The organism is Nostoc sp. DedQUE08, from assembly GCF_034530895.1.
Taxonomy (GTDB): domain Bacteria; phylum Cyanobacteriota; class Cyanobacteriia; order Cyanobacteriales; family Nostocaceae; genus Nostoc.
The window spans coordinates 173,015-230,685 of record NZ_JAVRCD010000002.1; the positions used below are offsets into that span (position 1 = coordinate 173,015).

Below are 57,671 nucleotides of genomic sequence, written 5' to 3' on the forward strand. Positions count from 1 at the left end.
TCCCCGAATGATTTCATTGATGGTTTGAACTGGACGCCCCATAATTTCTGCTAAATCTTTCTGTGTCCAGCCACGGGCTTCTAATTCTCGACTTAAAATTTTTCCTGGTGTTGGTACTCTTGCTGGTGCTAGCTTCTGGCTCATATTGCTGTCTCCCCTGCTGACGAAAGTTAGTGGTAGTCTTCGATATCGATTATTGTGAGATAATTTCCCTGCTCATCCTCATCCACTGTCACAATTAGACGCCACTGATTATTCAAACGTAGAGAACGCTGTCCTTGTTTTCCTCGTTTTCCTGATAACTTCTCAAATCTCAATCCTTTTTGAGCATATAAATCTCGCTCGTCTACAGCAGCATCAATAATCGCCATGACTTCAAAAAAGTCATCAACCACACCTGGGTATTTATGAGCATCTTTTTCTGCTGTGTAAAGTGCTTCGAGTTTCTTTTTTTTAAACTGAAAACGCAAAGCTTCCCCCAAGTTAAATGCACTGGATTCTGCATTATATAACAGTTGGCTTCAGCCTTGGGGTGAATGACTGATATTTTAATTATAAATCTTATTGTGACAAGAGATTTAAGCAGTTTGTAAAGTTTGTTAGATAATCTTGAAAGTTAAGGCAAACCTATTCTGTAAAGGACTTTGCTATTTTCCTCCAACAACATATCTTGCTTGAGCTTGATCGTCTTCCTATCACTGTTTGCAGTACAATTGTACTATACAGTCTAACTAAAGGCAAGTTATGCAAAGCGTCTTGTCCATCCCAGTTACACAAATCAAATGCACAACAGCTTACTAAGACAGTAAGGGATTGCTGCCACAGTTTCTGTAGATAATGACTATCCTTAAATATAAGGGAATCAGATCAACGTAAATTGCCAGCAGGTGTTAAGATGCTGCAACCAGAACAAATATTACAAGATCGTTATCAAATCCAGCGCCAACTCGGCAACAATGGAATTCGTCAAACTTGGCAAGCATTGGATTTACAAGCCTCTGATGGCGAAAATTCGACCGTTGTGGTCAAACTTTTGGCCTTTGGCGGTACTGTGCAGTGGGATGACCTGAAACTTTTTGAGAGGGAAGCACAAATCCTTAAACAGCTAAATCATCCCCGCATCCCTCAATATATAGATTATTTTTGTATCGACGATCGCACCCTCTGGTTCGCCTTAATACAAGAATATATCCCTGGTGAGTCGCTTAAGGATAAACTTGCTATTGGCAAAAGGTTTAGTGAAAAGCGAGCCAAAAAAATTGCTGTTGAAGTTTTAAATATTCTCATCTATCTACATGAGTTGAATCCTGGAGTTTTACATAGAGATATTAAACCGAGTAATTTAATCTGGGGCGAAGATAATCAGATTTATTTAGTTGATTTTGGTGCAGTTCAGGATAAAGCGGCAAAAGAGGGCGTTACTTTTACCGTTGTCGGTACTTATGGTTATGCCCCAATGGAACAATTTGGTGGTCGAGCAGTTGCGGCTTCAGACTTATATGCACTGGGAGCGACTTTGATTCATTTGCTCACTGGAACTTCCCCCTCTGATTTACCCCAGCAGGATTTGCGACTGCAATTTACAGACCAAGTTAACCTCAGTCCCAGTTTTGTCAGTTGGCTACAAAAGTTGATAGAACCCGCTCCCGAACAAAGATTTACTAGTGCAAGCGTTGCGCTGAATGCCCTCAAATCGGGACTAACTGTCAAATCTGCAAATAAGAATCAGCTTTTGCCGCTAAAAGAAATCATCAACAATTCTGGATGCGGGATTAATAATCACAATGAAACAGTCCCAGAGGAAATTCTCGGTTGGAATTGGGGCGCTTTTCTGATGCCTTGGTTGTGGATGTGGCCGAATCAAGTGTGGTATGGTCTATTCTGTTTTGTACCTAATGCTTGGTGGGTAATGGCGATCGCACTCGGTGCAAAAGGCAATGAATGGGCTTGGAAAAGTAGACGGTGGCGCAGTATTGAACAATTTAAAGCCCATCAAAGAGGCTGGGCAATCGCTGGTATTCTAATTGGAGCGCCCATTAGTATTATGTTATGGGTTCGAGCGATCGCTTTGCTTAAATCTGCATTTTAGTGGGGCATTGGGCATTGGGCATTGGGCATTGGGCATTGGGCACAAGAAAGAAGCAGAGGGGATGGGGGGCTGAGGGGAAAACTTACTGTAACTTCTCCCCTGCTCCCCTGCTCCCCTGCTTCCTTCTAACTACTAACTTGTGATTCAACTACACCCACGGGACAAGAAACATTTGTCCCTCCCAAACCACAATACCCGTTAGGATTTTTAGCCAGGTATTGCTGATGGTAAGCTTCAGCGTAGTAGAATTCCGGCGCATCCAAGATTTCTGTGGTAATCTTGCCATAACCTGCGCTGTTGAGGGCTTGCTGATAAGCTTCCCGCGATGCTTCTGCTAGCTGCTTTTGACTTTCAGAATATACATAAATTCCCGAACGGTATTGAGTGCCAGTATCATTACCTTGGCGCATCCCTTGGGTGGGATTGTGGCTTTCCCAAAAGACTTTGAGTAGTTCGGCATAACTAATCACTTTGGGATCGAACACAACCAACACCACTTCATTGTGACCGGTTCGCCCACTACATACCTCTTCATAAGTGGGGTTGGGTGTTAAACCAGCAGCGTAACCGACTGCGGTCGTGTAAACTCCTTTAAGTTGCCAGAATTTGCGTTCTGCACCCCAAAAACAGCCCAAGCCAAAGATTGCCTTCTCTAATCCATCGGGAAAAGGAGGTTTTAAGGGATTCTTGTTGACATAATGAGCTGCGGGTACTGACATAGATTGTGCCCTTCCTGACAAAGCTTCTTCAGGTGTGGGCATAACTGCCTTTTTGCCAAATCCGAATAGTGCCATTGATTTTGATGATATATATCTTTACCTTATTTACTATTGTAGGACTTACGCAGAAGAGATCCCCCAACCCCCTTAAAAAGGGGGCTTTTAAGATTCCCCCCTTTTTAAGGGGGGCTAGGGGGGATCAAGCTTTCAAGTTTTCAGTGCGTAAGTCCTGTATTGTAAAGATTCTGGCATCGCTTGGGGTTTTCTCAGAGCCATCCTTAGACTGTGTTGACCTTTACAAAAACAGTTCTGAAATCAAGCTCTTTCCTTGAGCGCCTGTTTTGCAATACTACTAACCCTAGAGTCAGAATCATTGCTTAACCGCTCCAAAATTGAAATCGGTATATTGACGTTTTTGGCAACTTTTGCACGAAGATCGGTGCGTGAATGAACTGCGAATTGTTCTAGCAAATGGACAGGAGTATTGGGATGAGAAGCAATATCATGTAGACCATCGATCGTATTTGGATGCTGCGTTTGGTTGATTTTTAGATAAAGCTTCTCCAGCGCATCTGAAGGTGTATTGAGGTTTTTAGCGAGATTTATGAGAAAGTGAATGTGTGAGCTAGATTGGTTTTGATAGTCTGTAAGTGCAAGCAGGATAGTGGGTGGTGTTTTCAAAGACGATGCGATCGCGCTTACTACATCATACTTATTCATTTGCAACAGATTTTCTAACACTTTTGGAGTAATGTCAGAACGTCTCACCAATCGAACTGCACTTTCTTCATACCTGGCTCGATTTGATGGCGAGACTCGTTGACGTTGCTTAACCAAGAACTCTGCGAAAAACTCTAGAACGGTAGAGGTTGCATTGGGATGGCTTGCGGCTTTGAAGGGTACATCTTCATCTGTATCCTGCGCGAGCTTTTCTAAAATCTTTGCAGGGGTTGAGGGATGGGAAGCAACCAATAGCCGGACAGAGGCTCGTCGATCGCTAGCTAATCGCTCTAGCAAGTCGATGGATGTTCCAGGTTTTCCCTCGATAAAATTGATGATGGCGATCGCAGTTTCGGAAACATTTGGATGGTTCTTGACCAGATCGCGAATTTCTTTCTCATTTTCTCCCGCTAGTTTTTCCAATATTACGCTTGGTGCTTGAGGATTTCGAGCAATTGCTTTATGCATCGAAAAATTTCTCCAATCTGCAAACGTATTGAGCAGGGATAAGGGTGTTTTGGGGTTCTCAGCGATCGCTATTTTGATATTCCAGCTTCCATCCTCGGCTAGTTGAAGCAATAACGATTCAGAAGTGTTGGGATTTTGAACGATCGCGGTAAAAAGTTCATCGAAATCAGATTCATCAGCATTCTCGTCATCGCAGAAAAGAGGCGGGTTTTCTACAAGTTCTTCCAGAATCTCAAGAGATGTCTTTGGATTTCTAGCCACAGCAAGAAGAATTTCCTCATCCTCGATTTTAGATAACTGAGCGATCGCACTTTCACTAGTTGTTGTGCTACGCGCTAAAGAGAGTCTAACGAAATGACTCTCAGGATTTTCCAGCAGCAAAAGATTGAAAATCGGGTTCGCCGTAATTGCGTCTGGAAACTCTTTACCTAATTTCAGCAACACTTCAGTAGGCGTATTCGGATTTTTAGCTACAGCCTCACGAACTTCTGGCTGAGGATGTAAAGATAGCTCCTCAAGCACCACAACCGAAGTGTCAACAGCCGAGGCTAATGCAAAATCGTTGTCATCAAGCATAATCAAGAATTTTATAGATATAGAATGAGTTTTCCCAAAATCTAAGGACACTTTTAGATTAGACTTTTACGAAACTTCATCAATATTACGAATACTTTTCAAGAGGAACTTGGTGTTAAAAGCTACTCATGAATAAAATACCGAAAATTGACCGCCAAAGGGAGCATCAAGCGAACGAACGGACATTTCTGGCTTGGCTACGCACTTCTATTGCATTGATTGGCTTTGGTTTTGCGATCGCGCGATTTGGTATATTTCTGCGTCAGTTGAATATTACTATTACTCAACAAGAACCTCCGGTAAGTCCATTATCTAGCTCGGAAAATTTGGGTATTGCTTTGGTAATTTTTGGAATTTCGACTATTGCCTTAGCTGCATGGCGATACAACCAAGTTTTCTGGCAAATTGAAACAGGGAACTATAGACCAAATAGGTTAATGGTTTGGATAATGGCTGGAGTTGTAATTATTTTGGGATTTTTCTGTATTCCTTTGCTTTTATGGCGGGATAAAGTACCTTCTCGTTCTCCGCTTCCCATTCAACCACAGTCCCGAAATTTGCATTAAATACAGCAGGAGTCAGAATAAGTAGATCGGTGTAAATAATTATTGTTGGGATAAGGCAAAGGGCAGGGGGAGAAAGAGTTTGAGGCTTATTTACTTTTCTTTACACAGTTTGGTTTTTTTGCACCGACTTACTTAAACTTTTTATACGGACGCATTTTATGTAACTTTTTTGCCGATTCTCAATCAATCTTAGGTAGGCGTAGCCCAACCCAGGTATCGCTCTATGTCTGCCCAATTTATCGCACTTCGTATCTAGCAAGCTTTTAGGCTTTTTGTAATCGTCGCTTTCACCTTGGGCTGAATCGTCATACACTGATTTTGAACTAATGAAACCGGTTGCCCTCAAAGAAACGATGAGCGAAAGTAAGATATCAGAAATATTAGAAACCTTCGAGGCAGACTTGCTGTCGGAGTGGACTCAGGAACTAGCTATTGTCAATATTCGCAGAGGCTTGATTAAAGAAGCCCATCTAAAAGAGGAGTGCCGGGAATTCCTGAGTTTGTTTCGGATTGCCGTTGGGCGGGGCAATACCAATATTCAGGCAGGGGAGTGGCAGGAGATGCGGGAGATGCTCAACAGCATTTCTCGATCGCGATCGCAAAATGGTTTCACACCCTCAGAAACGGCTACATTCGTCTTTTCGTTCAAGAAACCCCTCTTTAAACGAATGCGTCAGCAATTCAAAGACCCGATTGAATTGGGTGAAAATATCTGGTTAGCCACAAACTTATTGGATCGGCTAGGATTGCTGACAATTGAAGTCTATCAAAAGACGCGAGAAGAAGTGATTTTACGGCAGCAAGAAGAGTTGATGGAGCTGTCTACCCCCGTCGTTAAACTCTGGGAGGGAATTTTGGCATTGCCGATAATCGGTACCCTGGATAGTGCCCGGACTCAACTGATGATGGAATCGTTATTGCAGAAGATTGTCGAAACTAGTTCCGAAGTTGCCATCATTGACATTACCGGGGTTCCTACTGTCGATACCCTGACCGCTCAACATTTGCTCAAAACCGTTACTGCTGCCCGTCTCATGGGAGCTGATTGTATGATCAGTGGCATTCGTCCTCAAATTGCCCAAACAATCGTTTATCTCGGCATTGATTTGACAAATATAGTCACGAAAGCAACGTTAGCCGATGCCTTTCTCACGGCGCTAAAACGTTTAGGAACGACCATTACCCGCCCTCAATCTAAATAGGTAGGAAGCAATGGAACGCATTCCTATACTCAAAATGGGCAATTTCCTGCTTGTGACAATTCAGGTAGATATGCACGATCGCCTCGCCACAACGCTACAAGAAGACTTGACCAACCGGATCGCCCAAACTCACGCTCGCGGTGTGCTGATCGATATTTCGGGATTAGAGATTGTTGATTCCTTCATTGGTAGGGTTTTAGCCAACATTGCCAGAATGTCACGGGTGCTAGATGCTGAGACAGTTGTCGTTGGGATGCAGCCTGCTGTGGCAATCACCTTAGTGGAATTGGGGCTGTCGCTGACGGGGATTCGCACTGCCCTAAACGTCGAAAAGGGTATGGCATTGTTGCGATCGTCACTCAATGAAACCACAAATCAAATCACTGCCACTAAATGGCGTGCAGATGATCATGCAGAAGACTGAAACGATTAACATTCAATCTTCTACAGATGTAATTTTAGTTCGGCAGGCTGTGCGCAACCTTGCCGTAGAGATTGGCTTTGGCTTAGTAGACCAAACTAAAATTGTTACTGCCGCCAGTGAGTTAGCCCGCAATACCCTAGACTACGGGGGAGGCGGCACAGTCAAGCTAGAAACGCTTCAGGAAGGGCGACGACGAGGACTTCGGCTAACCTTTGAAGATCGGGGGCCGGGAATTTCCGATATCGAACTGGCACTAAAGGATGGGTTCACAACGGGCAACGGCTTAGGTATGGGGCTAGGTGGTGCTAAACGACTTGCCGACGAGTTTGATATTCAGTCTGTGGTGGGAGAAGGGACACGGATAATAATTGTACGATGGAAATAAAATGAGAGAATCTGTCGCCGTCACAATTACTGAATCTAGCCAGATCGGGGAAGCCAGACGGGCGGCGATGGCTTTAGCAACTCGGCTGGGTTTTCAGGAAACAGAACGGGGCAAGGTTGGGATTGTGGTGACAGAAATTGCGAACAATCTGGTGCAACACGCCCACGGCGGAGTTGTGCTAATGCGATCGCTCAGGCAAGATTCCAAAATTGGCATTGAAATTTTATCGCTAGATAAAGGAGAGGGAATGGTCGATGTGGATGAGTGTTTGCAAGATGGCTTTTCCACAGCCGGAACCTTGGGCAATGGTATGGGTGCAATTCGTCGCCTTTCTGGTTTCTTTGAAATTTACTCGATTCCCAACCAAGGAACAGCGCTCCTCGCTCACCTGTGGCTAGGCCCAGCACCTCATCTGCCTGAGAAGGTTTTAGAAATTGGAGCGATCTGTTTGCCCAAACGAGGAGAAGAGGTTTCTGGAGATACCTGGGTCTGTGAAGTCGATTGTTGCCGTAGTCTGTTGCTAGTAGCCGATGGTTTAGGGCATGGGCCTGCGGCTGCCTCAGCAGCAGAAGCAGCCGTGAGAATGTTTCAAGAACATCTTCATTGTTCTCCTGGGGCGATCGTCGAAGCTGCCCACGCCGCCTTGCGAAGTACGCGAGGAGCAGCACTGGCCATTGCCGAAATCGACTTTGAGCAACAGTCTGTCCGCTTTGCTGGCATTGGCAACATCGCTGGTAGCATTTTCTCCTTTACTGAGCACCGCAATTTGCTATCTCATAACGGCACGGTCGGACATGAAATCCACAAAATTCAAGAGTTTACTTATCCCTGGTATGCCAACGGACTTTTAATTATGCATTCTGACGGATTAGGCGCTAAGTGGCAAATCGATCGCTATCCAGGCTTAATGCAAAAACATCCCAGCTTGATTGCAGGTGTGCTATACCGAGACTTTAACCGAGAGCGAGACGATGTGACGGTGTTAGTCGCGAAAGGAATGGGCAGATGACAAAGGTTTTCACGATCGCCATCCAGTACGAACAGGATGTTGTGCAAGCTCGCCAACGAACTCGTGAGATTGCCGAGCAGTTGGGCTTTGATGCTCAAGATCGGGCGCGATTGGCGACGGCAGTTTCCGAAATTGCCCGCAACGCCTTTCAATATGCCCAAGACGGAACGGTTGAATTTTCTGTGGTGGGAGAGCCGCAAGCGTTTCTGATTCGGATTCAAGATCGGGGTGGAGGCATTCCTGATTTAGCAGACGTTTTGGCCGGACGCCACACCTCTGATACGGGAGCGGGGCTAGGCATCGTGGGTACTCGTAGATTGATGGATTTCTTCGAGATTGAATCGCTGCCGGGACAGGGAACAACCGTGACAATCGGCAAAAGGTTGTCGAAGCGCACACCTACTTTCAGCGATTCCCAATTGCAGCAGATTCGAGAAACCGTAATTGGGCGATCGCCCGAAAATCCCTATCAAGAAATCCAGCAGCAAAACCAGGAATTACTCCAGGCAATGGCAGAGCTACGCAAGCGTGAGGAAGAATTAAGCCAACTGAATCAGGAATTGGAAGAAACCAATCGCGGTGTGGTTGCCCTCTATGCAGAACTGGATGAAAAAGCCAGCTCCCTGCAACAGGTAAACGAGTTAAAAACCCGCTTTCTCTCGAACATGAGCCACGAGTTTCGTACGCCGCTCAACTCGATTCTCTCCCTCTCTCGAATGCTGCTAGCCCGGATAGATGGCGATTTGACCATTGAGCAAGAAAAGCAGGTGACATTCATCCAAAAGGCAGCAAGCGGATTATCAGAACTGGTCAACGACTTGCTAGATTTGGCAAAGGTGGAAGCTGGAAAAATTGAAGTGCATCCCAGTTCTTTTGAAGTGAGTGACTTGTTTGGCACGCTACGGGGGATGCTGCGCCCATTATTGGTTCAAGGCTCCTCCGTGACGCTGATTGTCGAGGAACCTGAAGGTATTTCGCCGCTCTATACCGATGAGGGGAAAGTCGCTCAAATTTTGAGAAACTTTGTCTCGAATGCGCTCAAATTTACCGAGCGGGGAGAGGTGCGCGTCAGCGCTGTGCAAACGGGTGATACCGTCACCTTCTCTGTATCTGATACGGGCATCGGCATTGCTCCCGCCGATCGAGAGCGGATTTTTGAGGATTTTATGCAAATTGAGTCCCCTCTGCAAAAGCAAGTGAAGGGAACCGGTTTAGGATTGCCGTTATCGCGCAAGCTAGCGGAGCTAATTGGCGGTAGCATTTCGATGAAAAGTCAGCCAGGTGAAGGCTCTACCTTTACAGCCTTGATTCCCATCGTCTACCCAGATACCAGCGAATTGACCACCGTAGTGCAACCAATCACATCAGTTGAGCCAACTCGCCTGCCGATTCTGGTGGTTGAAGATCATCCAGAAACTCTATTTATTTACGAAAAGCATCTTCAGCAATCAATCTATCAATTAATTGCTACCCGCACCTTAGCTCAAGCAAGGCTTGCCTTACAACAATTTCGACCGGCGGCAATTATGCTAGATATTTTGCTGGAGGGGCAAAACGGCTGGACGTTCTTGCGAGAAATCAAAGGGGATGAAACAACCCGCACTATCCCTGTACTCGTGATTACCATCATTGATAACGAGAAGCAAGCATTGGCGTTAGGAGCAAACGGTTTTCTAATTAAGCCAGTAGACAGATTGCCGCTATTGAACAAACTTAATACGCTAATTACTGAGAACAAGCCTCAAAAAATCTTGTTAATTGACGATGACCCCGCCTATCGGTATCTTGTGAAACAGTTGTTGATAAATACACCATTGAGTATTTTAGAAGCCGCAAATGGAAAAGAAGGATTAAATTTGGCACAACGAGAGCAGCCAAACGCGATCGTGCTGGACTTGGAGATGCCAGAACTCGGCGGGTTTGATGTACTCAAGCAACTTAAGAACAATTCCGTCACTCAGGCGATTCCTGTGATTATTCACTCATCTGCCCAACTGGATGCTGAAGCGCAAAGCCGATTAGCGGCGCAAACCATAGCCATTGTTTCCAAAGAAATAGGCTCTCAAACCACGACGACCGCTCAACTTCAAGATGCACTCGTCAAAGCCGGACTTGTTTTAGAGGTTTCAGGGAAAAGTCATGTCTGAGCCACGAGTTACGATCCTGCATGTTGACGATAACGAAGCCAATCGTTACGTTGTTACCCGTATCTTGCAAAATGCAGGCTTTAATGTGGTGGAAGCGGCAACTGGAGCGGCAGGATTAGAAGCTATTGTTAACTTTCAGCCTGACTTAATAATTTTAGACGTCCAATTACCAGATATCAGCGGCTTTGAAGTCTGTCGCCAAATTAAGGCAAATCCAGAAACGGCTTTTATTCCTGTGCTACACCTTTCTGCAAGTTTTGTCCAAAGCCAGGATAAAGCAGAAGGCTTAGACAGTGGTGCCGATGCTTATCTGGTGCAACCTGTTGAACCAATTGAACTGCTTGCCACTTTGCGATCGCTGCTGCGAATTCGTCGGGCGGAGGAAGCTGCTTTGTCCTCAGCGCGGGAGTGGCAAACCACCTTTGATTCCATGAACGACGGCGTATCTCTGGTAGACCAAGAAGGTAGAATTATGCGCTGTAATCGAGCGATGATGCAGCTTTTTAACAAGCCCTCCCACGAAATCTTAGGTTATGCCCACCACGAGCTGATGGGCGCAAAATTGGGAATCGGCGATGGCACTTGTTTTCGCCGTGCGAAACAAACCCACCAACGGCAAGTTCTCGAATTTCAGTCTCAAGAACGGTGGTTTGCCAAAACCATCGATCCGGTACTCGATCGGGATGGGAATCTTACAGGCGCCGTTTTCATTCTGTCTGATATCACCGAACGTAAACGAGCAGAAGCATTGTTGAAAGAGCAAAACGATCGCCTCAATCAACTAATGATTTCTTTGCAGCAACAGACCGAACAAGCGCAACAAGCCAACCGCATCAAAGATGAGTTTTTGGCAGTGCTGTCTCATGAATTGCGATCGCCCTTGAATCCAATTCTGGGCTGGGCAAAAATTTTGCAAAAAAGTCACCAGGATGCAGCCAAAACTCAGTACGCCCTAGAAACGATCGAGCGCAACGCGAAACTGCAAGCACAATTAATCGAAGATTTGCTCGATGTGTCGCGTATTCTCCAAGGTAAGTTGGCTTTAAACACAGTTCCAGTCGGTTTGACTTTTACTATCAAAGCTGCACTTGAAACCGTGCGCCTTGCTGCTGAAGCTAAATCTATTCAGATTCAAACAATATTTGAACCGAATGTTGGGCAAGTGTTGGGTGATTCTGGTCGCTTGCAACAAGTTGTTTGGAATCTACTTTCTAACGCGATTAAATTTACCTCACAGGGTGGTCGAGTAGAGGTGCGGTTAGAAACGATCGAGGATGAAGTAGATAGTCGTGCTGCGAAATACACTCAAATCACTGTCAGCGATAATGGTAGGGGGATCTCTGGTGACTTTCTACCCTACGTCTTTGACTACTTTCGCCAAGCCGATGGGACAACGACGCGAAAATTTGGTGGGTTGGGGTTAGGGTTAGCGATCGTGCGTCATTTGGTTGAATTGCACGGCGGAACCGTTCAGGCAGCCAGTCCTGGAGAAGGTCAAGGAGCAGTGTTTACAGTCAAACTGCCACCGATCGCGCCTTCAAAATTGAATCAAGTTAATGCTGCCGATCGCGATCGCTCAGACTTCAATCTCAATGGATTGCAAGCACTGCTGGTAGACGATAACAAAGATTCACGGGAGTTCATTGCCTTCGTGCTAGAACAGTACGGAGTACAAGTGACTGAAGCGGACTCAGCACATGATGCTCTAAACAATTTGATGCAAGCAAAATTTGATTTGTTAATTAGTGATATTGGTATGCCCGATATGGATGGCTACACCCTTATTCGTCAAATTAGAAAGCAGTCACCCGAACAAGGCGGAGAAATTCCTGCGATCGCCGTGACTGCTTATGCCGGAGAAATCGATCGACAACAAGCACTAGCTGCCGGATTTCAACAACATATTTCTAAACCAATTGAGCAAGAATTATTAATACAGGCTATTTTGACGATAGTAACGATTTAGCAACCTGAATTTTAAGGTTTTTGGCGATAACTGAAAGTGTATTGATTTATAAATATCCGTCAATCAGACTGTATAACAATCCAAAGGCTATAGCCTGACTTAATCATTCGTGAATAACTAGATCCCCGACTTCTTCAAGAAGTCGGGGATCTGAGCTTGAGCCATTCAATTAACGTGAGTTCGACAAGCCTTTTTTTGACCTCTCCCCCAACCCCTCTTGGACACCTAGAGGGGAGCCAAAACCCTAATTTCTCGTTGCTCCTCCCTTTCCCAGTGGGAGAGGGCTGGGGTGAAGGTTCATCGAACTCAGTTCAATTAACAGTAGATTCAGAAATAACCGTTACACAGGCATTCACTAAGGGTAACAATGGCCCTATTTGCTCTTGTCCATTCACTGCTAAATCGCTATGACACAAATAAACTCTCTCGGATACACGAGAGAGCAAATCTGTCAAAATCCTTTGCAGTCGTTCTTCTTCTGCCAATTTCTCATCTTCTGCTGTCCAAGGTTCGCCCAACCTGTCTCGCAAGAAAAACGGCGCACCGAACAGAGTTGCTGCACCACCTTTGGCCCATAGTGGCGAACCAGCATCCAGCCAAAAATGCCACTGGTGCGATCGCCTACTAGATCGATATTGAAATATAGTTGCTAAGGTGACAGCCTTTCTTGCTCCACCAATGGGGCGCACCGGGTAAGCATTGGCAGTGATTGTACCGCGTCGCAGTAATTGAATGAATTCGATAATAGTTGTGTAAGGCATTGTCTCAACTGGGGCAATTTGTCGTAGTCTGGTGTCAATTTCCCAGTAGTGTTGGGCGGTTTCTAATAATTCCCGCAATGCTGCTAGTTGTTCGTAGGGGAGATTGCTCCCATTCCACAAAAAACGTTGAATTGCTCTGTCTAACAGAGAAATGGGACTAGGAATTAACCGCAATTCTTGTTGCGATCGCTGCTGTTCTAACCACTGTAATATTTCACTATAGGCTGTAGTAGCTGCATAGCCGATTCGATCCCAGCGCTCGAAGGCTGATACTGGTAGCAAGTTGGGGCGATCGGGATGGGGTACAAAGCAGTAATCTGCAATCAAACCAGCACGTACCGGATCAATATTTGTAGAGACGCGATTCATCGTGTCTGTTGTAGATACCCGATTCATCGCGTCTGTAGAGTTTTCTGGTGGTTGTTGTTTCCTGCTCAATACAACCAGCATTTCTGCCACCGCATCCCGATCTACAAGTCGTCCCAAGCCGGGATAAACTAGTGCCAGCATGGTGAGTAAGGCGCGAATCACGGGCGAACTAATTAGGGGACGTTGGTCATTGAGCGATTCTACTGGGATATTTTGCTTGACGAGGATTTCTACTAGAGTATAACGAGCGATCGCATCTAAACCTGGTGCAATAATTGCCACTTCTTCTGGTTGCACTTGCTGCGATTGGATGGCATTAGCAATTATCTCTGCTGTTTGCCGCAATAATTGGGCGCGGGAGGTGGTTTGAATTGAATGCACTGTTTTTGGTAAACTCAACAGTATCATTGGTTCTGTAACTAATTCCACCATCTGTTTAGTCAGTTGCTCGCTCAGAGACTCTGGAGGCGGCCCGTTCAATATTTCTACCCGACAACGCTCTGCTAACCCTTCTAGGTAGTTGGGATCTGCTCCCAATCCCAATCGCACCGCACCATCAGGATTGTAGCTAAACGCGCCAACTGCACCTCGATCTAATAGCAACTCAAACAAAAGACGCGCTACGCTAGGATAATCATCAACATCATCCGCCAGTACTGCTTGATAGCGTTTTGTTAGATGCTGCTGGTAATTGCGATCGCTTAATAAGTGCTGACTATACAGTTCGGTAATAATTCCATAAGTCAGTAATCCCCTCTCTAAACACCAGTTACGCCAATCTAACAGCAAAGATGCCAAAAATTCCGGCTCTAAAGTTGTGCTATTTTCCCCAAAACCTTTGGACAAAATCTGGGCAATATTTTCGCAAGGGATACCACTGTAAGCTGCTAATTGTAATAAGTCTAAGATGCGACGCACCAAGCGAGATTCATTCACTCCCGCAAGACGTAAAATTTCTTCGTCTAATTGCGGACGCCAAAGTTTGGTTGCTAACTCTTGTTCGGTTTCCGGTCGCAATCTTACCGGAAACTGTGCTTTCAGGTTCAACGAGTTAATCAGCAACGGCCAAAATAAAATAACTTCATCCTGAAAAAAACCTAGTGGCGTCTTGGCACGAACCGGATATTTACCTAATGTAGATGTAACAATTATATCTCCTAACTCTCGACGATTATCATCATTGGCAGCTAAAACTAAAACTCCTGGCTCTGTTTGTTTAAGATAGAAAAATTCAGGTACATCGCCTGTTTTTTTACGCCCTGTTTTTTTTGTATAAAATGATTCAGTATATTGTTTTTCTGATGTTACCCAATTACAAAATTGCTCTACCAAGCGAGCCGTCTTACCACTACGGCTAGTGCCAACAATCCAAACCGAATGAGAAACCACAAACTTTCTCCTTGTAGATTTGTTAGTATACCTCGTGCGTTAACTTAAGGTTAATAGTCATCAAACAATGCTGAATGATTGTCTGCAATGAAAAATTCTGTTTTTAGTCAAAAAATCTATTCTTTCTTGCTTGCTGCTTTTCGATGGTACTTACAGACTCCTGAACGTTCTTTAGATGAAGCTTACAATGCAGCATTAAAAATTCAGGAGATAGAAGATAAGCATTTCAATGGTAATAAAATAGACATTGACTCGGCCATGTACAGTAACAGTGTGATGGATTACTTTGAGTCAGACCTCAACAAGCTATTAAAAATTGCCAGGATGCGGCTGACGGAGTTTAGAGGAAGCCGTTGGTTTCTAAATGAAGAGAATCAAAAAGCTGCCGATAAAGCAGGTATAGAGTATCTAAGTCCTTCTTTAGTTTTGGAAAAGCTCAATTTTATCGATCGAGTTCTTTCTAAATACACAACAAGTTCCGATAAAACAACTTCTAACGCTTTAGTAGTACAACCTCCAAATCTACCAGTTAATTCTGTGGCATCTGACGACAAATCGCTGCTCGTCAACACTCCAACATTACCACCCAAAATACCAAATCGAGACTTAAACAATAAACCAAAAGCCAAGAGCAAAACCGATACAACAGGTGTTTTACCTCGCTCTATTTTAAGTACTATCAGTCGTCTGCAAGTTGAATTAGACCCTAATTCGGAACAAGAAGTAATTCAGAGTTTTCGTCAAACTCAAAAAAGAACAATAATATCTATTAGGTTTATTTTACTATTAATTATTGTACCACTTTTAACGCATCAGATAGCAAAAGCTTTTGTAGTTGGGCCAATTATTGAGAGATTTAGAAGCAGTGAGGAAATGCAGATATTTCTCAATTCGGAAATGGAAGAGGAAGCCCTTTTAGAATTAGAAAGATTTGAAGAAAAGCTCAAGTTTGAAAATCTCATTGTCAAAGCTCCTCCACTGTTACCTGAGCAGATGGAGACTGAAATGAAAAAGAAGGCGAAAGAGCTTGCTGAAGAATTTCGTCACGAAAGCTCTGGTGCGATCAAAAATGTTTTTGCAGATATGTTCTCGGTGGTTGCTGTTATCTGGCTTTTGCTAGTCAGTAAGTCTTCTATTGCTGTGCTAAAAGATTTCTTTGATAATATTGTCTATGGACTTAGCGATAGCGCCAAGGCATTTATCATTATTTTGTTTACTGATATCTTTGTCGGATTCCACTCTCCTCATGGCTGGGAAGTACTGCTAGAAGGAGTATCACGCCATTGGGGATTACCGGCAAATAGAGATTTTATCTTCTTATTTATCGCTACATTTCCGGTGATTTTAGATACTATCTTTAAGTATTGGATCTTCCGATATTTGAATCGGATATCGCCCTCTGCTGTTGCGACTTATCGTAATATGAATGAATAGGGAATAGGGCATCCCTTCGGCTACGCTCAGGGCAAGTGGGAATTGGAAATTGGGAAAAATTTTTGGTTTTTGATTTTAGAATTTGAGCGAGGTAGGAAAATTTTAAAAATCTTGAATCTTGATGAAAAAGACATTTATTGGGTTAGGAAAGTTTAACAAAACTATCGCTATCAGTCTACCTGTGATTTTGTCGATTTTCCTGGTGCGGATGCAATCTTTCACGCATCAGGAACTCATTTCGCCAGAATGTCAGGTGAAAAAGTGGGATATACCGATGTCCTTGACTGCTGAAAATCAAGATGCATTTTTGCAAAAACAAAAATTACCATTAATCCAGAGACTACCAATTACTTGTTGTCAAAGTGATGCCTCTTGTCTGGATGAAGTCATTTATGGCAAAATACCAGAGAAAAAGGCACTGATCGGTGCGATCGCTCGCAGTCTCCAATATCTGCAAACAGCTAATGCTGCGGCTGCTTATCAAAACTATCCGGTGGCTGGGATTACGCGCGATCGCGTCATCAAAAGCTTGCAAAGATTCCGCGAACTTCTATTAAAAACTAATTCTGCGACAGAATTACATCAAGCCATTCAGCAAGAATTTGTTCTTTACCAGTCAGTTGGTAAAGATAACCAAGGTTCCGTTTTATTCACCGCCTATTATGAGCCACTTTACGCAGCCAGTCGCGTCCCCACAACAGAATATCGCTATCCTGTTTATCGCTTACCTCCCGATTTCAACTCTTGGACTAAGCCTCATCCCACACGCGAAGAGTTAGAAGGAGCAGATGGTTTACAAGCTGCAAAAGGGAAATTGCGAGGATTAGAGTTGTTTTGGTTTCGCGATCGCCTCGAACCATATCTAGCTCAAATTCAAGGTTCAGCGAAACTTCAGCTTCCCGATGGGACTCAAACCACAATCGGCTATGCGGGTAATACTGCTTATAACTACAAAAGTATTGGGCGAGAATTAATAGATGATGGCAAATTACCGCAAGAAGGTGTAACTATGCCAATTATTCTCGATTATTTCCAAAAGCATCCCCAAGAATTAAATATTTATATTCCGCGCGATCGCAGCTTTGTTTTTTTTCAAGAAAATCACGGTGAGCCAGCCCAAGGTTCTATCAATGTACCATTAACAGCAGAGCGTTCTATTGCTACAGATAAATCTCTTATGCCTCCTGGGGCTTTAGCGTTGATTCGCGCTTCTATTCCCTTTGTTAATCCTACCGGAAAAATGCAGGAGCGCATTATTAGCCGCTATGTTCTCGATCAAGATACCGGAGGTGCAATTAAAGGTGCAGGTAGAGTGGATTATTTTTTAGGTACTGGGAAAATCGCAGGCGATCGCGCTGGTGTTACAGTCAGCAATGGACAATTATTTTATCTCTTACTTAAGTCCAAAAATTAAACACACTCGCATTTTAATACTAAAATTCCCGACTTTTTTAGATAAGTCAGGAATTTTAGGCTTTTGGCGTAAATGAAACACCCCTGACGCAGGAGCGTCATTACGAATTACGAATTACGAATTACGAATTACGAATTACGCTACTAGGCTTCTAAATCCATGTCACTATCATCATCGTCATGATCGTAAGGGATATCGTCAAGGTCTATCATTTCGGAAATTTCTTCTACTTCAGTTAGATACTCAGATTCTTGATGTTCGCGTTCGATTAGACGACCAGTTGACTTCAGCCATTCCAAGAGAATAAATTCATTACTTGTACGAATTACAGGCGCTCGCTGGTTACGAGGTTCTTCACGCAGAGGACTTATAGGCATAAAAAAAACTCACTTTCAATTTACAGGTTAGCTTACAAAAATGTCAAAATTGTACATTAAGCTTAAAAGTCTTGGATGACAAGTCTTTTCTCAACAGACAAAATATGACCCATTGAAGTTTTGTCTCAAGTCTATTTAGCTACTTACCATTAAAATGTCCAGATGTCAGTTTTAATAACAAATATTTCAGCGGATGCAATATATATTACAAAGCATTTGGTACCTTGACGAGAGTTTCATACATATCAGAGGGTAATGCAGACAGTCTATTCGCTACAGCGACTGCATCAGCTAAGTTACTAAATTGACACCGGACTATCTCTTGTCCATTTCCTGAAGGAAATCGTTTCCTAGCTTTATTAGCTACAGCACAAATAATCGCTAAAGCTTTGGCGAACCCGTCTTTTGTCAATATTCTTTCTTGAGCGAACCCTTCAACAGGGATAAGACAAACCTCAAAACGATAGCCAGGTCTGGGAGAAACAGCTATGTCGATATATGGTTTATCTTCTTTTCTGATTCGGCGTAAATATTTGGCTGTTGAATTAGGATCGTGCAAATTAGTCCCAAGGGCGTAAGTAAAAAAGCAATCTTCTGTGAGGGACTCAGGACGAGTAATTATATCCGTGGGCATAAGTTCCAGTAGTATCCGTATGTTGTCTGCGTGTATGACACACTAGACTTGTCCGTTCTTATTAGCACATTTTCTTTGACAGTTAAGTGTATCAGTGTCACGCGAGGTATTACAATACATTGCGGCTAACTAAAATTTCAATTTTTGGAATACTTATGACATCAAACACCTTCAGAATCAAAGGGTGTAGAGATTTAGATTCAAAGAGGAGTCTATATAATCAGTCACATGACCGAAAATATTTCTCAACAAATAAAATCATAACATAGTTGACGCCAAACCCTGCGATCGCATCACCTGACAGCATCGGTGAATACCTAAAAGCGATCGCGATCGCAAACTATCTGAATATTTATTTATACCCATCAACTTATAAACTTCAATGGTACTCAATTTACAATCTCTCCTTGAATTAGAGCGACTGCTAAAAATTTAGCTATGTACTGTTGTAAATGCCCTATATTTCGTAATTATTCAGGGCAGATTAATGAATTATTTACATAAAAATCACCCCCTAAATAAAACCCCAGGATTATCAGGATTATATTTATAATTCTGGGGCATAATGTTTAAATAATAGTTTTGATGACAATTTTTTTATTTATTCAGAGAAAAATCCGTAGTCTTCACTTAATATGTAGTTTTGCTTATTAAGATTTTTTTAGAGGTTTTAATCAGTATTTAATAGACTTTACTAATTACTTGACAAACTACACACTATTAAAACTTATTTTCAATCTAGAGTTTGTGACTATTTCTGTCAAAATTCTGGATTTCTCACCGATTTTTGTGTTTTTCACGACATCCAAAAAAATAATTAGTGGTTTATGCTACCTAACGGAATCATTAATCGTGCCTGCCATTCACGTTATTGACTCACTTCTAATACGGTTTTTGTGGTGTAGAAAAACAGGCTTTCTGAGTCTTTTTTCAATAAAGCTATACCAATATCTTAGGCATTTTTTTACTAGTGTTTAAGCTAACAAGCTATACCAATCTTAGATAAAAAAGCGCTCAACATATAGGTTAATGCGTAGCAATATCTCGTAGGTTAAGGAGTAAAAACCAACACATACCAGATGTTGGGGCCTTGGATTTTGTTCTTCAAACGCCATTTGCTTCTCCCTTTAAGGTAGGGGCGCAATGCCTTGCGCCTCTACTGCTGTAACTCCACCAGAAAAGTCGGAAAATCCTTCTAAATCTGTGGTTTTCAAACCTATATGTATAGCAATCATTTTTCAAATTGGTATTAGTCATGAGTAGCAGCCATCACAAAATCCGTTAGAACTAGCTAAAATTCCGTTTTCATTAACTTTTTTTGAGGTATTCAATGAACAAGATTAATCTGTACAAACAACGCCAGAGCAAAAATAAGGTATTGATTTTTACTTCTTTGACTGTTTTGGCTTCTTCATTAGTACTACCCTTCCAACAAGCCTTTGCTGCAACATTGACTACTGTTGTAAATTTCAACGGCACCAACGGAGCTACACCAAGAGCTGGTGTACTTAAAGGCAACGGTACTGATGACAATCTTTATGGAACTACTTCTGCTGGTGGCACTTCTGGTAAAGGAACTGCATTCAAGTTAACTCCTACTGCTTTCACTACTCTGACCACACTGATAAACTTCACCGGAACCTCTGGAATCAACAAAGGGACTAATCCAGTCGCTAGATTATTTCAAGCAGCCGATGGTAATTTATATGGGGCAACCTTTACAGGTGGTACAAGTGACCTCGGCAGTGTGTTTAAGTTGGCGAAAACGGCTTTTACAACCCTGACAACTCTGACAAATTTCACAAGCACTAATGGGGCTAACCCAGCAGGCCGACTGATTACAGGTGCTGATGGCAATTTGTGGGGGACAAGCTCTACAGGTGGGGCTAATAATAAAGGAACTATATTCAAGGTTTCGCCAACTACCGGGGCACTTACCACCATCAGAAGCTTCAGCGGTACTGATGGAGCAACTCCACTAGCAAGATTGCAACTGGCTACCGATGGAAACTACTATGGCAGCGCCTCTGCCGGTGGAGCAAGTGCGAAAGGAGTTGTATTCAAGTTAACTCCCGCAGGAATACTGACTTCATATAGCTTTAGTGGCACTAATGGAGCAAATCCACAGTCTGGATTAATTGAAGTTAGTGGATTCCTCTATGGCACCGCTAAACTGGGTGGAGCCAGCAATAAAGGAGCTATCTTCAAGGTTCCGGTCGGTGGCGGTACACCCGTTTTAGTTGCCAGTTTTAATGGCACCAATGGGGCCAACCCAACGGCTGCACTCATAAAAGCAAGCAATGGTAACTTCTATGGCACAGCTTCTGCTGGTGGGGCAAGTAACAAAGGAGTTATCTATCAGCTGACTGGAGCAACCATCACTGGCTTAATTAGTTTTAATGGCACTAATGGGGCAACGCCAGAGTCCACGCTAATTCAACTCTCAAATGGTGCCTTTTACGGTACTGCCTCTTTTGGCGGTAGTTCTAATCTAGGAACTGTGTTTAAGTTTGTAATCTAGTTTCAAATCTAATCGGCGTGTAGAAAATGGTAAAACGTAGATTTGAACGTCTACCTCTACCATTTTTCTACAATCGATCTAAACTTTTCAAGACAGATATTTTAATTTTGGTGACTCAATATTGTTTCATATTATGTTCGCTCCGAAGAACCCTAAAGAACCAAAGCTACGCTTGGTCTGCCCTAAGAGCAAGCCTATGGTGTACATACAAGTCTGAAACATTTATAACGCTTCGCTCAGATACCTATGAGGTGGAGAAAGTCAAGGCTTGGAAGTTGGTCGATCGAGGCTATCTGTATGAGAAGATTGAAAAAATTCTCAAAGTCGAGAGGAATCTACCAGTTTAATCTCGATACTTGCAATCCAGCTTCTCAAATCGGAGAAATTTCGTTTTAGATAAATCTTAATATCATGTTAACTTAACTTCAGAATACTGATGTAGAATATAGAACTTTACTACAGGTTTATAATTTGATTAATAATGAAATGATGTTAAAGTATGTTGAATTGTAATAGTTGTAAAATTTGATACAAGCAAGGATAAATCATAGTACACCATAGGAAAATTAGCAAATGTTTAGACAAAGTTCTCACAAGAGAAACTTTTTCAAAGCTTTAACTGGTAGTGCGGCGAAAGAATCTCACAAGTTAAGACAGGCATTTAAATCATGTCTGACTATTCTGTTTGAATCTGTACCTTTTTTGATTGCTTGTGCTGTATTGGTTAGCGTTATCAGCCTCAAAAGTCCTATCTTGCTCTTTTGTTTACTGGTTGGTAGTTTAATTGCTCTCATCACCCAGCAAATTGGGCAGCAAGTGAATTTACCAAGGCGATCGCTAATATTATTACAAATTTTAGCAGCAGCGATCGTTCTAAGTTTATATTGGTTAGACTGGTTTGCAGCCCCTGCACAAGCACAGTTTTTTGGGAAAGCTGAAACCTTTTTCAAAGACAGCTTCCGTGGTTCAATAACCAATGGTAACGATCCCAACTTCGCAATAAGTTTGATATTTAATGTGTTGCGGGCGATTTACTTACTCTATATTGCAATTTCCTTAGTTGGTGTGATTAACGCAGTGCGTAAAGATGAAGATTGGCAAAGCATAGCCAGAACTCCCCTATTAGTGGTTGTTGCTGTTACCATTGCTGATGTACTCACAGGCTTTGTAATTGGCACTGGCCCTAATAAATAATTCAGATATTTCAAATGCCTCAAGAGCAGGAACAAGAATTTCGTCCAGTCAATCAGGTTCTAGGAAGCCAACCTTCACTAGGGCCAATTCCTGCCGATCAAATTCTTCCTTGGACGGTAATTGCCTTAGCCTCCTATTTTACTATCAATGGAATTTTCGGGGGGTTTTTCCAAGAAGAATTTCAAAAATGGTTGTGGACAGTACTAATGACTGGTTGGGGAATCGGAACTTGGTGGATATTAACTGGTGGTAGGAGTTGGAGTTTTTTAAGTAAATTTATCGGGGTTCCCACTTGGACAAGAGGCTTTGCTCGTTATCAAAGCTTATTGGAAGTTAACCATGAAGCAAAAAATCGGAAAACAAAGCGTCAGCGTCGCCGGAAATGAAAGTAGATTAACACCATTTGAAGATGCCTTGCACTTGGCAACAATGCTGCGTGTTGCAATGAATGGACGTGATATTGGCGCTTACCTGTTGACAAAAGGTACTCAAAAAGATCGGTTCTGCTTTGTTTTTGGTTTTGATTGTAAGGGAATTCATACCACCTTAAGACCTGAACAAATTGATACACTTTTTAATAACATTGAAGCCGGATTAAAAGACATTCCTAGTGGTGAAAGGATGACGCTGCACTTGGGTTCTTTTAGTTCAGATAAAGAGCGCCAAAAAGAGTTAGCAACATTAATCAAAAATGCATCATCGCGAGATATCAAATATTTGTTAATGGCGGAGAGAGCCAGAATTAAAGAACTGACTGTTTCTGGGATTCGTAAACCTAAATTTTTGCGGATTTATGTAACTTACACCATTGAATCTAACTCGCAACACGCAGATGATTGGATAGAAAAGCTTTTAGTCAAAGCTGAATCCTGGTGGTTGAAATTTAAAGGCGATCTTTTAGAAGTAGAAAATCAACGCATCGAAACCCTGATTACAAATGCTTACAACCAGGGTTTTCTGCGGTGGGAACAAATCTTATCTAACAAAATGGGATTGGATGTCAAACCTTTGACTGCTAATGAACTATGGGGAGAAATCTGGAAAAGGTTTAATGATACGCAGCCAATAGATATTCCCCAATTAATGACTTTAGATGAACAAGGATTACACGAACAAGTTAATTCCGATTTAGCTAGTACTAAATTACTTCTAGATAATATCCACGGCACAACTTTACTGATGGAATCTAGTGTACCTTGCGCCGATCGCCGCTGGGTTAATGTTAACAATCGTTATATCGGCACACTGTCATTTTTGGAAAAACCCGGCGGTTGGCCCAATAAATCGGCTCAATTGCGCTATTTATGGGAACTGTTGGCCAGAGAAACAGTAATAGATACAGAAATTTTTTGTGAATTGACTGCTGCCAATCCAGCATTGGTAAAAACGACTCTGCAACGAGTACTGAAGCAGTCAAACATGACAACAATCCTGGCTCAAGAAAAAAGTAAAACTATTGATGTCAACGCTCAATTAAAACTGAAGAAGTCGGTAGCAGCACAAGAACAGTTATTTGAAGGTGCAGTCCCGATTTATACGAGTATTGCCATTTTAGTGCATCGTCCGACTTTAGAAAAATTAGATGAGGCGACAAGATATATTGAAAACTGTTTTCAACGTCCAGCCAGAGTAATTAGGGAAACTGAATATGCCTGGAAAATTTGGTTGCAAACTCTACCGATAGTTTGGGAGGGTTTATTAGCAACACCTTTCAACCGTCGCCAGCTATATTTAACAAGTGAAGTTCCGGGATTAATGCCGCTAGTTTTAAGTAAAAAAGGTGATAGACAAGGCTTTGAGTTGATTGCTGAAGAAGGCGGAACACCCATACATTTAGATTTATTTAATCAGCACAAAAATTTAGCTTTGTTTGCCACAACTCGTGCTGGTAAATCGGTGTTAGTGTCAGGAATTTTAACTCAGGCTTTAGCACATGGGATTCCGGTTGTGGCGTTAGATTTCCCTAAACCTGATGGAACATCTACTTTCACTGACTACACAGAGTTTATGGAGGGGAATGGAGCCTATTTTGATATTTCCAAACAATCGAATAACTTATTTGAGCAGCCAGACTTACGATCGCTAGAAGCAGAACAACAGCGCGATCGCTTTAACGATTATACTGCCTTCCTGGAATCAGCGTTAATGACAATGGTTTTAGGATCGTCTACTGAAAGTCAAATTTTATCGCAAACCGTGCGATCGCTGCTCAACTTAGCTTTAGAAGCCTTTTTTAGAGATGAGGGCATCAAAGAGCGATATCGACAGGCGATGGAAGGAGGATTTGGCACTCTTGCTTGGCAGAAAACCCCCACTTTAAAAGATTTTCTCTTTTTCTGCTCGCCAGAACACTTGCAGCTAAGTTCTTTAACTGGGAGAGTAGAAGATGCTCTGAGTCAAATTCAGTTGCGCTTACGCTTTTGGCTTTCTAGCCGCGTCGGACAAGCCATTTCTGCACCATCCAGCTTTCCTACCGATGCACAACTTTTAGTTTTTGCTCTCAGAAACCTATCAGATAGTGAAGATGCAGCCGTACTATCCTTGAGTGCTTATTCCGCCGCACTCCGACGCGCATTAAGTAGTCCAGCTTCCATATTCTTTATCGACGAAGCACCAATTTTATTTGAGTTCGAGCAAATTTCTGACTTAGTTGGTAGAATTTGTGCGAACGGCGCTAAAGCCGGTATCAGAGTTATCTTATCAGGACAAGATCCTGACACCATTGCCAAATCTAAAGCTGCATCAAAAATATTGCAAAACCTGACAACACGATTGATTGGACGCATTCAGCCAGTTGCAGTAGATAGTTTTGCAGACATCTTGAAATATCCCCGCCAAGTTATTTCTCGTAATGCCTCAGAAAGCTTTTTTCCCCGCAAAGAAGGCGTTTATAGCCAATGGCTATTAGATGATAACGGTACTTATACATTCTGTCGTTACTATCCAGGTTACGAGCAATTGGCAGCAGTTGCTAATAACCCTTATGAACAAACTGCACGTAGTCAAATGATGCAACTTCACAGCGATAAATATGAAGCAATTTCTGCGTTTGCGCGTCAATTAGTGGCTACTCTACGTAGTAGTTAATTGAATTATGTAAGTAGTTAATAGTGAGTCAAACAAATTTGGATTTTATATTTCTGATAGTGTAGTATTAGTGAGTTACCAATGTATTTTAGATTTACTGCACCCATTCTTGGGTTGTAGCTTAGGAATTTTAGATTTTAGAATAGCGTCGGGGATTGAACCGAAAAACTAATTCTATTATCCAAAATCAGCACGGTTCAAAAGCTAAATTTTTACCTCACTATATAATGTAGTCTACCTTTTTAAGGCACAGATATATGCGAAAAACTACCATTTTTACTTTTACCTTGCTATCTCTGGCAATATTACCAGCAGTTGCACAAATTCAGACGGGCGGATTAGGCCAGGTTTGGAGTGACTTTCAATCATATTCCCAAGATATGCAAGATTACTTTCAACATAATAATTTGAAAAATACCTTAAATCCTTTAGAACAAAGCCAGAGTCAAACTGCTATTAACAGTGCCAAGGGAGATTTGAAGATACCTAACCCCGTTGCTGCAGGACAAACAATTCGTGATGATTCAATTAACTACTCTTATAATTCAGATGCTAAATCAAGTCGCTTTGAGAATAATGCAGCAGTACGGGGAAATTTAGTTAGTAATGAACTTAATCGTATAATTACCCGTGGAGTAGCGGTAGGTGTTCTTGGTAAAAATGGACAAACTAGGACAAAACTAAAGTTAGAAAATACAGAAAAATCTCTGGAAGATATTGAGGGATTTGCCCAGGAATTTGAGGGTAGCAATAATGCATTAATCGGTAAAATTCAGTCTAATATTCCTGCGGCAGTACAAGGCGCCAATCCAGCAGCAAGTGCATCAGCAAATGTAGCAGCAAATGCTATTTCTGGATTGGCAGAATTGCTGGGTGCTAGTCAATTGCAAATGATGAAAATTCAACAAGAACAAATAAAAATTGTAGCTGAAACATTTGGTCAGACATTACAAAATAATCAGGCTTTGCAATATTCCAACTTAAATTTAGTAAATATTTCTCAGCAAGCGGAAGAAGCTAATCGCGCTCGAAGAGTAGAAACATCTACAGAAGCAGCGCGACTTTTACGAGCGACTTCTCAACTAGATTTGTTTGGCAGAAACGTTAATAATAAGGATTTGAAGCTAAAAAAACTTTAACTTTCCAGATAACTTTTAAAATCCTTTAACTTATGACAAGCCAACAGAAAATCTAAAAAAAGGTTTGGTAGAATGCGTTACCTTCATAACGTACCCTACTAAATCTCAGAAAACAGCCGATAAACTCAAAATGCAACTTGCTATTAAACTAATTTTTGCCCAAGTAGGTATCGATCAGATTCTCGATAGTGGTGCCGCAACTTCCCAAAGTATTGCCGAAGGTTGGGACAAACAATGGCTGGATTTATTACAAAATAACACCAGTAATAACTTGTATGGAGCGCTGACAAATCTGGGTATTTTTTTTGCTGTAGGAACGTTGTTATTTTTTATGATACAATTCCTCAAAGACTTAATATCCTACGAATACACCCGTCCTATATCAGCTTTAATTTGGCCTTTTATTGTGGTAGTACTCTTAAGTAATTCAGGCAATGGAAGTATACTGTCTAATCTGACGCTGGGAGTGCGGAATGTTTTAAACACTGTGAATCAAGAAGTAGTGGTTTCAGCAGATGCAGATAATATATATCAGCAAGCACTGAATATGAGTGTTGCTGAAGAAGTAGCTGGTTCTTTACTACGTCCTTGCCAATCGTTAACTGGCGAACAACAAAGTCAATGTTTTGTGAAAGCTGCCGAAAAAGTTAACGTTCTCTGGCAGAAATATAGAGATACTTATGGAGATAAAAGCTGGATCGATAGACTACAAACTAAAGTAGATAATATCAGATATGGCACTGGTATTGTATCAGAAACGTCTTTTAATTCTCTGTTAGGTTCTACAGTGCAAACGAGCATCAAGAACTTTTTAGTTTCCTTACAATATGCCTTCCAGAATTTGATAGAGGCTACTATGTTGTTAATAGCAGCTTTAGGGCCAATAGCAGTAGGTGGATCTTTGCTACCTGTAGCTGGTAAACCGATTTTTGCATGGCTGACTGGATTTTTATCTATTGGAATCGCCAAAATTTCATTCAATATTATCGCTGTGCTAACTGCCGCAGTGATTGTCAATGGCCCAGGTCAAAATGCTAGTGTCGATCCAGATTTAATGTGGTTCATAATTTTTCTGGGAATTTTAGCACCAATTTTATCTTTAATTGTGGCTGCTGCTGGTGGTTTTGCAGTCTTCAGCGCAATTAACAGTACGGCTTCTTTAGTTAAAGAGAGGATATAGGAAATTAAAAACTAAAAATGAATAATGTTGCAAGTGTTGTAAATAGTAAGTATATGCAAAACATCATATATAATAGCTGAAGTTTTTGCAGTAGGAGGTGAGGAAATGGTGCGTTTACTAGAAAAAAGACAAAAACCGGCAAGTGTTTTGACGTTTTTTGCGATCGCAACCTTCAGTTTACATATATTAGTTTTATTTTTATTCTTATTACAAGGGCTAAATATTCGCCAACTCAGTTTGAGAAAACCTCCTAACTTTGTGCAATTAATCAATGGTAAACCAGTAGCTAATATTGATGATTTAGCAAGAGAACCAGAAGCAATTCGCCAATTTATCAGCAAAACGATGATCTCAATGTTTAGCTGGTCTGGAACCTTACCACCACAAAATATTGAAGAAGTCGCAAGCCCAAAATCTGATTTAGGAATACTGATTAACACACCTCAAGGTGGTAGCCAAAAAATTACTACCAGCAGTTGGGTAGCTAGTTTTGCTTTATCAGAAGACTTTCGCAAAGGTTTTTTAAGCACAGTTGCAGAAATGACACCGCCAGAAGTTTTCTCGGAAAATCCCAACCAAGCGATGACTTCACAACTAGTAATTAAAAGAGTTTATCCGCCAAAACAAATTGCACCAGGTAAGTGGCAAGTGGGTATGGTAGCCGACTTAGTTCAAAAAAATCGAGTTGGTGGTGCAAGACTTATAACTCCTTTTAATAAAGATTTGCTTGTACGTGCAGCAGATTATTTCGCTAATCCCCAAGCCGACAATAGCACCGACTTGCAAAAAGCAATTTATAGTGTCCGTGCTGATAGACTAGAAATTTATGAAATTCGGAATTTATGTTTGCTAGATAACTACAATCCGAACAAAAATCAATCACAACAATGCATAACTGGACAAACATCTGATAGTTTTATCAGATAATCGATTTTTTACATTAAGATAGTTCAATTTATACGATTCATTATTAATGCAATTACTCAAACCAGAAAATAATAAAAAAAATAGCCCTTTACCGTTGTTGGCAGTAGGAACCTTTGGTTTACATGTATTTACCTTACTGTTACTAATATTTCACTGGTCTATGTTACAACAGTTAGGCCGACAACTCACACCTCAAAGTTTAGTGCAACTTGTTGATGGTCATGCGATAACGGTAGACCCCCAACCCAATTTAGAGCGGCAACCAGAGACGATTCGGCGCTTTGTGGGTGAAACTATGAGTTTAATGCTTACCTGGTCACAACAACAGCCGCCAACACAAGTCTGGGAAATTACTTCACAACTGGTAGCTGATGATTTTAAAGATAAAATGAAGTCAGAAATTACTAATTTAAATCCAGATAGCCAATTTGAAAATGTTAATCGAGGAGCTGAGAATGTTTTAGTAATCCAAAAAGTTTCTCAACCTCAAGAAATAAGTAATGGAAGCTGGAAAGTAGAGATACTTGCCAATCAATTAATTTTTAACAGTTATGATAAATTAGGGAAATCAGTTTCCTTTAATAAACAAATTTTAGTTAGAGCAATAGATCGACCTGTAACTTCACTACCAAATGCAGCATTACCGTCGCAGTTTGCAGCTTACCGCCTTGGAGAAGCCAGATTAGAAATTTATAATATATGTGAAATTAAAGATAATAATTGTTCTGGAAATCCAAACAAGGCTCTACCATGACCCGATACTCAATTCCTGCCGAAACGCCTCCCCAAAATGGATTTACTCTAACTACCGACGATCGCCAACCAGAAGTAGAATCTGTAGATTGGGAATCGCGGATGTCAAAGTTGGTCGGCTTTGAAGAAGAATCTTCTTCTAGTGACACTGAAAAATCAGAAGACTCTGCAACGCCGCCAGAGTCGCTATCTCTTCCACAAGAAGTTCAGACCAAGCAAGCACTCTCATCTAATCCCTTTGCCAAGTTAGGCTTGGTAGGGGCTGCTACCTTAGCGATCGTTTTGGTAGGTGGTGTGTTTTTGTCTCAGTTGTTCAGTGGTAGCAATCAAAAGCCAAAAACTATTGTTTCTCCACCAGTGCAAGAGCAGCCTACTGATGAATCCATATCTCAACAGATGGAAGCCCAAGTAGATACTCTCAAAACGAAATTAGCCTTGACTGAACAAGCACAGATGGTGAAAGATGCCCAACAACAGCTGAGAATTGCCAAATCAACGCCGACAGTAGCTTTACGACAACCCTCAGTTAGCCAGAAAGCGATCCCAACACCTCCACCAACAGCTTACGTCCCTCGGACAGTGACAGTTGAGCGCATCATTAGAGTACCTACTTCTCAACCTTCGCGATCGCCTCAGCTACCAGTTGTGAACCCCACTCAACCAGTAGTTAATGTAGCTCCAGTAACTCCACCATCTCCACCAAGCCCATTTGCAGAGTGGGCAAGATTAGCAAAGTTAGGTAGCTACGGTCAAGTCAATCCTAGCAATCAACCTACTAGTAACATAGCTACTTTGGAACCTGCAACCAATGCGCCGCCACAGCAAGAGGCAACAAATCCCAATCCCGAACAAAACACCCCACAACCGGAAAATTCTGCGGTAAGCCAAGCTCAACCGCAGGGAGAGAAATCTGTAGCAGTTGGGAGTAGTGCTAAAGCTGTGTTAGCGACAGCAATATTTGGAGAAACTACTAATAAATCAGGCGGTGGTGATGCAGAAGAAGCGAAAAACGTATTTGTGATCCGATTGAAAGAACCACTAAAATCTACCGATGGTGCGATCGCTCTACCTGCAAACACCGAATTTTTAGCTGAAATTGGTTCGCTTTCCGAACAAGGTCTTTTGCAGATGAACGTAGTCAAGGTTATCTCGCAAAATAATGGCAATCGTACAGAACGAAGCTTACCCAACAATGCAATTATTCTTCGCGGTACTCAAGGCAAACCTTTAATCGCAAATAAATATCCCGGTCAAAGCTCGTCTATAGCCTCGATGGATGCAGGACTATTTGTTTTGGGAGGAATTGCTAAGGCAGCAGAGCTAGTAAATCGTCCTGATACCAGAGTTCTGCCTTTATATGGCGGTAACCTCAGCAACATCGACTCTAACGGCAATCCTATCGAGAACGACAACAACGGCAACAACGGCAACAACGGCAACAACAACGGCTACGTTACTGGTTATACTACTATCACTGAGAATAAACGCAACCTTGCAGCCGGGGTTTTAGAAGGTGGTATGAACTCTGTAGTACCCCAAATTGCCCAACGCAATCAACAAGCGATCGCCCAAATGTCTCAACAAGGTGGTGTGTGGTTTTTAGCAGCAGGCACAAATATTGAAATATACGTTAATCAACCAACTCAATTTTAAGGGTTAATATTTATAGCAATTTTAGATATTTGCAACCATGAAAAAGAATATTAAATTGTCAGGAGATAACCCAAAACGTTCTTATTTCCTACCTATAGCTTCCTTAATTTTCTCGGTTGCTATGTTCTGGTTGGTAGGTCGTGCTGTAGCTAATAACGCCGTTCTGCGTTCCATCTTTTCCTGTCAAGCACAAGGTTTAGGGGGACTTGTACCTACGGTTGATGTCTGGTATCAACAAGGAACAAACTTAAGTTTTATTCCGGCTGGAGAAGTAATTAAAAAAGTTTGGTTAAATGACCCATCACAGGTAAGTATGGATTTTGATGGGCCAGTATGTATGCAGTTCGGTCAAGAAGCTAATAATAATTCAGGAGATTGTAAAAACTCCGCAGCAAATGTAATTCAACTCAGACGAATTCAAAAACTGGACATACCTGGACTTCCTCCCACTAGCAATACACTTTTAACAGTTGTTACCGAAGCGCAAGGTAAAAACAAGTTGTATACTTTTAAAGTGATATATAAAACAGATAATCCTGAATATCACACCTTAGCAATTTTTCCCGATCCTTCTGGACAGGAAGGAGCTTGTTCGAGAGTTTTACAATAAAGTTATAGCAAAATTACCTGATAGCCACAGAAGTTTCGCCTCAAAAAAAGCATTAATACCTACGTATATCTGCATTGTGGCCGATCGAAAGCCCTGTTATAATTCCCTGCTTCTAAAAAACGGTCATACCAATTCTCTAAGAAAATGCGCCTAATTATTTTGGGAGATAGCGAATTATCTAGGACTTACGCACTATACAAATCAACCAAAACGTGTACTACGGTATTTAGTCTTTTCAGAGGCTTCAGATAACCCTGATTTATTCCGACATTTGCGATCGCTGGATGCAAAACATGGCTAAAATACCCAAATTGTGTTTAGTACTTATGTACGATGCGTAAGTCCTATTATCTTAAGAAAACCTTTGCGTACCTACCCTGCAAGAAAGCGTACCACTTCGTGGAAGCAAGCTACGCGTAGCGTCTCGTAGATAAGCGCCTATGCGTTGAAAAAAATCTATGATTTGGCGCTGCTTTATAAAAAAACGGTATTAGGAAAAATTTAAGTCTTTGGGCAGTTTTCTTTCTTTACGTAGCACGGTTAAGATGACGTGTGAGCTAATCTTGTAGTGCAATCAATTGAAAAACGCTATAACTTAACAGATTTAACTGACTCAGGCAGTTTTAGCCGACATCTTTATAAATCTTCAGACAAAAACTAACCACAATTTCCAAATCCGTGTAAATATAAAGAAAAGCTTAAGAGGTTACAGACCCATGGTGACAGCGAAAATGATGCAACAGCTTTGGGCTGTAATCGAGTCTACCCAGGTCAACACCCTGCTCCAGTTTGACGATGCTGCTTTAGTACAATTGCTTCTCCAGCAGTTAAAAGCGAAGCAGGGGCTTGATTCCCAGGCAGATAGCACGCTCAATACTTACATAAAATCTAAACTGCCTCTAATTCGTGATACGGCTGAAGGTCGATTATCTTTAGGGCAAGGCGGCAATCATTAGTCCGAAAAATCAAATGATTGCTCGCTACCAAGCATACGCTCAGAATTGAAACAGTGGAATATTATGAATAACTGGCTAGTAATTGCCCTAGTAGCTTATCTAATTGGAGCAGCGATTGAAGGGGTGAGTACAGCCAGTCAGCTATCTCATTCAATGCCAGAACTAGCTAAAAACACACAAGCTCATCCTTCAGAGTCTGACACTGAGTTTAGTTCAAGTTGGCGAGTTCTGGCCGCCATCGCCTCAGTGAGTATTTGTGGAGCTTTTTGGTGGCCTTGCCGCCTTTTCCACCGTTTAATTAAAGGCAATGTTCGTTCGTAAGCCTAAAATATCAATACAGTAATTTTGAAAGAAGCTCTATCCTTCTGAGAGATGAGTTTTGAGTTTGGCTCTCATTTACCTATGATGCACTTTGTTCGGGTTCTGTCGCTACAGGTTGCCCAATTTTTGGCTCCGTTCCCGCAAACAGTCGTTCGATATTAGTGCGATGGCGCAAAATCACATACAACCCGCCGGCAATCCCAAACAGAATATAGGGTAAGGGTTGATGCAAAATTACCATGAAAATGGAAACTGCGATCGCACCTACAATTGAACTTAAAGAAACAATCCGCGATATTGCCACAACGACGGCAAACACACCCGCTGTTGCTAAACCTATCTGCCAACTCATTGCCAACAAAATTCCCAAGCTGATAGCAACGGATTTACCACCAGTAAAGCCTAAAAAAATTGATTTACTATGTCCCAGAATGGCAGCTAACCCAGATATTGTGACTAACCACGGTTGCCATAGTTGTACATCTACCGTTGGAGGGATATAATTTTTAATTGGTTCAAAGTTGAATAACCAATAAACTAGAGCGATCGCTAATACTCCCTTTAAGGAATCAAGTACTAAAACCAATGCTCCTGGCCCTTTACCCAAAGTTCTTAATACATTAGTTGCGCCAGTGGAACCGGAACCAACTTGCCGAATATCAATACCTTTTAACTGCTTCACAGCAATGTAGCCAGTGGGAAAAGAACCCAGCAGGTAAGCTATGACCACAATTGCTCCGCACAGAGTTAACCAAATAGCCATAATACAATTCAAAATTCACGCATTCAAAATTCAAAAAAGTCAAGAGTAATATCTCTTGACCAATGACCAATGACTAATGACTAATGACTAATGACTAATGACTCATTTAAAAGTCATCATCATAGTTTCTCATGGTTTTGGGGTCAGGAGCAAAAGCTAACCACAAGGGAAATTGCAGCAGTGACAAACTGATTTGCTCTTCTGAATCGTCAATGATAATTAAAGGCAATTGATTGGCTTTCGTCAATCGGTCTGCTTTTTGAGCGAGAGCATCAGACGCCTCAAATAATACCACACCCCGGTCTGGGCCGAAATCTGGGCGACCGATTCCTAGACAATCTTGCAAGCCGCGCCGCCATTCACCTAATCGCTCCGGTGTATTAGCTAAGACTAAAGTACGGACGCGATCGCCATACAGCTTGTGTAATATCGAAATTGCAGCTGAGGCAATCAGAATATTTTGTAAGCGGCTACCCATTGTCCGCAAACCACCCCGTCCTCCTTGGGTAAAAAACCAATTGGAGATTCGTTCAGCGTGGATTGGTTCAAAGGTACGGCGTAGTTGCCACGGTGGCCCGTAGTAATCTGGTTTATTGCGGTATTGGTCAATGAGGCGGCGAATTTGCTTTGTCGTATCTTGAAACTGCTGTTGGGCAAATTGGGGTATTCCAGGTTGGGGTTCAGCTGGTTTAGGCTCTTTTACAGCTGGTTTTTCTCGTTCCACTACACTTGGCGTTAGTTGCAGCTGTTCAGCAGCAGAGGCCAAATCCTGTAAGCTACCCGTGAGATAGTCTTTAAAACCTTGCACCCGAATTGCCAAGTCTTGGGATGTACCAGCAAAAGTGGTTCGCATCTCATTGCGGATACGTTCTTGACGGCGTTCTAGTTGTTCTACAGAAATTTGCAGGGTTTGTTTGCGTTGTTCTAACTGGACTAGCGACTCTTGCACGATTCGCCCTAGTGAGGTTTGAGTTTCACTCACTTGTGTCTGAAGGTTTTCGTAAGAAGCTTGCAGCTTGGCTATTTCTGACTTGAGAACTACTTCAGCACTCTGCAACTCTGCTATCCGCTGCTCTGCTTCTACATATAATGAATGATTTCCCGATCCTATTTCAGACCCCAGAGCGACATTTTCTCCTTCTAACTGCGCTACAAACTCGCCATTTGAATTTTCTGTTAGCTCTACTGTAGAATCTACCACTTCTGCACTGGAAATGAGTGGCTCAAAATTTGTGTAGTCATCTGATGAGCTAGTGGCTTTTGTGTCTACCACTGACTCAACTGATGGATTTACTGGATGTTCAACTGCATTGTTCTCTTCTGGTTTTTCTGTCAACCGCTCATCAATTGGTTCTGGGGTTTGAGATGCCTCTGGGTTCATAAACAATAGTGTAATTCCTATGACGCGAATAAATAGCTTTCAGAAATATTACAATTGACCTGCCATAAAAGTCCTGAGCATGAGTGCTGAGTTCTGTCTGAGTCTATATCAAAACGACTCAGCACAGATGGCACTCAGCACTAAATACGCGGACAACGTTGTTCTAAACAAGTTTTCAAGGTGTTGGGGTCAAATAAAATCGGCAAAAAGTGAATACTTTTAATTTCTTTAAAGTAAAACAAAATGGGGACTCTATTCCAAAAGATCCGCCAGTTTTGCCATTCTTGGTAGGGAAAGCGTCGAATCAATTTTTCGCCTCTATAAATATCTAAGTCAGTAGCGGTAAATTGCAAACGCAGCGTTAACGCCTGAAACATGAGAAACAAACCAAACAGCGTGAGAACGGAGCCTACCCAAGGTTGTACCAACAATAGTGGAATCGCGGCAATCACTAACACTATCGGTATGTTGTAACTAGGCTTGAGTTCCACAGTTGATGTGGAGTTAGAAGCAAATGAACTGGTCACAGTCTTAAATCCTGCTTTGTTTATTAGGCATCTCTCCTATTTTAGGAGTCAGGAGTCAGGAGTTAGAAGTTAAGAGTTAGGAGTGAGGAGTTTTAACTCATAACTCATAACTCTTAACTCCTCCCTTCTTACTTCTATAGCCCTATGAATGCACTGCCAGTCCCCTGAAACATTAACCAAGAAAGAAAGAAGTTGCTCACAAATATAATCAGCAAGGCAGTCACAACAGCTGTTGTAGTTGACTGTCCTACACCTTTGGCACCTCCTGTTGTCGTCAACCCCCAACTGCAACCAATTACAGCAATTAAAATGCCAAAACAACAAGCTTTAATCATGGCGCTAAAAATATCCCAGATGCCAAGAAAGTTACGGGCTGAGTCGAGAAATACCGTATCAGACAGGTTGTAGATATTTGTCGCAACTAAAAATCCTCCGAACATCCCTGTCACCAAAGACAGAAGGGTTAAAATTGGTAGCATGAAACAGCAAGCAAGAACGCGGGGGATAACCAGATAATCAATTGGATCTGTTCTCAACATCAACATGGCATCGATTTGTTCTGAGACTCGCATGGTACCGATTTCTGCTGCAAAAGCAGAACCGACTCGCCCGGCCAAAATCACTGCTGTCAACACAGGAGTGAGTTCTCGTGTCAACGCTACAGAAAGGACTCCGCCGATAATGTTTCCGGCACCAAAGTTAATGAATTCTCGCGCCACCTGAATGGTAAACACCGCACCAACGAAAATAGCCGTCAATAAGGCAATAAATAAGGAATCTGGCCCAACTGCTGCCATTTGTTCTAAGGTATTGCGCCGATGGATTTTGCCTCTCAATAGGTGAACTAGTACTTGCCCACCCAGAAAAATCGCCGCCAGCAGCCGCTGACTCCATTCCCCTAAACTGGATTTGGATGTAGTCTGGTTCAATGTTCTGTAGCTAACTCGGTAACTGCCTTAAGAATAGCGGAAGTCATGGGAATGGGGAATGGGGCATGGGGCATTGGGCATTGGGCAGAGGTGCAGAGGTGCAAAGGGGCAAAGGGGCAGAGGGGAAAACTTACTGCAACTTCTCCCCTGCTCCCCTGCTCCCCTGCTCCTCTGCTCCCCTGCCCTCATCTCCCCTGCTCCCCTGCTCCTCTGCTCCCCTGCCCTCATCTCCCGACTTCCCCAAAAAGACTGAATATTAACTTAGATTAAAGATGTTCTCAGAAAATAAAGCTGTTCTTAAACGTGCTGCAAAGCAATAAATAAGTAGTACTCTTGGTTATAATCTCCATTTTGCAAGGGTTTTGTAGATTTCAGCCGCTTTTTTTATCCCCAGCATGGGCTGTAACTGCTAGCCTTTTATTTTAATGAAAACTTAAGATTTTTGACAGATTCGCTGCTCTGGAGCGATCGCTCGTATTGTAGAAAATGACAAACCGCTATCTTGCTCTTGTCATCTCTACTCACGGAGTTTGTCTTAAATGACTATTTTCACTAACTTTCTCCGCTCCCTACTACTCACAATCATTTTTAGTTTTGTCCTTCCCATGTTTTTCGTTGGCGGCGGATTGCTCGTTCTATCCCTCATTGGGCACTTCCCTGGCTTACAAGACTTCACTGAGGCGATCGCAACTCAGATTATCCATTTTCTCGCCACCTTCGGCAGTGGAACTCCCCTATGCGGATTATTTGTAATTAGCTTAACCTGTAGTTTCGTTGGGGCACTGTTTGATATGTTTGTCTATTATCGGTATCAAATTTTACGAATAGATTCTTAAGTAGTGAAATCGCTTCATCAGGAGATTATTGGGCTGTAGAAGACAGGAAAAAGTGATATTTCCCAGAGTGAAAGTACTACTAGTCTATAACCTAAATAGAGATTAGTGTTGCTGAATGAATTTGGATTAATTAAATTGAGTGTTGAAGTAATTGATTAAATATTTATATATTCATTAGTTATTAGTTATTAATTACTGACAACTAGTAAACGTGCGCGAACGCAAGTAAAACCAGTCCTCAAACATTCAAAAAGCCGGAATAACAAGGCATTGAGAAGTTTTAATTTTGCAAAATAGCTAAAATAGCCTTTCTAAATCATCAGGTTAACGCTAAACTAGAGTTTGGCATTTTATGGTAGCTGCAATCTTTGAGGATTTGATTAGTATTAATCGAGAATATCAAATAAAACTCACTGAAAAATATAAAAATTTCCTTAAAATTCTGATGAACACAATGCCTGCTCATGTTTCTTAACAGAGGAAAGCAGGTCGTCTGACCGTTGGGGATATTATATTGAATTTATTACGAGGTATGTTGACAGCTCATGGTTTGGCCGTTTAAGCCCAAGTTTAGAAAACAAATTGCGCGGATTGAAATTACTGGTGCGATCGCCAGTGCTACTCGCAAACGCGTCCTAGAAGCCCTGAAAACTGTAGAAGAAAAAAAGTTTCCGGCATTATTGCTACGTATCGATAGTCCTGGCGGTACAGTCGGAGATTCCCAAGAAATCTACAGTGCCCTGAAGCGTTTACGCGAGAAAATCAAAATTGTCGCTAGCTTTGGCAATATTTCGGCTTCTGGAGGAGTCTACATCGGTATGGGAGCCGAACACATCGTTGCCAACCCAGGTACAATTACGGGTAGCATTGGTGTGATTCTGCGTGGGAATAACTTGGAACGCTTGCTAGAAAAAATTGGTGTTTCCTTCCAGGTAATTAAGTCTGGCCCTTACAAAGACATTTTGGCTTTTGACCGGGAACTGACCGAACCAGAAGAAAGCATCCTGCAAGAGTTGATTGACACAAGTTATCAGCAGTTTGTCCAAACGGTAGCTGAAGGTCGTTCTTTAACGGTAGAAGCTGTAAAAAGTTTCGCTGATGGTCGGATTTTTACTGGACAGCAAGCCCTAGCCTTGGGTGTTGTAGACCGCCTGGGCACAGAAGAAGATGCCCGTCGTTGGACAGCAGAACTGGTTGGTCTCGATCCAGAAAAAACTCTCTGCTATACCCTAGAAGAACGTAAACCCTTATTGAGTCGCTTTATACCAGGGAGTCGTCAGTTTTCATCAGGAATTGGGGCTGGTATTGATTGGCTCGAATTTGAAATGTCTACTAGTGGTTTACCTCTGTGGTTATATCGACCCTAAATATGAGTTAGGAGTTATGAGTGAGGAGTTATGAGTTAAAAATCCTAACTTTTCATTCTCAACTCTTAACTCCTCAGTTTTGTGTTTTAAGGAGGATTTTGGCGTGGACTGGCAAATGCGGGCTATTCGCGGAGCAACAACCGCTTCAGAAAATACTGTTGAGACAATCCGAGAAGTGGTGACAGAACTATTAGATGAACTGGAAAACCGAAATCAATTCCAGCCAACGGACATCATTAGTGTGACTTTCTCAGTGACACGCGATTTGGATGCAGTTTTTCCAGCTGCGATCGCAAGAGCGCGTCCTGGTTGGGATAATGTGGCTATGTTGGATGTGCAGCAAATGCACGTTGAAGGCAGCTTACAGCGCTGTATTCGCTTCTTAATTCACGCTTATCTGCCAACCTCCGCCTCAATTCATCATATTTATTTACGCAACGCCGCTAGCTTGCGTCCCGACTGGAGTTTGCCTCAGATACAAGCATCACAGCAAGCAGTTAAGTCAAAAGTGTAACAGGACTTAATATTTTTAAGATGAAATCCAGTTTTTCAACCGTAAATTAGAAATACGGCTGTAGTGACGAGTATTGTTTGTTGCTAAAGTGTAATTTTCTGCAACTGCAACATTAGCAATTAGTAAATCAAATTCAGCAATAGTTTGTCCTATTCTACGAAGTTCTGCTTTTAATTCACCATACTTTCTTAGAGCAGGATCGGTTAAAGGTACAACGGGTAAGTTTTGAATAAATTCTTCTGCACGAGTTAAATTTTCCACTACTCGTTGAAAATTATAAGCATCAAAATATAACTCAGCAACAGTGATGCTGCAAATATAAATTTGCTCCTCATTTAGGATTGCTATAGTTTACAATAAGTTTTGTTACATTTTTTTCCACCCGGAAATAAAAATTATACAGCAGGTTGGTTTTTAAGTGAAATTAAAAATGCAGTACGGGAGCATCAGATATAAAAAGCTTCTGCCTCCTGCCTCAAAACTTGTAACTTTGTACTTCATGCAAATGAAAACTGCTATATGTATATACGCAGTTGGTATGATTATTTATGACTAAATATAGCTCCTTTGGTAGTTTCATTACTTAAGTAAGAAAGCGTAAACATTACTCGTGTAAGATAAATAAGCTGATAATCTCAGCGATTGTATCAAGTAAAAATATAGTTCTATTGGATATGCGATCGCATATCTTCTTAAAATAATGCCAAACTCCAACTTGAAAGATGACTCATTATGGTTCAAAAATGCAATTATCTACGAATTAGGTGTTCGCACATTTGCTGACAGTAATGGTGATGGTATTGGTGATTTTCCAGGGCTGACAGAAAAACTAGACTATTTACAAGATTTAGGTATTACTGCCATTTGGTTGTTACCTTTTTTTCCTTCACCACTCAGAGATGATGGTTACGATATTGCCGATTATACTAGTATCAATCCTATCTATGGCACGTTAGAAGACTTTAAAGCGTTTTTGAGCGCTGCTCATCAGCGCGGTATTCGTGTAATTATAGAATTAATTATTAACCATACCTCTGACCAACATCCTTGGTTTCAAAGAGCACGTCGCGCTCCGAAAGGAAGTCCAGAGCGAGATTTTTATGTTTGGAGTGATACTCCTGAAAAATACCAAGAAGCGCGAATTATCTTCCAAGATTTTGAGACATCTAACTGGGCTTGGGATTCAGTTGCCAAAGCTTATTGCTGGCATCGTTTCTATTCCCATCAGCCGGATTTGAATTATGACAATCCCTTGGTGCGCGAGGCAGTATTTGATGTTCTAGATTTTTGGTTGGAGATGGGTGTAGATGGACTACGTATGGATGCTGTGCCTTATCTCTACGAACGGCAAGGAACGAACTGCGAAAACTTACCTGAAACCCATGCGTATTTGAAGGAGTTGCGATCGCATATCGACGCGAAATTTCCTAACCGGATGTTACTAGCTGAGGCGAACCAATGGCCTGAAGATGCAGCCGAGTATTACGGTGCAGGGGATGAGTGTCACATGAACTTTCATTTTCCCCTAATGCCGCGTTTGTTTATGGCAGTGCGGATGGAAGATAATTTCCCGATTGTAGATATTCTTCAGCAAACTCCATCGATTCCTGATAACTGTCAGTGGGCATTGTTCCTCCGCAACCATGACGAACTGACTCTAGAAATGGTGACAGATGAAGATCGCGATTTTATGTATGGGGCCTATGCACAAGACCCAATGATGCGGGTAAATTTAGGCATCCGCCGCCGATTAGCGCCGCTTTTGGGCAACGATCGCCGCCAAATTGAGTTACTCAATAGTTTACTATTATCTCTGCCAGGAACCCCCGTACTTTACTACGGTGATGAAATTGGCATGGGAGATAACGTTTATCTAGGCGATCGCAATGGTGTTCGCACACCTATGCAGTGGAGTTCTGACCGCAACGCTGGTTTTAGTCGCGCCAACCCGCAACGCTTGTATCTACCCGTCATCGTTGACTCAGAATATCACTACGAAGCACTCAACGTCGAGGCACAACGGACTAATAGCAATTCTCTTTGGTATTGGATGAAACGTTTACTCGCTACTCGCAAACGGTTTGCGGCATTGGGTGAAGGGCGTTTTGAATTGGTACAGTCTAATAATCGCAAAGTTTTTGCCTTCAGCCGGATTACCTCTGAAGAAGATGTCTTAGTAGTAGCAAATTTATCTCGTTACGTACAAACGGTGGCGTTAGATTTATCAGCCTTCAATGGACTAATACCAATAGAAATTTTTGGTTCCACTGAGTTTCCACCGATTACAGAATCGCCCTATTTCCTCAGCTTAAGTCCTTACGGGTTTTACTGGTTCACCTTACAACGTAAACCTAGCTCAACTCAAGAGCCTAAACCCCAAGCAGATTTAGTAACTCTGCTGGTAAATGGTTCATGGCAAAATGTGATTGGGCAACGAGAGTCAAAAAGCGTTCTAGAATCAACACTGCGGGATTACCTCTATACCTGTAGCTGGTTTGGCGGCAAAACTCAGACTGTACAATCAGTACAAATCATTGAAGCGATTTCTTTACCCTATAACCAGCAGATAGCTCAAATTGTTTGGTTGCAGGTAGATTATAGCCAGGGAAACCACGAAACTTATCTGTTATTTCTCGCCTATGCAGAAGGTGAGCAAGCAACGCATCTTTTGGCAGAAATGCCGCAAGCTATAATTGCACGGCTTGAGGTGCAAGGCAAAATAGACGCTCCTCCACCCAATACTCAAGAAGTTGGAATTTTATTTGATGCTTTAGCAGACAAGAACTTTCTCACCTCACTGCTAGATGATGCGATCGCTAATCATCACTCTTATAAAGGGATAACCGGAGAATTATTTGGCACTACTACTGATTCATTCTCCGAATTGCGCCGACAGTTAACCAATCATGAGCCGACTGTTCTGAATAAAGAAGAACAAACCAATACTTATATAATTTATGGCGATCGCTTGTTGTTGAAACTCTTCCGCAAAGTCGAGGAGGGTTTGCACCCAGATTTAGAAATCCGGCGTTTCCTATACCAGAAAAAATGCTTGCAAAACTCAGTTTTCCTCGCTGGTGCTTTAGAGTACCGCCGTGCAAATAAAACAGGCAATAAAACTGCCCTACCTACGACTATAGGTATATTACAAGAGTTTATTTTAGATATCCGTAGTGGCTGGGACTACACACTTGATAGTTTGCAAAAGTACTTTGATTTAGTGACCACAGAACACGCCACTATTGCCGAAGTGCCTCTGCCATCAGGTTCTTTGTTGGATTTACAGAGAATTGAGATTCCCGAATTGGCAATTGCAACTATCACTTCTTACTTGCAAAGTGTTGAGCTATTGGGTAAATCCACAGCTGAATTCCATATAGCGCTGGCTACAAATATAGATAGCTCAGACTTTGCTCCAGAATCTTTTTCATCGCTTTATCAACGTTCGATATATCAAAGTGCACGTAACTTAACTGGACAAGTATTTCGGTTGTTAAAAGAACGAGTAAAATACTTGCCAACCGATACTCAACCATTAGCATTAGAAGTTCTTAATAGCCAAGATAAAATATTAGAACGCTTTCAGTTAGTTGTCGGGCAAAAAATTACTGCATTGCGGACTCGTCATCATGGAAACTACCATTTAGCGCAAGTATTTTACACAGGAAAAGACTTTATTATTCCTGATTTTGAAGGTAAAGCAGATCGTAGTTTCAGCGAACGACGCATAAAGCGATCGCCTCTACAAGATGTAGCAGGAATGTTACTATCTTTCAACTACGCAGTTAACCAAGCTCTGGGCTATCAAAAAGAATCTGGGATGATCCGGCCTGAAAATTTACCCCTTATAGAACAATGGGGACAGTTTTGGTATACCTGGGTTAGCACTAGATTTTTGAATTCTTATCTAGAAACTGCTAATCAAGAATCTTTCCTGCCAAAGACAACACAAGAACTAGATGTGCTACTTTTTGCCTATCTTTTAGAGCAAGCGATTGATGCACTAGGCAATGAACTAAATAATCGCTCCAATCGGCTAGAAATTCCACTCCAATTTATTCTGCGATTAGTGAGTGAAACTGCTTAAACAGTTTTTCATAGTACAAACAAAATCTGCCTTTGCAGGTTTTAAAGCGTAGTACGGAAATCTTAACTGTAGGTTGGCTTGAACTTTAGTGTTACCTAACAGAGGCAGAAATGTTGGGTTTCGTTCCTCAACCCAACCTACAACTACAACTTTTAAACCTGAATGAGGTGATGCGATCGCACGTGATAAATTAATGCAATAATTGCAATATATTTCCTCTAAGGCAGTGGGGCGGTCGCTTATACTCAGACTTGAATATAAATCATCAAGAATTTCTTCTAAAGTGCATATGTATTCTTAACTTTCACAGGTCGCACGGATAACTTCAGGTCTTTTTTTTATTTCAAACATCACGGCAAAAGTGTACCTTGATGTTTGTGAATTCTTTCTCGGATTGTTTGACGGATATCTTCCCAATCTTGAACAGTCATTTCTGTTGCATTTCCAGAGTTTAATCCTTCCAGAAGCATTTTTTCTAGACGTTCTTTAGCTCTCTGTTTTTGGTCTTGTTGCACTAATTCATGAAAATATTCGCTGACACTGCTGTAACCACCTTGAGCTACCTGTTCTTCTACATAAACTCGCATGGCATCAGGTAAGGAAATATTTATACTTTTCACAAGGGTTATTTTCTAAATCCGTTTTTCTACATTATGGCAGTTTTTGCCAACACACCGTAAAATTACTCTTTAAATTTGTATTTTTTACAATAGCTATGCTATTATTTACGGCACTATTCCATGCACAAGTCTAGCAAGGAATATTACAACTTAAAGTTCCAAGGCTGTCTATGCTATGTCTTTTGACCTTGCCTTGTTTAGCTCTAAACTAAGAAAATGCCGCGATCAATTTGAAAAATCTCTTGCAGAAGTCGCAACAGCCACAGGCATCCCCGAAAACATTCTGACTGCTCTAGAAAATGGAGAAAGACAACCAACTGGTGATGAAGTTTTAATATTTGCTGACTATTACCTCTGTGATTACCAGTTTTTTATTTCCAACGAGCGAGTAGCTTCGTTTGAGCAAACGGAAACTTTATTCCGAAGATATGGAGATGAATTTTCAAAAGAAGACCGATGGGCAGTACAAGAATTTTTGTTTTTATGTGAATGTGAAGAGTTTCTGTTAAAACTGGCTTCACCAATTATTTATAAACCTTTTAGCTTTATCAAAAGAGGTAACTATTACATAGGACACGGAAAAGAGGCTGCAAAGGCACTCAGAAGACATTTAGGTTATGCTTCTAATGAAATCCGTATGGATGTTTATGAAGATTTTCGCTCTCTGGGATTTCATATTTTTCGTCGCCAGTTGGGTAACTCTAACATCTCTGGTTTATTCATCAGACATCCCACAGCAGGCAAGTGCATATTAGTGAATTACAGTGAAGATATTTACAGGCAAAGATTTACTGCGGCTCATGAATCGGCTCATGGAATTTTGGATGATGAGCAGGAATTTGTTATTTCTTTGAAAACAGACAAAAGGAATTTAGTTGAAGTGAGAGCTAACAACTTTGCATCCGATTATTTAATGCCACCAGAATTTTTACAGAAAATACCAGATTGTCGAACTTGGACTCCTGAAAAAGCTGTTGAATGGGCAAATAAACTTAAGGTGAGTACAGAAGCGTTAGCTAATGCCTTAAAAAGTGCCAATTTTATATCTGAAGATGTAGAAACCCAGATAAAAGCAGTGAGAGTCCCAAAACATTTAAAAGTTGATCCAGAACTGCCTGAAAGCCTCTCATTCGGCTCTCGCCAACGTCGAGAAGAGCTTCTTAAAAGAGGTTTGTCAAATTTTTATGTTGGACTTTGCTTTGATGCCTATGAACAGAATATTATTTCGGCTGGTCGAGTAGCAGAAATGCTTTTAGCTAGCAAATATGAATTAACGGAAATAGCAAGTATCTACGGGAGAACTATTAAGTATGGTGATTGATCCATCAAATTTCCATAAATATAATGTCATAGATACTTGTGCTATTTGGAATATACTTTCCTCTAAACTTCTTTATACAACAGCTAATAACGCCGGATGCGTATTTTCTTGTACATATTTTGTGTATTATGAGTGTCTACACAAGCCACGTAAAAATCCGAAACCAGCAGAAATAGAATTGCAGAATCGTTTTCGTCAGGAATATGAAAATGGAAAGTTCAAATATTATCATTTAACTATTGAAGACCTTCAAGATGTAGAAATTCTCCAAGCAAGAAAGAAAAAAGATAAAGGGGAACTTGCATCTATTGCTTTTGCAAAGAAAACTCGTCAAGCTTTTCTAACAGATGATAGAGGAGCTAAAAAACTTGCTGCTCAGACCATAAATAGTAAAATGATACAGACCACACCTCATTTACTAGCTTGGTTGATATTTGTTAACTATTTGAGTGATAGTGACTTGCAACCAATAATTAGTGAGCATAAAAAATCTGAGAGACCTCTAGAAGAACATTTCTTAAATGCGTATCAAATAGTTTTAGATTATCGATTAAAAGCCTTTAACCCTCAAATAACTGAATAAAATTAAGAATTACTTCAAATTCAATATCACAGAAAATCTGGGTTACATCTAGGCGAGATACAATTGTGGACATAGCTGAGACACCCTTGAATTTTTCTTCTTATTCCAGTCTCAGCTTTTTTTTGCACCTTTTTCAACCCGTCGAACTCACGTTAATATGCTAACCTGATCGCACTTTTTGTCAAGCTTCCACAGTGAATCCATTAAACGCCATGTTTTCTATAAAAATATCGGGTTTCATCCTGGCTTGTAAATCAAGTTTTGAACTCGTAAACTAGCTTTTGCGACTTGAAAAGCAGCTTTTGCGACTTGAAAAGCAGCTTTTGTGACTTGAAAAGCAGCTTTTGTGACTTGAAAAGTAGCTTTTGCGACTTGAAAAGCAGCTTTTGCGACTTGAAAAGTAGCTTTTCTGACTTCAAAAGCAGCTTTTCTGACTTCAAAACCTGTTAATGTTAAAGAATTTCAGCAAATCTAACCACATTTATTTATAAATTAATCTTAATGCCTTAGAAATTCTCATAAAAAAACGCAAATATACGCATTAAACGCAATTTTTCAGCATTTCCATACGTACATTTGCGATAAAATAAAAAACGATGCCTACGGCTGGCTACGCCTACGCAGCTTTAATGCACTAATGCGATCGCACGTTTCGTCAACGCTTCAGCAGTCAATCCATTAAACGCCATCAACTCGCCAGCACTGGCTGTAGTTGCAATAAATTGTAGGTTGGGTTGAGGAACGAAACCCAACATTGATCTAAACTTCTCCTTTCAAATTTATGAAATAATCGAAATTTTCCATTGCGCTTTGTTCCCAGCTATCTTCCACAGCCTTTGAACTTCTTTTTCTAAACCTTGTGAACCATAATCTTCCCATCCATCTGTAAATCTAACTATTCCTGGTGAGTGTCCAGGTGCGCCATCAAAAGTAATTTTCTTGTATTTATCAAGAGTAAAGACAACTTCAAACCAATTTTTGTAAACTGGCGAAACTAGATCAGAGCATTCCAAGAAAAAAGCCTCTTCATGGTCTACGACTCTCTTCCAACCAATCTGAACTCCATAATATGAGCTATTCTTAGGTGAATCCAGAGTCATTCCAACAATTAGACAATTTTCTGTACAACCTGAATTTTCTATTTCATCAGCAACATATTGTGGAAAATTATAAACGGGCTTAACTTCAACAAAAATAGGAGAATCAAACTTTAGTAAAAAGTCAGGAATCCATCCATCAAAGTCACAAGGCTCGTACTCCCACCCCCATTCTAGAAGATCAAATAAAGCAGCCCATCTTGCTTCTAATCTAGAACGAAACTGAACATTATTATATTTGGTTGGTATAGGTTTAATCATAGCTTTTTAGATCAAATTACACAGGTTCTAATTTATAGAACATAAAATTTTGTTTTATTAAATAATCCCCACCCAAGTAAAAATCTAGATGGGGTATTACGTTATCTTAATGCACTAACGCGATCGCACGTTTTGTTAACGCTTCAGCAGTTAATCCATTAAACGCCATCAACTCGCCAGCACTTGCTGTAGTTTCGCCACGTTTCCATGCAAAGGTGTCTCGCTTTGCTGTACTCCGTAACAGGATCGGTTCTAGCATCGACGCAGCACCACCAGTAACCGCAATTAGCGCATCGCCATCAAATAATTCGGCAAATTTCGCATCATCTAAGAAATCGCCATCAGGTTCGGAACAGATATCCCATGCTGTATCGTGGGGACGATACAAACGTCTGGGGTTAATAACAGAAACAATCTTCGCACCAATACCTTCAGTTTCTAAGAAAGCAGCAGCTTCAAATACTGGCATTAATGTCATATCGCCAATTACAGCAAATACAACTTGTTTATCGCCAGCAATTTCATGTAATAACACCGCACCATCGCGCAACCCTTGACGAGTTTGTTCTAAAGTTGTGCGAATTGGTAACGGCGATTTACTTGCTGTAATTACAATCCCCTTATTCTTAGTTTTCAATGCCCAATCATAACAGGCTTGAATACTATTAGCATCAGGCGGAAATAATGGGAAAACATTTCCATTTCGCATCAACGAAGCAAAGTAAGCTTCAATTTCGGGACGTTGGTGAGTCCAACCGTTACGCCCTTGCTCTAATGCGCCTGCTGTGAATAAAGTAATAGTTGAGGGAGTTTGACGGCGCAATTCTGCCATTGATTGGGTTACAGTTTGCCAAATTGGTAATCCGTTGATGGCAAAAGATTCGTAAGAACACCACAAAGTTCTCGCACCCATTAACGCTAAACCCGCAGCTAAACCGGCACAAGCATCTTCACTCAATGGTTCATAAACTTGTCCATTTGGTGCTTGATTATATAAATCGTCGGTTGTGGGGTGGATAATCTTTAATGCTTGGTTGATGTTCGCAATTCCTGATGCTTCATTACCATCGGCGTTGGTGACAAGGAAATTTCGATCTTTATTTCCAACTATTCCTACTAATCGTCCCATCGCAGTTGTGGAAACTTTTGGTTCACCTCCAACTGCATATTCTTCTAAAGGTAATTCGCCTAAATCTGGTAATGGAAATTCAAATTCTGTCACCACAGTTTTCCCTGCTGGGCCACCACCGGCGCGTTCGGCATTTGTTCTGACTAATTGCCAAGCCTCCACAGACAAAGCACGGGTTTGCAATGCACTAACAATATGCGGCGCATCCAGCGTATCTTTAGGATACAGGTTGTGAGATTTTGCACCTCGCGCGTGGACTCCTGCACCTTTGAGTTGTTTAATAATGAAGACGGTAAGTTTACCACCCAGTGCCGATCGCGCTGCTTTATCTATACCAGAAAGTACTGCTTGAGTAAATTCTAGGCGTTTCTCAAAGGAAAAGGCAGTACTATCAACGTAATCCCCTGGTTGGTCTCGATCGTCGAAATCCTTGGCATCAACTAACACCACTTCATCAAAACCGTTACCTTGCCAATATGCTTGCATCTCTGGGTTGGTTTTCAGGGAAACCATGCTGTGATGTTCTTGGCTGTAACCGTTCCACACCAACACCGGTAAGAAATTGGTGACAGCAGGATAAGCTGTATGAAAATGTGCGATCGCACTTACAATATAAGGCTCACCCAATCCACCATCCCCAACTGTAAAGGGGAACAATTTATCTTTGTGCAGGAGTGCAGCCGCCATTGCAAAGTGTTGCCCTTGTCCCAAAGGCCCCGCAGGTGCGAGAATACCGGGAATGTAACCAGAAAGGTGTCCTAAAAGTCCGTGCTTTTCTCGGAAGCGATCGCGCAATTCTTGGACTGTAAAAATTCCCATGTCCTCTAGCGATCGATCCAAGAACATGGCACTATAAAATCCGGGGGCGTGGTGTCCGACTTCGGTAATAATGTTCTTGTATCCCAGCATGACAAGAGATGCATAAGCTTCTGCTTGGCTGGCGAATCCGCCGGGATGCCCAGAAGCTTTACTACCAGTAACTTGTAAAGTCAGGTAGCGCAGGGCATCGGCAGCAAGTAAAGTTTGATATACTGCATTTGGTTCTGTGGGAGATGCGATCGCTACTTTGCCCGATTCGATAGCAGGTGTTGCACCATAAGTTTCAAAATCTGGTAAAGCTTCACCAAAATATTGAATCCCTTCCGAAAAATTGGGAAGCGCTGAAGATGCCTTTGCGGAGATTGCAGTCATGCTGAGTACCTTTTGACGATGAAGTGAAACTGTAGATGCTCGTTGAATTTAACCAAAATTTTACATCTTCGAGGTTGTAACAGTTTATTGCTTTTTTGCAACGTTAGAATAAGTACTTTAAATGGTCAGGCAACCAAAATTTCAATTAGTTGAAGTAGCAAAAAATATTTAATCGGAAAAAAATTTATGAAATTCCCAAATGGGCCGCAAACTCCAGCAGTTGTACAGATGATGCGCTGGATTGTTAATCCGATGTTATTTATGGAGGATTGTGCCAAAACCTATGGCGAGATTTTTACTCTCCGATTAGACAAAAATCTGCCTCCTATGGTGGTTGTCAGCAACCCCCAAGCGCAACAGCAAATTTTGACAACTGATACCAAGGAATTAGAAGCCCCTGGCGATCTGAATAAGGTGTTTGAACCTTTGCTGGGAAAGCATTCTGTGATTAGCATTAGCGGTGCAGAACACCAGCGCCAACGCCAGTTGTTAATGCCTCCCTTTCACGGCGAAAGAATGCGGAATTATAGTCAGGTGATTACCGATGTCACCAAGCAAGTTATCAACCAATACCAGATAGGTAAACCCTTTAATATTCGGTCTGCAACTCAAGCTATTACCCTGCGGGTGATTATGCAAGCTGTATTTGGTCTATATGAAGGGCCTCGCGCCGAAAAACTACAGCATTTTTTGGGCGATCTTTTAGAAAAGGCCAGTTCTCGCTTAAGTATAGCTTTGCTTTATTTTCCAGCTTTGCAAAGAGATTTTGGCCCGATTAACTTCTGGGGAAATCAGATGCGCCTTCAGCAAGAAGCTGACCAACTCCTCTACGAGGAAATTCGGGAACGTCGAGAACAACCAGATTCATCACGCACGGATATTCTTAGCTTACTCATGGCTGCTAGAGATGAAGCCGGTCAACCCATGACTGATGAAGAGTTGCGCGATGAATTGATGACTCTGTTAGTCGCTGGTCACGAAACCACAGCAACAGCCTTAGCATGGGCATTCTACTGGATTCATAAAATACCATCAGTGCGCCAAAAGCTACTGCAAGAATTAGATAGCTTGGGCGATAACCCAGATCCTGGCACTGTTTTCAAATTACCTTATCTCAACGCTGTTTGTTCCGAGACATTGCGGATTTATCCAGTAGGTATGCTAACTTTTCCCAGAAGAGTTAGAACACCGATATCGCTGGGCGGTTACGAACTAGAACCGGGTACAGTCCTAATTGGTTCTATTTATCTGACCCACCAACGGGAAGATATTTATCCAGAACCTAAGCAGTTTAAACCAGAACGCTTTTTAGAACGGCAATTTTCTGCTTATGAATATTTGCCCTTTGGCGCTGGTGCTAGACGCTGTATTGGGCTAGCGTTTGCCCAGTTGGAAATGAAGCTAGCACTTGCTCAAATCCTTTCTAGCAAGGAATTAGAACTAGTTAATAAAGGTGAAGTGCGACCTAAACGCCGTGGTTTAGTGACAGGGCCAGATCGTCCCATTGAGATGGTTGTCACGAGTCAACGTCAGGTGAGGTCTTCCATCCTCCAGACAACCTCTGTTTGATGCTGTGAGGTTTAATGGTTGCGTTCAGCAAACTGTCAATTATCTATACATTTAGATAGATTTTCAATGCTTTTAAACAATCCCCTATAGTCCTCTTTTAAAGAGGACTATAGGGGATTTTAATATATTACAACTGTAAAAAGAATGAATTTTAAGAGTGAGATTATACATCAAAATAAGGCATTTTAATATCACCAAAAGACGTAACTTTAATATGTGTATCCCAAAATAATTGAGTAAATTTTTTCTGTAAATCACTTTAAAAATTCAGAAAAAATATTATCATTAACTTTGTAAAAATTAATAGTGATTAATTACCACTACGGGTTACTTAGTGTTAATTAACTCCCTACTATCCCCTGAAAATATTAACAAAGCTTGCTCTAATTGCATCTTTTTTAAGGAGTGTTAGGGAGAAGTAAGCCTTAACCCAAGCGGATTGAATTATTTGCACCTTCTGAAATCCTAAAAGTATCTAATAAACAATGAAACTATTTAATAATCTCAGCACACCAGCGTTGTTACAAACTCTGCAATTAATTGCTGAACCAACAAAATTTTTAGAAAATAATGCTGCCAAATATGGTGATGTTTTCACAGTACAGGTAATGGGTTTAAAGTCACCACCGATAGTATTTTTTAGCCATCCCCAAGCAATTAGCGATTGTTTTGCCATCCCTGCACACAAGTTAGATTTTAAAAAAGCAACCCATGTATTTAAACCCTTGTTTGGAGAGAATTCTATTGTATTTCAAGAAGCGCGATCGCACCAACAACAGCGACAGCTATTACTTCCAGCATTTCATGGCGATAATTTAAAATCTTATGGACAAGCAATTTGTCAAATAACTGAAGAGATTACACAACATTGGACATCAGATACAAATATTTATATACACAAATTAATGTCAAATCTCACTTTAGAAATTATCTTACAAGTGGTATTTGGGATTACTCATGGTGTGCGTTACCAACAATTAAAAGAACAATTGAGTTCTTTATTAGAAGACGTAACTAAACCTTGGTATTCCAGCTTATTTTTCTTTCCTTCGCTGCAAAAAGATTTAGGCGCATGGAGTCCTTGGGGAATTTTCTTAAAAAGACGAGAGCAAATTGACAAACTCATCTATGCAGAAATTTCTGAAAGGCGTTGGCAAAATGATGCTGCACGTACAGATATTCTTAGTCTGCTGATGTCAGCGTATGACGTAAATGGACAACAAATGACAGATGAGGAATTACGCGATCAACTAGTTTCATTATTGCTATTGGGTTACGAAACTACATCTGGTGTATTAGCTTGGGTATTTTATTTAATTCACTCTCACCCAAAGGTTAAACATCGGCTAATGCAAGAACTAAATACTTTGGACAATCTCACAAATCCTGAAACAATTGCCCAATTACCTTATCTCACCGCCGTTTGTCAAGAAACACTGCGAATTCACCCTATTGCTTTAATCTGCACACCGCGAATGGTAAAAGATAGAGTGGAAATTATGGAGCATAAATTTACATCAGAAACAGTTTTAGTTCCCTGTATTTATTTAGCACATCGCCGAGCCGAGACTTACCCAGAACCAGAACAGTTTCGCCCAGAAAGATTCCTCAACCAAAAATTTTCACCTTACGAATATTTACCCTTTGGTGGAGGTTATCGCGGTTGTATTGGTGCAGCCTTTTCCATGTACGAACTAAAATTAGTAACAGCCATGATATTATCCCGTTTTGAATTAAGCCTTACTGATAAACGTCCTGTGCATCCAGTCCGCCGTGGTATCACAATTGTCCCTAGCGGCGGTGTAAAAATGCTTGTTACTAAAAAAGCAAAACTAAAAAGACAAACAATACTTTCTACTTAATTACTCAATCCTCCAATTTGCATATATCCAAATATAGATCCGCTCCTTAGCATCCAGCCTTTACAGTAAATAGTAAGAGAAAATTTAGGAGCTTACTAATTCATGCCTGATGAGCATCGGTTGGAGGAACAATTTTTATCCCAAGAAGCTGAAAGAAGAGTATCTGAAAAGCTAGATGAAGTAGAAAAAATAGAAATAGATGTACAAACCGATCTGTTTAAAATAGTTCAGGGACAGGCGGATGGAGTTTCGGTTACAGGCCAAGGATTAGTGATCGAAAAAGATGTTCGCGTACAGGAAATAAAACTGCAAACAGAAAGTATTACCATTAATCCCTTAAGTGCCCTTTTTGGTCAAATAGAACTTAACGATCCAGTAAATGCCATTGCTCGTATTGTACTCACAGAATTAGATATGAACCGTACCTTGGCATCAGACTTTGTTCGCAGCAAGATGCAAGATTTTGACTTGGATGTAGATGGCAGAATTGTAAGTTTTGAAGCACAAAAAATTGAAATATATTTACCTGGTGATGGCAAAATAGAATGTAGGGGAAGAGTACTGTTAAAGGAAAAGGGAAATACTCGCCCTTTGGCTTATACTGCGATCGCACGTCCACGGACTCATTCACAACCTGCGATGCTGGAGAGTTTTAACTGCACTGAGGGAGGGGGAATATCCTTAGAAGTAGTTACAGCTTTAATACAAAAAGCCAAAGAATTAATGAACATACCATATTTTAAATGGGAAGATATGGTATTTCATATTAAAGATGTAAAAGTAGAAACTGGTAGTTTAGTGCTTCTAGTAGAAACTCAAATGAGGCAAATACCATCATCAGAAAGTCTATCATCTCCTGAGTAAAATTTATCTTTAATAAAGATAAATTTTGTTACTGAGGGATGATGTCAATGTCATAAAAATTTTCTAACATTTGAAAAGTTACTTATTATTTCTAAATTCCAACTATGCAAGAGTATGATGTTGTGCTGATCGGTGCTGGACATAATGGACTAGTTTGCGCAGCTTATTTGCTAAAAGCTGGTTATAGCGTTCTGTTACTAGAAAAGCGTTCTGTACCAGGTGGCGCAGCAACAACTGAAGAATGCTTACCGCAAGAAGCTCCTGGATTTAAATTCAATTTGTGTGCGATTGACCATGAATTTATTCATTTAGGGCCAGTTGTTGAAGAATTAGAACTAGAAAAATATGGCTTGCATTATTTGGAGTGCGATCCAGTTGTTTTCTGTCCTCATCCTGATGGGAAGTATTTTTTAGGACATAAGTCGCTGGAAAAGACTTGTGCAGAAATCGCCCGTTACAACCAACGTGATGCCAAAAAATATGCAGAATTTGTAGACTTTTGGCAGCGAGCGCTAGGTGCAATGATTCCTATGTTTAATGCACCGCCAAAATCAGTTATAGACATCCTTGGTAACTACGACATCACCAAACTGAAAGATTTATTTTCTGTTATTGGTTCTCCAAACAAAACGCTGGACTTTATTCGCACGATGTTGACCAGCGCTGAGGATTTACTTAACGAGTGGTTTGATGAAGAATTTCTGAAAGCGCCACTAGCCAGACTATCAGCAGAACTTGGTGCGCCGCCATCACAAAAAACCCTTGCCATTGGTGCAATTATGATGGCAATGCGTCATAATCCAGGGATGGCCAGACCTCGCGGCGGAACTGGCGCACTTGTGCAAGCTTTGGTGAATTTAGTTACAAGTAAAGGTGGCGTTATTCTCACAGATCAGCACGTTGAAAAAGTTTTAATTGATGATGGCAAAGCTGTAGGTGTGCGGGTTGCTGGTGGAAAAGAATATCGCGCTAAATACGGGGTTATTTCTAATATTGATGCCAAGCGGTTGTTCTTACAAATGACAGATAAAAGCGATATTGATGGAGCCGACCCAAATTTATGGGAAAGATTAGAACGCCGCATCGTTAACAACAACGAAACCATCCTCAAAATAGATTTGGCTTTAGACGAACCACTCCACTTTCCTCACCACGCTCACAAAGATGAATATCTGGTTGGTTCTATTTTGATTGCTGATTCTGTGGCTCATGTAGAACAGGCTCATAGTAAATGTACTTTGGGAGAAATTCCTGATGCTGACCCATCAATGTACTTGGTGATGCCTAGTTATTTAGATCCCACATTAGCACCACCAGGTAAGCACACTCTATGGATTGAGTTTTTTGCTCCTTATCAAATTGCTGGTGCAGAAGGCACTGGTTTAAAAGGTACTGGTTGGACGGATGAATTGAAAAACAAAGTTGCAGATCGGGTGATTGATAAATTGGCAGACTATGCACCCAATGTCAAGAATGCAACTATCGCCCGTCGGGTAGAAAGTCCAGCCGAACTAGGAGAAAGATTAGGTGCGTACAAAGGGAATTATTACCATGTTGACATGACCCTAGATCAGATGGTATTCTTCCGTCCCTTGCCAGAAATAGCGAACTACAAAACGCCAATTGATAATCTATTTTTGACTGGTGCAGGGACTCATCCAGGTGGTTCAATTTCGGGAATGCCGGGACGCAATTGTGCGCGCGCATTTTTGCAGGCAAAACATCCCATTAGCCAAACTTTGAAAGATGCGCGGGATTCGATTAAGTCAACTGTCGAGTCAGTGTTTGGCATTAGTTAAGCCTTGCACAGAGAAAATAGAGTAATACAGTTCAGATAAACCCAAAACCCTTATGTAAAGACGCGATTTATCGCGTCTTTACTTATTAGGCAATCACGAAAATATTTGTATTAGTCATAGCTAGACCTATTGCTAGTTGAGCAACTTGGATTTGACTGGATGAGCCTGTACCATCAGCATCAAAGAATAAACCTCCTGTATTATTGTTGTAGATAAAGCGATCGCTACTATCTTCTGCTATTGAACCGATAAAAAATTGCGTGGCTTGAAGTATACCCTCACTAAGTCCACCTCCAAACCCGATTTTAGAAACATAAATTGTGTCATCTAAGGACGAAAAATCTGTAATGTTATGAATACTATCAGCAGGGGTATTAATAGTAAAAACATCAGATCCAATTCCTGCCGTTAGTGTATCGTTACCTAAACCTCCCACAAAAGTATCATTATCGCTTCCGCCTATAAGGATGTCATTGCCATTTCCACCTTTTAAATTGTTATTACTAGTATTACCAGTCCCATTAATATCATCTGCACCTGTTAAGGTAAGATTTTCTTCCTTGGCTGATAAAGGCGAGCTAACGGTTGATGAAACGGTCATATCTGGCGAAGTAGGCGTACTATTGGTAACAGTGAGTAAAGTTCTAAATACCTTTTGGTTGCTGCTTAGACTTTCATCAAACTCTTGGATTGAATTAGTTGGATCTAGAAATGAAATCACATAGTAATTTCCAATTGGGATATTAGGAAACACACCGCTCCAAGTCGCTGTTCCCGAATTGAATGGATTAATCGAAGAAATAGTTGTATTACCAATTAAGTAATGAGAACCAATATTATCAGTGATATTGGTATCAGTAGAAGCGTAAAACGAAACCGAGAAAGTGCCTGTCGCGGCTGTACCATTGTTGCGAGGATAGACTGTGATGCTGAAATTTTCCCCATATTTGATAGTTTTATTATTAAAACTTCCAAGAGTGGTGTTAAACCATACATCAGAATCTACTAAATCAGCTTTGTCAGTGGGTTGGCGCGCGGTATTGTCTTGGTCGATCCAGTTTTGAATCTCATTATATCGAGCGCTTGTAATTCGGGCGAACTCGTTGTAAAGCGGAGTTTTGTTGCTGGTTGTCTCATTTGAAGCTACTCCATAAATAGTTGGTTTATTTGTGTTGGAATTATTAAGCCAGAGAGGGCCTCCACTATTTCCAGGTAGGATATCTAGCTCATTACTACGCAAGATCGAGTCAGTTGTACTTGTGATTTTTCCACTTTGAGTCCACATATCATAGTTGTCAAATTTCCTATCGCTATTGGAATCAAACTTATCAGATGGGTATCCAGTAACATTCATTAAAGTTCCACTGCTGAGATTATCGTCATATCCATAGTTAAACCAGCCAGTGAAGTTTCCAATATTGCGGTCAAGAGTAACCAATCCTATATCGTATTGAAAAGTTTCGCTTTTAGTTTGATCTCCTTGAGTCCATCCATCAAAAGAACGTGTGTAAACAGATTTGGCTTCACTATAATATTCATAATCAGCCCGGTTTGTACCAGCAATGATATTTCCTTTAGAACCAAGCATCACCTCAATTTTATCTGCCCAACCTCCATATCTCGTATCATATACACAATGTCCTGCTGTTAAAAAGTGGTAGGAATCAATCATGGCGCCAGAACCGTTAATGATAATATCATCAGCAGTATTAATAACCCCATCTGGCCCTTTCCAACTTATTCTCATCTTTCCTACAGCACTAAATGGAGAAGTTGTCGTGTTGCTAACTTTTGTCCGACCATCAGGGGAGAAAAGAGACATACTTTTATATCCTAAATAAAAATGATGAATACAAAATATACAATTTTAATGCCAAAAATTATCTCATGGCATTATGAATGCACTAGCAATTTTTATGAGAATTTTTCCCGATAATAAATTTTTAAGTAATATTAAAACTTTAAATTGCCATATATTTAA

At 41.2% G+C, this 57,671-nt stretch carries 50 protein-coding genes (1 of these 50 cut by a window edge); 32 read left to right on the forward strand and 18 right to left on the reverse strand.

What is annotated here, in order from left to right; translation table 11 throughout:
• Nucleotides 1-144: the start of a HigA family addiction module antitoxin gene (locus tag RMY64_RS02040; RefSeq protein ID WP_322671338.1), read on the reverse strand. The gene continues 999 nt to the left of window position 1, outside the view; the window shows 144 of its 1,143 coding nt (coding positions 1-144); the start codon lies at nt 142-144; its stop codon lies beyond the left edge, outside the window.
• 26 nt (nt 145-170) lie between these two features.
• On the reverse strand, nt 171-470 hold the full coding sequence (locus RMY64_RS02045; RefSeq protein WP_322671337.1) for a type II toxin-antitoxin system RelE/ParE family toxin: 300 nt from the start codon (nt 468-470) through the stop codon (nt 171-173).
• A gap of 425 nt (nt 471-895) precedes the next feature.
• Here RMY64_RS02045 and RMY64_RS02050 point away from each other — a divergent pair, with 425 nt between their 5' ends.
• Nucleotides 896-2,089, forward strand: a complete 1,194-nt coding sequence (locus tag RMY64_RS02050; protein ID WP_322671336.1) for a serine/threonine-protein kinase — start codon at nt 896-898, stop codon at nt 2,087-2,089.
• Nucleotides 2,090-2,214: 125 nt separating this feature from the next.
• On the opposite strand, the gene msrA is transcribed toward RMY64_RS02050, so the two are convergent.
• Both msrA and RMY64_RS02060 read right to left on the reverse strand, forming a co-directional pair.
• Nucleotides 2,215-2,883, reverse strand: coding sequence for a peptide-methionine (S)-S-oxide reductase MsrA (gene msrA, locus RMY64_RS02055; RefSeq protein ID WP_322671335.1), 669 nt, complete (start codon nt 2,881-2,883; stop codon nt 2,215-2,217).
• Between the two features lie 240 nt (nt 2,884-3,123).
• Nucleotides 3,124-4,572, reverse strand: coding sequence for a hypothetical protein (locus RMY64_RS02060; RefSeq protein ID WP_322699166.1), 1,449 nt, complete (start codon nt 4,570-4,572; stop codon nt 3,124-3,126).
• Nucleotides 4,573-4,700: 128 nt separating this feature from the next.
• Here RMY64_RS02060 and RMY64_RS02065 point away from each other — a divergent pair, with 128 nt between their 5' ends.
• The 7 genes from RMY64_RS02065 to RMY64_RS02095 all read left to right on the forward strand — a co-directional run bounded on the left by RMY64_RS02065 (nt 4,701) and on the right by RMY64_RS02095 (nt 12,271).
• Nucleotides 4,701-5,138 carry a YidH family protein gene (locus tag RMY64_RS02065; RefSeq protein ID WP_322686862.1) on the forward strand — a complete coding sequence of 146 codons (438 nt, stop codon included), beginning with the start codon at nt 4,701-4,703 and terminating at the stop codon, nt 5,136-5,138.
• Nucleotides 5,139-5,464: 326 nt separating this feature from the next.
• Nucleotides 5,465-6,340 carry an STAS domain-containing protein gene (locus RMY64_RS02070; RefSeq protein ID WP_322671332.1) on the forward strand — a complete coding sequence of 292 codons (876 nt, stop codon included), beginning with the start codon at nt 5,465-5,467 and terminating at the stop codon, nt 6,338-6,340.
• A gap of 10 nt (nt 6,341-6,350) precedes the next feature.
• Nucleotides 6,351-6,764, forward strand: a complete 414-nt coding sequence (locus RMY64_RS02075; RefSeq protein ID WP_322671331.1) for an STAS domain-containing protein — start codon at nt 6,351-6,353, stop codon at nt 6,762-6,764.
• Complete coding sequence (locus tag RMY64_RS02080) at nt 6,751-7,149, forward strand: anti-sigma regulatory factor (RefSeq protein WP_322671330.1); 399 nt, start codon at nt 6,751-6,753, stop codon at nt 7,147-7,149. The genes RMY64_RS02075 and RMY64_RS02080 overlap by 14 nt, the downstream gene beginning before the upstream one ends.
• 1 nt (nt 7,150) lies before the next feature.
• Nucleotides 7,151-8,158 (forward strand): ATP-binding SpoIIE family protein phosphatase, encoded by a 1,008-nt coding sequence (locus tag RMY64_RS02085; RefSeq protein WP_322699167.1) that lies wholly within the window; start codon nt 7,151-7,153, stop codon nt 8,156-8,158.
• A complete protein-coding gene (locus tag RMY64_RS02090; RefSeq protein ID WP_322699168.1) occupies nt 8,155-10,305 on the forward strand; it encodes an ATP-binding protein in 2,151 nt (716 codons plus the stop codon). The genes RMY64_RS02085 and RMY64_RS02090 overlap by 4 nt, the downstream gene beginning before the upstream one ends.
• Nucleotides 10,298-12,271: a response regulator gene (locus RMY64_RS02095; protein ID WP_322699169.1), complete on the forward strand. Its 1,974-nt coding sequence runs from the start codon at nt 10,298-10,300 to the stop codon at nt 12,269-12,271. Before RMY64_RS02090 ends, RMY64_RS02095 begins: the two co-directional genes overlap by 8 nt.
• 311 nt (nt 12,272-12,582) lie before the next feature.
• On the opposite strand, the gene RMY64_RS02100 is transcribed toward RMY64_RS02095, so the two are convergent.
• Nucleotides 12,583-14,790, reverse strand: a complete 2,208-nt coding sequence (locus RMY64_RS02100) for a recombinase family protein (protein WP_322699170.1) — start codon at nt 14,788-14,790, stop codon at nt 12,583-12,585.
• 78 nt (nt 14,791-14,868) lie between these two features.
• Here RMY64_RS02100 and RMY64_RS02105 point away from each other — a divergent pair, with 78 nt between their 5' ends.
• Nucleotides 14,869-16,224 carry a proton extrusion protein PcxA gene (locus RMY64_RS02105; protein WP_322699171.1) on the forward strand — a complete coding sequence of 452 codons (1,356 nt, stop codon included), beginning with the start codon at nt 14,869-14,871 and terminating at the stop codon, nt 16,222-16,224.
• A gap of 121 nt (nt 16,225-16,345) precedes the next feature.
• Nucleotides 16,346-17,638: a murein transglycosylase A gene (locus RMY64_RS02110; RefSeq protein WP_322699172.1), complete on the forward strand. Its 1,293-nt coding sequence runs from the start codon at nt 16,346-16,348 to the stop codon at nt 17,636-17,638.
• Nucleotides 17,639-17,781: 143 nt separating this feature from the next.
• Here RMY64_RS02110 and RMY64_RS02115 read toward each other — a convergent pair whose 3' ends face one another.
• The 3 genes from RMY64_RS02115 to RMY64_RS02125 all read right to left on the reverse strand — a co-directional run bounded on the left by RMY64_RS02115 (nt 17,782) and on the right by RMY64_RS02125 (nt 19,042).
• Nucleotides 17,782-18,015: a DUF3134 domain-containing protein gene (locus tag RMY64_RS02115; RefSeq protein ID WP_322671323.1), complete on the reverse strand. Its 234-nt coding sequence runs from the start codon at nt 18,013-18,015 to the stop codon at nt 17,782-17,784.
• Nucleotides 18,016-18,220: 205 nt separating this feature from the next.
• Complete coding sequence (locus RMY64_RS02120; RefSeq protein ID WP_322671322.1) at nt 18,221-18,649, reverse strand: hypothetical protein; 429 nt, start codon at nt 18,647-18,649, stop codon at nt 18,221-18,223.
• Nucleotides 18,650-18,907: 258 nt separating this feature from the next.
• Entirely contained in the window at nt 18,908-19,042 is a 135-nt protein-coding gene (locus RMY64_RS02125; protein WP_322691185.1) for a hypothetical protein, read from the reverse strand.
• Between the two features lie 937 nt (nt 19,043-19,979).
• Between RMY64_RS02125 and RMY64_RS02130 the strand changes: the two genes are divergently transcribed.
• From RMY64_RS02130 to RMY64_RS02185, 12 genes are all read left to right on the forward strand, one after another.
• Complete coding sequence (locus RMY64_RS02130; RefSeq protein WP_322686870.1) at nt 19,980-21,170, forward strand: choice-of-anchor tandem repeat GloVer-containing protein; 1,191 nt, start codon at nt 19,980-19,982, stop codon at nt 21,168-21,170.
• A gap of 573 nt (nt 21,171-21,743) precedes the next feature.
• Nucleotides 21,744-22,364 carry a hypothetical protein gene (locus RMY64_RS02135; RefSeq protein WP_322686871.1) on the forward strand — a complete coding sequence of 207 codons (621 nt, stop codon included), beginning with the start codon at nt 21,744-21,746 and terminating at the stop codon, nt 22,362-22,364.
• A gap of 14 nt (nt 22,365-22,378) precedes the next feature.
• Nucleotides 22,379-22,750 carry a hypothetical protein gene (locus RMY64_RS02140; RefSeq protein ID WP_322671318.1) on the forward strand — a complete coding sequence of 124 codons (372 nt, stop codon included), beginning with the start codon at nt 22,379-22,381 and terminating at the stop codon, nt 22,748-22,750.
• The gene (locus RMY64_RS02145; protein WP_322699173.1) at nt 22,704-25,451 is read left to right on the forward strand and encodes a hypothetical protein; all 2,748 of its coding nucleotides are present in this window, start codon (nt 22,704-22,706) and stop codon (nt 25,449-25,451) included. Before RMY64_RS02140 ends, RMY64_RS02145 begins: the two co-directional genes overlap by 47 nt.
• A 257-nt stretch (nt 25,452-25,708) precedes the next feature.
• Entirely contained in the window at nt 25,709-26,590 is an 882-nt protein-coding gene (locus tag RMY64_RS02150) for a hypothetical protein (protein ID WP_322699174.1), read from the forward strand.
• 130 nt (nt 26,591-26,720) lie between these two features.
• Entirely contained in the window at nt 26,721-27,770 is a 1,050-nt protein-coding gene (locus tag RMY64_RS02155; protein WP_322699175.1) for a hypothetical protein, read from the forward strand.
• 105 nt (nt 27,771-27,875) lie between these two features.
• Entirely contained in the window at nt 27,876-28,697 is an 822-nt protein-coding gene (locus tag RMY64_RS02160; protein ID WP_322691190.1) for a hypothetical protein, read from the forward strand.
• Nucleotides 28,698-28,743: 46 nt separating this feature from the next.
• Nucleotides 28,744-29,451, forward strand: coding sequence for a hypothetical protein (locus tag RMY64_RS02165; protein ID WP_322671313.1), 708 nt, complete (start codon nt 28,744-28,746; stop codon nt 29,449-29,451).
• The gene (locus tag RMY64_RS02170; RefSeq protein WP_322699176.1) at nt 29,448-31,103 is read left to right on the forward strand and encodes a hypothetical protein; all 1,656 of its coding nucleotides are present in this window, start codon (nt 29,448-29,450) and stop codon (nt 31,101-31,103) included. The genes RMY64_RS02165 and RMY64_RS02170 overlap by 4 nt, the downstream gene beginning before the upstream one ends.
• Nucleotides 31,104-31,140: 37 nt before the next feature.
• Nucleotides 31,141-31,713 (forward strand): hypothetical protein, encoded by a 573-nt coding sequence (locus RMY64_RS02175; protein WP_322671311.1) that lies wholly within the window; start codon nt 31,141-31,143, stop codon nt 31,711-31,713.
• A gap of 716 nt (nt 31,714-32,429) precedes the next feature.
• A complete protein-coding gene (locus tag RMY64_RS02180) occupies nt 32,430-32,669 on the forward strand; it encodes a hypothetical protein (RefSeq protein ID WP_194043059.1) in 240 nt (79 codons plus the stop codon).
• 63 nt (nt 32,670-32,732) lie between these two features.
• The gene (locus tag RMY64_RS02185; protein ID WP_322671310.1) at nt 32,733-32,990 is read left to right on the forward strand and encodes a hypothetical protein; all 258 of its coding nucleotides are present in this window, start codon (nt 32,733-32,735) and stop codon (nt 32,988-32,990) included.
• 79 nt (nt 32,991-33,069) lie between these two features.
• Here RMY64_RS02185 and plsY read toward each other — a convergent pair whose 3' ends face one another.
• From plsY to RMY64_RS02205, 4 genes are all read right to left on the reverse strand, one after another.
• Nucleotides 33,070-33,753 carry a glycerol-3-phosphate 1-O-acyltransferase PlsY gene (gene plsY / locus RMY64_RS02190; protein ID WP_322686876.1) on the reverse strand — a complete coding sequence of 228 codons (684 nt, stop codon included), beginning with the start codon at nt 33,751-33,753 and terminating at the stop codon, nt 33,070-33,072.
• Nucleotides 33,754-33,859: 106 nt separating this feature from the next.
• Nucleotides 33,860-35,134, reverse strand: coding sequence for a DUF3086 domain-containing protein (locus RMY64_RS02195; RefSeq protein WP_322699177.1), 1,275 nt, complete (start codon nt 35,132-35,134; stop codon nt 33,860-33,862).
• 140 nt (nt 35,135-35,274) lie between these two features.
• Nucleotides 35,275-35,661 (reverse strand): DUF3119 family protein, encoded by a 387-nt coding sequence (locus tag RMY64_RS02200; protein WP_322671307.1) that lies wholly within the window; start codon nt 35,659-35,661, stop codon nt 35,275-35,277.
• A 134-nt stretch (nt 35,662-35,795) separates the two neighbouring features.
• The gene (locus RMY64_RS02205) at nt 35,796-36,590 is read right to left on the reverse strand and encodes an MlaE family lipid ABC transporter permease subunit (RefSeq protein WP_322667978.1); all 795 of its coding nucleotides are present in this window, start codon (nt 36,588-36,590) and stop codon (nt 35,796-35,798) included.
• Between the two features lie 539 nt (nt 36,591-37,129).
• Here RMY64_RS02205 and RMY64_RS02210 point away from each other — a divergent pair.
• The 3 genes from RMY64_RS02210 (at nt 37,130) to aroH (ending at nt 39,307) form a co-directional block, all read left to right on the forward strand.
• The gene (locus tag RMY64_RS02210) at nt 37,130-37,426 is read left to right on the forward strand and encodes a hypothetical protein (protein WP_322671305.1); all 297 of its coding nucleotides are present in this window, start codon (nt 37,130-37,132) and stop codon (nt 37,424-37,426) included.
• 545 nt (nt 37,427-37,971) lie between these two features.
• Nucleotides 37,972-38,793, forward strand: coding sequence for a signal peptide peptidase SppA (sppA, locus tag RMY64_RS02215; RefSeq protein WP_322671304.1), 822 nt, complete (start codon nt 37,972-37,974; stop codon nt 38,791-38,793).
• Nucleotides 38,794-38,896: 103 nt separating this feature from the next.
• Entirely contained in the window at nt 38,897-39,307 is a 411-nt protein-coding gene (gene aroH, locus RMY64_RS02220) for a chorismate mutase (RefSeq protein ID WP_322671303.1), read from the forward strand.
• Between the two features lie 15 nt (nt 39,308-39,322).
• Here the strand turns inward: aroH and RMY64_RS02225 are convergent, their stop codons facing one another.
• The gene (locus RMY64_RS02225) at nt 39,323-39,655 is read right to left on the reverse strand and encodes a PIN domain-containing protein (protein WP_322699227.1); all 333 of its coding nucleotides are present in this window, start codon (nt 39,653-39,655) and stop codon (nt 39,323-39,325) included.
• A gap of 352 nt (nt 39,656-40,007) precedes the next feature.
• Between RMY64_RS02225 and treS the strand changes: the two genes are divergently transcribed.
• A complete protein-coding gene (treS, locus tag RMY64_RS02230) occupies nt 40,008-43,394 on the forward strand; it encodes a maltose alpha-D-glucosyltransferase (RefSeq protein WP_322699178.1) in 3,387 nt (1,128 codons plus the stop codon).
• A gap of 350 nt (nt 43,395-43,744) precedes the next feature.
• On the opposite strand, the gene RMY64_RS02235 is transcribed toward treS, so the two are convergent.
• Entirely contained in the window at nt 43,745-44,014 is a 270-nt protein-coding gene (locus RMY64_RS02235; protein ID WP_322699179.1) for a type II toxin-antitoxin system ParD family antitoxin, read from the reverse strand.
• A 175-nt stretch (nt 44,015-44,189) separates the two neighbouring features.
• Between RMY64_RS02235 and RMY64_RS02240 the strand changes: the two genes are divergently transcribed.
• Entirely contained in the window at nt 44,190-45,335 is a 1,146-nt protein-coding gene (locus tag RMY64_RS02240) for an ImmA/IrrE family metallo-endopeptidase (protein WP_322699180.1), read from the forward strand.
• Nucleotides 45,325-45,918, forward strand: a complete 594-nt coding sequence (locus RMY64_RS02245; RefSeq protein WP_322699181.1) for a hypothetical protein — start codon at nt 45,325-45,327, stop codon at nt 45,916-45,918. The genes RMY64_RS02240 and RMY64_RS02245 overlap by 11 nt, the downstream gene beginning before the upstream one ends.
• 626 nt (nt 45,919-46,544) lie before the next feature.
• Here RMY64_RS02245 and RMY64_RS02250 read toward each other — a convergent pair.
• The 3 genes from RMY64_RS02250 to RMY64_RS02260 all read right to left on the reverse strand — a co-directional run bounded on the left by RMY64_RS02250 (nt 46,545) and on the right by RMY64_RS02260 (nt 49,596).
• Nucleotides 46,545-46,673: a hypothetical protein gene (locus tag RMY64_RS02250; RefSeq protein ID WP_322699182.1), complete on the reverse strand. Its 129-nt coding sequence runs from the start codon at nt 46,671-46,673 to the stop codon at nt 46,545-46,547.
• 24 nt (nt 46,674-46,697) lie between these two features.
• Nucleotides 46,698-47,276: a hypothetical protein gene (locus tag RMY64_RS02255; RefSeq protein WP_322699183.1), complete on the reverse strand. Its 579-nt coding sequence runs from the start codon at nt 47,274-47,276 to the stop codon at nt 46,698-46,700.
• A 106-nt stretch (nt 47,277-47,382) separates the two neighbouring features.
• A complete protein-coding gene (locus tag RMY64_RS02260; RefSeq protein WP_322699184.1) occupies nt 47,383-49,596 on the reverse strand; it encodes a phosphoketolase in 2,214 nt (737 codons plus the stop codon).
• A gap of 186 nt (nt 49,597-49,782) precedes the next feature.
• On the opposite strand from RMY64_RS02260, the gene RMY64_RS02265 reads away from it, so the two are divergent.
• From RMY64_RS02265 to crtO, 4 genes are all read left to right on the forward strand, one after another.
• On the forward strand, nt 49,783-51,165 hold the full coding sequence (locus tag RMY64_RS02265; RefSeq protein WP_322699185.1) for a cytochrome P450: 1,383 nt from the start codon (nt 49,783-49,785) through the stop codon (nt 51,163-51,165).
• 485 nt (nt 51,166-51,650) lie between these two features.
• Nucleotides 51,651-53,027, forward strand: coding sequence for a cytochrome P450 (locus tag RMY64_RS02270; protein ID WP_322699186.1), 1,377 nt, complete (start codon nt 51,651-51,653; stop codon nt 53,025-53,027).
• Nucleotides 53,028-53,129: 102 nt separating this feature from the next.
• Nucleotides 53,130-53,891, forward strand: a complete 762-nt coding sequence (locus tag RMY64_RS02275; RefSeq protein WP_322699187.1) for a DUF2993 domain-containing protein — start codon at nt 53,130-53,132, stop codon at nt 53,889-53,891.
• A gap of 104 nt (nt 53,892-53,995) precedes the next feature.
• Nucleotides 53,996-55,690 (forward strand): beta-carotene ketolase CrtO, encoded by a 1,695-nt coding sequence (crtO, locus tag RMY64_RS02280; protein WP_322686887.1) that lies wholly within the window; start codon nt 53,996-53,998, stop codon nt 55,688-55,690.
• A gap of 85 nt (nt 55,691-55,775) precedes the next feature.
• Here crtO and RMY64_RS02285 read toward each other — a convergent pair whose 3' ends face one another.
• On the reverse strand, nt 55,776-57,512 hold the full coding sequence (locus RMY64_RS02285) for a trypsin-like serine protease (protein WP_322699188.1): 1,737 nt from the start codon (nt 57,510-57,512) through the stop codon (nt 55,776-55,778).
• Between the last annotated feature and the right edge of the window lie 159 nt (nt 57,513-57,671).

Bases quoted from the DNA above. Each gene is read 5' to 3' on its own strand.
- RMY64_RS02140 (WP_322671318.1), top strand. From the start codon at position 22,379: ATGCCTCAAGAGCAGGAACAAGAATTTCGTCCAGTCAATCAGGTTCTA.
- RMY64_RS02060 (WP_322699166.1), bottom strand. From the start codon at position 4,572: ATGCTTGATGACAACGATTTTGCATTAGCCTCGGCTGTTGACACTTCG.
- RMY64_RS02130 (WP_322686870.1), top strand. From the start codon at position 19,980: ATGAACAAGATTAATCTGTACAAACAACGCCAGAGCAAAAATAAGGTA.
- RMY64_RS02065 (WP_322686862.1), top strand. From the start codon at position 4,701: ATGAATAAAATACCGAAAATTGACCGCCAAAGGGAGCATCAAGCGAAC.
- treS (WP_322699178.1), top strand. From the start codon at position 40,008: ATGCCAAACTCCAACTTGAAAGATGACTCATTATGGTTCAAAAATGCA.
- RMY64_RS02050 (WP_322671336.1), top strand. From the start codon at position 896: ATGCTGCAACCAGAACAAATATTACAAGATCGTTATCAAATCCAGCGC.
- RMY64_RS02170 (WP_322699176.1), top strand. From the start codon at position 29,448: ATGACCCGATACTCAATTCCTGCCGAAACGCCTCCCCAAAATGGATTT.
- msrA (WP_322671335.1), bottom strand. From the start codon at position 2,883: ATGGCACTATTCGGATTTGGCAAAAAGGCAGTTATGCCCACACCTGAA.
- RMY64_RS02285 (WP_322699188.1), bottom strand. From the start codon at position 57,512: ATGTCTCTTTTCTCCCCTGATGGTCGGACAAAAGTTAGCAACACGACA.
- RMY64_RS02115 (WP_322671323.1), bottom strand. From the start codon at position 18,015: ATGCCTATAAGTCCTCTGCGTGAAGAACCTCGTAACCAGCGAGCGCCT.
- RMY64_RS02270 (WP_322699186.1), top strand. From the start codon at position 51,651: ATGAAACTATTTAATAATCTCAGCACACCAGCGTTGTTACAAACTCTG.
- RMY64_RS02255 (WP_322699183.1), bottom strand. From the start codon at position 47,276: ATGATTAAACCTATACCAACCAAATATAATAATGTTCAGTTTCGTTCT.
- sppA (WP_322671304.1), top strand. From the start codon at position 37,972: ATGGTTTGGCCGTTTAAGCCCAAGTTTAGAAAACAAATTGCGCGGATT.
- RMY64_RS02245 (WP_322699181.1), top strand. From the start codon at position 45,325: ATGGTGATTGATCCATCAAATTTCCATAAATATAATGTCATAGATACT.
- plsY (WP_322686876.1), bottom strand. From the start codon at position 33,753: ATGGCTATTTGGTTAACTCTGTGCGGAGCAATTGTGGTCATAGCTTAC.
- RMY64_RS02070 (WP_322671332.1), top strand. From the start codon at position 5,465: ATGAAACCGGTTGCCCTCAAAGAAACGATGAGCGAAAGTAAGATATCA.
- RMY64_RS02110 (WP_322699172.1), top strand. From the start codon at position 16,346: ATGAAAAAGACATTTATTGGGTTAGGAAAGTTTAACAAAACTATCGCT.
- RMY64_RS02120 (WP_322671322.1), bottom strand. From the start codon at position 18,649: ATGCCCACGGATATAATTACTCGTCCTGAGTCCCTCACAGAAGATTGC.
- RMY64_RS02145 (WP_322699173.1), top strand. From the start codon at position 22,704: ATGAAGCAAAAAATCGGAAAACAAAGCGTCAGCGTCGCCGGAAATGAA.
- RMY64_RS02265 (WP_322699185.1), top strand. From the start codon at position 49,783: ATGAAATTCCCAAATGGGCCGCAAACTCCAGCAGTTGTACAGATGATG.
- RMY64_RS02185 (WP_322671310.1), top strand. From the start codon at position 32,733: ATGAATAACTGGCTAGTAATTGCCCTAGTAGCTTATCTAATTGGAGCA.
- RMY64_RS02180 (WP_194043059.1), top strand. From the start codon at position 32,430: ATGGTGACAGCGAAAATGATGCAACAGCTTTGGGCTGTAATCGAGTCT.
- RMY64_RS02160 (WP_322691190.1), top strand. From the start codon at position 27,876: ATGGTGCGTTTACTAGAAAAAAGACAAAAACCGGCAAGTGTTTTGACG.
- RMY64_RS02095 (WP_322699169.1), top strand. From the start codon at position 10,298: ATGTCTGAGCCACGAGTTACGATCCTGCATGTTGACGATAACGAAGCC.
- RMY64_RS02210 (WP_322671305.1), top strand. From the start codon at position 37,130: ATGACTATTTTCACTAACTTTCTCCGCTCCCTACTACTCACAATCATT.
- RMY64_RS02075 (WP_322671331.1), top strand. From the start codon at position 6,351: ATGGAACGCATTCCTATACTCAAAATGGGCAATTTCCTGCTTGTGACA.
- RMY64_RS02090 (WP_322699168.1), top strand. From the start codon at position 8,155: ATGACAAAGGTTTTCACGATCGCCATCCAGTACGAACAGGATGTTGTG.
- crtO (WP_322686887.1), top strand. From the start codon at position 53,996: ATGCAAGAGTATGATGTTGTGCTGATCGGTGCTGGACATAATGGACTA.
- RMY64_RS02260 (WP_322699184.1), bottom strand. From the start codon at position 49,596: ATGACTGCAATCTCCGCAAAGGCATCTTCAGCGCTTCCCAATTTTTCG.
- RMY64_RS02275 (WP_322699187.1), top strand. From the start codon at position 53,130: ATGCCTGATGAGCATCGGTTGGAGGAACAATTTTTATCCCAAGAAGCT.
- RMY64_RS02085 (WP_322699167.1), top strand. From the start codon at position 7,151: ATGAGAGAATCTGTCGCCGTCACAATTACTGAATCTAGCCAGATCGGG.
- RMY64_RS02155 (WP_322699175.1), top strand. From the start codon at position 26,721: ATGCAACTTGCTATTAAACTAATTTTTGCCCAAGTAGGTATCGATCAG.
- RMY64_RS02135 (WP_322686871.1), top strand. From the start codon at position 21,744: ATGTTTAGACAAAGTTCTCACAAGAGAAACTTTTTCAAAGCTTTAACT.
- RMY64_RS02175 (WP_322671311.1), top strand. From the start codon at position 31,141: ATGAAAAAGAATATTAAATTGTCAGGAGATAACCCAAAACGTTCTTAT.
- RMY64_RS02080 (WP_322671330.1), top strand. From the start codon at position 6,751: ATGCAGAAGACTGAAACGATTAACATTCAATCTTCTACAGATGTAATT.
- RMY64_RS02150 (WP_322699174.1), top strand. From the start codon at position 25,709: ATGCGAAAAACTACCATTTTTACTTTTACCTTGCTATCTCTGGCAATA.
- RMY64_RS02250 (WP_322699182.1), bottom strand. From the start codon at position 46,673: ATGTTGGGTTTCGTTCCTCAACCCAACCTACAATTTATTGCAACTACA.
- RMY64_RS02240 (WP_322699180.1), top strand. From the start codon at position 44,190: ATGTCTTTTGACCTTGCCTTGTTTAGCTCTAAACTAAGAAAATGCCGC.
- RMY64_RS02165 (WP_322671313.1), top strand. From the start codon at position 28,744: ATGCAATTACTCAAACCAGAAAATAATAAAAAAAATAGCCCTTTACCG.
- RMY64_RS02195 (WP_322699177.1), bottom strand. From the start codon at position 35,134: ATGAACCCAGAGGCATCTCAAACCCCAGAACCAATTGATGAGCGGTTG.